Consider the following 57,671-nt stretch of genomic DNA (forward strand, 5'->3'; position numbering starts at 1 on the left):
CGTTCTATAGAAGAAATTAAAAGCGTCGGCATCAAAAATATTGAAATTTTAATTAATCAGGTTTTACCCGATAAGCTTGCTAAATTTAATACATTTGAAGAGCAGTATAAACTTAATGAAAAAATAATTGGACAGGCGAAAGAAACCGGCTATAAAATAAAAAAATATTATTTGATTCCTGAAGAGATAAAGGGTCTGGATTCTTTAAAAAAATTTATACTTATGGAAGATAAAAATTATGCAGAAAAATATTTTGCACAATTTTTTGACGGCGACGAAAATATCGGCTACGCGGTAGAACGCGATAATAGATACAGCAATAACAATGCAGGTACGGCAGACAGAGTCACTATAAATAAAGATAATAATATAAACATGAACGTAAATAAAGATGCAGATATAAGCAGCAATACAGATATCAAAATAGGCATCAAAGAAAATAATTCAAATATTATTGCAAAAATTATTGATAAAACAAAGGACAGCATTGCTAAGAATGAAAAAAACGGCGAAAACACCGAAAATAATGGAAATAATGGAAATAATGGAAACAGCGTATCGGCTAATGCAACAAAATTTATTTTTTTTATAGGAAAAGGCGGGACGGGGAAATCTACTATTTCTCTTTTAACAGGTTTATATTTATCTAAGTATAAAAACAAAAAAACATTAGTCGTTTCGGTCGACCCTGCAAGCCATATCGGCAAAATAATGGGTGTTGAATCAGTAGGTCAGAAACCTGTCCAGACTGAAAACAAAAATTTATTTCTTTCGGTAATATCGCCGGATGCGGCTTTGAGCGATTATAAAACAGATACAATGCAATTTTTCAGGAAAGTTTCAAACAACGCCGATTCCCTTAAAGTTTTGGAAGAAGAGCTTAATTCGCCATGTACCCTTGAAATAGCCTATTTTAAAAAGTTTTATAATTATTTTAAATTAGGGTACGAAAAAAATAATCTAAACGGGAATGCTAATAATTCCGGTATAAACATCAATGCCGGCGGCAATTTAAATCTAAATATAGAAATAGATAATGATATTCAAAATAATATCTATGAAAATAATACATATGATAGATTAAAAGATAAATTTGATTATATCATTTTTGACACCGCTCCCACTGGACATGCTTTGAGGCTCTTATTTTTAGCTTTTGAATATCAGAAAGAAAATAAGAATAATAACAGCGTCAGAGATGAAGAGCTTGAATTTTTAATTAATACTATAACTGACAAAGACAAAACATATTTTTCTTTAGCACTGTACCCAGAATTTACTCCGGTTGAAGAAGCGTACAGGGCTTATAAAGATTTGAAAGAAGCCGGTATAGAAGTATCATTTTTAAGTATTAATTATCTCTTGAACGCCAAACTTAAATCAATAAAATTTTTTAAGGATAAAATTAATCAGGAATCAAAATATTTAAATGTTATTAAAGAAAAGTTTAATCTGCCATCTTTATATTTTGAGCAGTATCCGTATGAAATAAATTATAGTAATATAGAAAAATTTTTAAAAAATTCATTTGAATTATAAACAAATTATAAATGTTTAAATTTTTAAAAAATAGGTGAATTTATGAATATTATTTTTATATGCACGGGAAATTCTGCAAGGTCTCAAATGGCGGAAGGATTTGCCAAATATTACGGCGAAAAATACAAAATAGCCGATTTAAATGTATCCAGCGCGGGCGTTAATCCGAAACCGGTTAATCCTTTTGCGATAGCCGTTATGCTTGAAAAAAATATTGATATAAGCAGACAAAAATCAAAATCTATGGAGGTTTTTGATTTGAATACCTTTGATTATGTAATAACTCTATGCGGCGATGCAAGGGATAATTGCCCTTTAATTACTTCAGAGAATATAAAACTGCACTGGGATTTAATTGACCCTGCAGGCATAGAAGGCGATAACGACGACAGGCTGAAAGCATTCAGAGATATAAGAGATGAAATTGAGAAAAGGGTGGAGGCTTTATTAAAAAATCAAAAAAATTAGGAGCAGATTATAAATAATATTGTGTTTAAAATTTATTAATTCTTTATAAGCTCAAGGATTTAGTATATAGTATTTGTGTCTTTTAAAACTTGTACTTTTTGAGATATAATAATTTTTGTTTTGCCGTAATTGTAGGATAAAAGCCATAAAAACGACAGATAGCTTGCGAAAATTTCCAGTATGAGTATAAAACCGCCTGTCCAGAAAAATAAAAGTCTTGCAGCAAGATTCAAAAGCAATGAACGCCAGAACATACCCCACCACAAGCGTATAGCAATATTCCATGTCAGAGGCATATTTAAAATATTGCCGCTATGTTCTATAGAAAAATTGGATTCACTGCCTTCATAATAAAAACTTTTTTTAAATATGCCTGCCTTAAAAAGCCATACGCCGAAAACAAATAAAGCGATAAAAAAAATTAAAAGAAGCGACGGTATTATCAGTGCAATTTTCATATCGTACGGTGTGAAGTGCCGCAGGTGATTTTTTAGCATTTTGGCAAATATAGCGCCTCTTTTTGTTCCAAGCATAAATTCCCCTGCAATAAGTAAAATAGTGCCGATAAATACCATAAACAGCCATAATTTCCAGGTATATCTCCACCATAAATGCAGAGCAGGATAAACATATTTTTTAGTATTTTCAACATTCATAATAAATGATAAGCTCCTCCAAGTTTTTTGTTTATTTATATTTATTGTAAATATAAAAATAAATATTGTCAAATGTACAATAAAATTATTTGATATAATAAAATATAATAAACTTATACTACTATGCTAAATTATATCGCACTCATATTTATTAATATTAATCCTTTTTTTGGCGGCAGACTGCTTGCCGTTTCCTATATAACGTTTATGGGGCTTAACCCGCTTTTATCCGTTCTTGTTATAATAGTTTCGGATATCAGCATATGTATTACAGGTTTTTATTTTGCGCAGTATTTAAGAAAACTTAAATTTTTTAATAAAAGACTAAGCAAGATTGACGATAAATGGGTAAGAAACGGCGCTTACGTCGGCTTTTTTGTCGGACAGTTTTTTATAGGAACTTTTTTTGTGTCTTTAATCTTAGGGTTAATAAAACATAAAGGCAATAATATAGTATTTTTTTACATACCGCTAATAATAAGTGTTATTCTATATACTATTGTCTATTATTATTTAAGCTCCGACGGCATAGACCTTATAAAACACTTTTTATATTATAGTTAAAATAATTCATAATTCATATAATTCATTCTGCATAGTTTTGCTCATAATTGCAATATTATCATATATATTCTATTCTATTTAATATTATTCTATCATGGCGTATTACCGGTTTATTTAGGTGCCGGCCGCTATTTACCCCTATTTGCCCCCTAGCTATCTATTCTGTTTATTTTAATTATTACAAACTGTAATAAAACCTTAACAAATATTTAACAATTCTGTAATAAAATCTTAACATTGTGTGTGTTAATATTAGAAATCAATGACTTTATATGTAATAAAAATAGCAATAGAAATAAAATAAAATAAAAATATAAAAGTATCAATAATTCTTATTATAAAGGAGAAGACATGAACAGGAGGGATTTTATAAAATTAAGCGCAGCAGGTCTTATGGGCAGCATGGTTGCAGGCAGTTTAAACGTTAAACAGGCAGATGCAGAAACTAATAGCGGCGGTGCATCCGACCCCTCCGTATTGAAATTTAAAAAACCTGAGCATGTAGTTTTAATAATGCAGGAAAACAGAAGTTTTGACCATTATTTCGGCATGATGGACGCAACGATAAACGGGCAGCCGAAAAGAATATTGGAGCTCGGCATAACAAACGGCATGGACGGAAGCATTAAGCCGTATGACCTGGGCTTCCATTACATAACGCCGGAGCATGTAGATCCTAACCATTCGTGGGAAGCTCTGCATACTATATACAACAACGGAAAAATGGACGGATATTTCCTGAACGGAATAAATCAGCCTGTAAACGATTATAAAGTAATTATGGGCTATTACGATACAAAAAAAGCTCTTACTCCTTATTATTATTACGCAAAAAATTATACGCTCTGCCAGAATTATTTTCATTCTATAATGGGACCTACCCAGCCTAACAGGCTTTATCAGATTGCAGCGCAGTCTAACGGTCATATAACAGATTTAAAACCGTCAAGGCCGTATGAATTTCCAACTATATTTAACAGACTTGAAAAGGCTAAAATTTCATGGAAAATATACGTCGAAGGATGGCCGAATCCTGCAAAATATATTCACCACTGGGTACCTGTAATATGGTTTGAAAGTTTTATAAAAGACAAAAATTTATGGAACAAGATAAGACCTGCCGCTGAATATTTTGAAGATATAAAAAAAGGAAATCTCCCTAAATTCAGCTGGCTTGTGCCGGATTTTAAACACTCGGAACATCCGCCTGCCGATGTAAAAACCGGTATGCTTTATTCAGTAAAAAGAATCGAAGCATTAAGAAAAAGTCCTCTTTTTTCAAAATCTGCAATATTTCTAAACTGGGATGAGTGCGGAGGATTTTACGACCATGTAGTGCCTCCTGTCGTTGATTATTACGGTCTTGGAATGAGAGTAGGATGTATAGTTATTTCACCGTTTGCAAAAAAAGGATATATTTCTAATGTAAGGCATGAACATGCTTCAGTGCTTAAATATGTTGAAAATCTTTGGGGTATCGACCCGCTTACAGACAGGGATAAATATGCAAACGGTTTTGAAGATGTGTTTGTTTAATGAAGTTTAATAAAAATAAAATATTTTGTTATGTTACAAAAATTTAACGTAAACGTAATAATATTGCAACAATAACTTAGTATAATAGATTTAATTTAATTTAATTTGAACAAATATAAGAACTGAATTTAAAATTGAATAGAAAATTTAAAAATATGTGATATTGCAAGTACTGATAATTAACTTTTATTTTATTTAAAATAAGGAGGAAAGTAATGAATTTATCTTATATAGTTCACATTGCTTCAGTGTCAGGCGGTGTGCTCTATCTGATCATGATAGTGCTTCTTGTGGCTCTGACCGTAATTATTGAACGCACATTGTATCTAAATAAATTAATTAACAAGGGGCGTGAGATTACTTCAAAAGTATCTGAGCTTAAAGTGGTTGACGATAAAATTCTGTCTGAAATAGTGCAATCTTCCGACAACGTGCCGCAAGCTAAGGTGTTAAATGTTGCATTAAATTTTCCGGAAGTAAGGAGCCACGATCATTTAGACAGATTGCTTGAAGAAGAAATAATGTGGCAGTCTCCGGCAATTGACAAAAGACTCTGGATTTTAGATTCTATAGTTACATTAGCTCCGCTTTTAGGTCTTTTAGGTACAATTGTAGGTATGTTTACGGCATTTTCAGTTTTGGGAGCTCCCGGCAGTGCTCCGCTTAAAGTCACTGGCGGTGTTGCAGAGGCTTTAGTTACGACCGGAGCCGGTCTATTTGTAGCCATTATCGGTCTGGTATTTTATAACGGTTTGAATAACTGGGTAAGATTAATTGTTCATCAAATGGAGACACTTAAAATAATGTTAGTAAACCGTTTAGAAAGACCATGCTCAAAAGAAGATAAAGTATCCGGCCCTGAGTTGAATCACCAGAGAATAGCCGAGAAAGGCAAAAATATAAATTCAATAGTTAAAAATCCATTTACAGCTAATGAGGAGGTTATAAATGGGTAATTACAGCTATTTGGGAAATGAAAATAAAAAAGCAAAGATTGTAATCATTCCAATGATAGATATCATGTTGTTTTTAGTAGTTTTTTTTGCGCTTATTATGTTGAGGATGATACCTTCTTCAGGTATTGCTTCGCAGATTCCTCACGCAAGTGCCGTGCAAGAAATGCCGCATCCAAAAGTGCTTATTTCTCTTTTTAAAAACGGCACTATAAAGGTTAAAGGAAAGGTTTTAACATTAAATGAACTTACGTCTTTACTTAGAAGTCATAATCCGAAAAAAACGATAGTGACTATTGCAGGTTCCAAAAAAGTATCCCTGCAGCACCTTGTTTCGGTAATGAGTGCTTGCAAGAAAGCAGGCGTAAGCAAAATAGGCATTGCTGCTGCGAGGTCTTAAATGGAAGATTATATTAATAATTCATCTTTTAATAACAGCAATAATAATAACGACTACAGGGAAATTCCCTTTGGTTATGCAATATTATTAGGCGCTGTTTTTGAGCTTGTGCTGGTTGTGGCTGCAATATTAATATTGTCTCATATGCCCAAATATGTGCCGATACCACAAAAGCCAATGATGATATCTCTTGCGGCTATTCCAACGCCGCCAAAGCCTATACCTGTAGTTAAACCTAAACCAAAGCCTACGCCGCCAAAGCCGAGACCTGTTGTTAAACCTAAACCTACGCCTATACCTCATCCTAAACCGAGGGTAGTAAGACATACAGCTCAAAAAGTATTTAAAGCCGTTCATGTGAAAAACGTTCCGCCGTCGCCTGCAGTGCATGAAATAGTACCACCGTCACCGAGGCCAATGCCGGTTGTCGAACATGGTCCTATTAATCCGTCGCTTATAGCGATGCTTACGGGAGAGATAAGACAAAAAATTAAGTCCTCTCTTGTATATCCGTCAGCAGCTAAAGCTATGCGTATGCAGGGCAGGGTTAAGGTTCTTTTTACATACTATAACGGGACAATAAGCAAGATAAAGATTATTCGCTCCTCTCAATTTTCTTTATTAAACAGCGGCGCTATTAAAACACTTGAATTAGCAAATTATCCTATGCCGCCTAAAAAGCTCAGAAACAGAATATTGCAGTTCAGTATATGGATAAGATTTAAATTACACAGGTAACATTATGAAATTAAAAAGACTTAACAAGAAAATAATTATCGTATTTTCAGCAATATTATTGTTTAGCTTTATTTTTAGCGGCTGCGCGTATTATGTTAAACCTACGCCTCCGCCTCTGGCTATATCTGAAATAATCAAGTTATGCAAGGAGCGGGTGCCGAATAGGACGATAATAAAAAAAATCAGGGAATCGCATGAAGTATTTTATCTGACGGCAAGAGAAATAATTAAACTTCATAAAGACGGGATAACAGCGATAGTACTTGACTATATGCTCAGAACAGGCATACGTAAAAAACAGCATCGGGCACTACAAAGAGGTTATCAGTTAAGACCGCATTACTGGATGTGGTATAACTGGCAATGGGCGCCTTACGCTCCATACCCTTATTTTTATACGTATTAAAATTAAGCAATCAAAGAATAAAACAATTATAAAATTAAATTAAAATAATAAAATATCGATTAGAAAAATATTAACGGTACTTACTACAAGTAGTATATCAGGAGGGCAATGTGCAAAAATCGTATTTAAATTTAGTTTCATCATTATGCTATGCCGTATTTTCTATGGTTGCGGTTTTAGGATTTTCAATAATTTTATTTCAAACCCCTGCTTATGCAATTTCAAAATGGCAGCTAAATTATAATAAAGCGGTTGTATTTTTAAAGAAAAAAAAATACAACTCAGCTCTAAAATTTGCAAAAATATCTCTTAAAGAAAATAAAAATCCTTATACGTTTCAATTGAACGGCAATATACTTCAATTTTTAAAAAAGTATCAAAAAAGCAATTATTACTTTAAAAAATCACTTGCCTTAATTATAACCAAAGTAAATAAAAAAGGCAGCAATAATAAAAAGACAGAAAATTTTATAAAAATTATAAAAAATAATATTGGAATAAATTACCTTTTGGCAGGAAACAGGCAATTAAAAAAGAAAAACATTAAAGATGCGATTAAGAATTATAAAAAAGGTTTAACATTTGCCAATAAAAGGCATCTAAAAGATGATTTAATGATTAACGCCGCTATCAGCTATGAGAATATTAATAAATTCAAGCCGGCAATTTATTATTCAAAAAAAGTCGTAGCAAATAGTCCTAAAAATGCGTTCGGCTATTTTGTCAAAGGCAGAGCGGAGTATGGACTGAATGAACTTAATCCGTCTATTGCAGACCTTAAAACCGCCGTTAAACTTTCGCCATCCGACAAATTGTTTAAAAGCGCGCTTAGATTAGTTGAAAAAAAGAAAAATGCAAAAAAATGATGAATAAGAAACTTTCCGCAAGAATTTATTTTGTTACAAAAATATTACATTATTGTAACAAAATTTAACAATTCTGTAATAAATATGCAACATAAGGTTTTAATTTTATTTCTTAAATATAATCATCATAAGTAAAAATGGAGGAAAAAGAAAAAATGGATAACAGGAAGGTTTTAATCAAAAAACCCGACATTAGAATAATTATCGGTATATTTATTCTAACTCTAATGTCCGCCAGTTTATGGACTTGCCCAAATGCTGTCGCAGGGGTAATTTCAATTAAAGCAATCACAAAAAAAGTAAAGGTTAAAAGAACGCCGTTTACAGTTTCAAAAATCAAGAAAAAAGCTATTAAAAGAATGACTAACCCTATGACCAGTTTTGAAAGCCTTTTAAATGTTGCGCCTTCGATCCATGCAAGCACGAGCGGACCTAACAATATCAGGTCAAGGGTTGAGTTAAGGGGATTTGGAACGGGAGAAGTATCTGAAACCTTTGACGGGATACCTATTAATAACATGTTTGACGGCGACTCAAGCAATTATATGGACATCAGAAACAATGTTCCTTTTACTCTTGGGGATGTTTCAGGCGTTAATATCTCCTATGGCGTAAATAATCCAAGCGTGGATACTTTTGATTCCTTAGGCGGTCAAATAGGTTATGAACCCGTTATGCCGTCAAGTAAATTTAGCGCTTCAATATTCGGCGGATATGGTTCTTTTGCAACAAGGACTTACGGTTTTTCTTTGAATACGGGTAAGCTCTGGGAAGGCATAAGAATGTATCTAAGGGTTGAACACGACGACGCAAACGACTGGTATGACGGTTCAAGCTATCCTAACAGAGACCACTCGTATTATTTTTCTTTAATAAAACCTTACAATAGAAACAGATCTGATATAAGTTTTATCTTCATGCGAAACGATGATTACGCAAACGACCCGCATCTCGTCCCCGTTCCGCTTCTTAATCAGTTTGGATACAATTGGGGATGGCCGACTTCGGTTGAAAATGCGCAGGCTTATAATCAGGAATATTATGTAATATTAGGGTGGAAGGATTATATAGATAAAAATATAACGTTTAATAATAAAGCTTTCTATTCTGAAGACGATATGTATAAAAATCTTTATATAAATCCCGCATGCCATCCAAGCGCTGCAAGCGCCGGAATCAGCACCGCATCATGCAATATACCTTCCAGTATATATGTTGACGGCGTGCAGCCTTATACATTAGGTTTTGGTCATGGAGACTGGAGTCCCGGTTTTTACCCGAATGATAGTTATTTAAACCAATTCAGCACTTCTGCGCAGTTAGCTTATGCAACCGATAATCACACAAAAGCTGTTAGCCTGACGCAATTTGGCGATTTTCCGACTGTTACCGTTAAATTACCGAGAAATACCGTTGTTTTCGGCGGACAATTCATTGACGGGAATTTTCATAAAACAGAGTGGCTTGGCGGTTCTGCATATACTCCCTTTACGCTAGGCTATAATGCTTATAACGATCTAAGAGGCAGCGAATCAATGGATGCTTTATATGCGCAGGATAGATTAAGCATTATACCTCATAAATTATTCTTAGAGCCGGGCGTTAAATATCAATATGTAAATGAAAATATTTCTACCAATCCCGTTGATAATTATACGTATGGCGGAACTATTGCAAATAATTATACGGAAATAGAACCGACTGTCGGATTAAGCTATAATTTATTGTCTAACTGGAACTTTTATGCGACTTACGGCAGAACTATGAAAGCTCCTAACTACAGTGAGTTTGAGACTTCACTCGGGAGTTTAGGTCCAAATTCTTCGGGTATTTTTGTATATTCTAAGCCTATAACTTCATTGAAACCTGAAATCGTTACCGATTATGAATTAGGCACAAGATACAGACTGCAAAATCTAACACTTTCGGCTAATATTTATAAAGAAAGTTTTACTAACACATTTGTTACATATTTAAATACAATAACTGAAACTACATATCAGGAAAATGCAGGAAATTCTGTATATACTGGGTTTCAACTTGAAGGACAATATGATATTAACCGCAATTTGAATGTTTATGCAAACTATTCATTAAACACCGGAAAATACACATCTTCTTATTTTTTTCATCATAGCAGCAGCGGCGTAAATTATTCGGTTCAATCGGGAGAAAACGTTCCGATGATACCGAGGCATTTGGCAAACGTAGGCATTGATGAAAATTATTTTCACATTAACGGAAATTTATCGGGAACATATACCGGCGAGCAGTTTGTCACAGACATAAACGGGCAGCCTACAAGCGCATATCATCTTGGCGGATACTGGCTGTTTAATTTAAATTTAAGCCATAAGTTTAATTTTAGAAATATACCGTTTTTTAAAGAAGCAGACTTAAAAAGCATGAAACTTAGTTTTACGGTAGATAATATATTGAATAGAAATTATCTTGAAGGCATAGTAGCTGGTTTTGCAGGACAATCTTATCCGACAGGAACAGCAACTTATGCTGAATTCATGCCCGGCATGCCAAGATTTTACTATGTGTCAACATCATTCAAATTCTAAAATATATAAATATATAAATAAATTATAATGATAATAAATTAATAAATTAATAAAATTATTTATTATGATTTAATTTTAGAGCTAGATTATTGTATTATGCAATAAACAGATTATGTTGAAAACAATTATATTAATTACTAATTAGCAATGAATAATCACTAATTGCGTTAATCAGGATGAAAAATTAATTAGAAAAATAATTAAAAAATATTATTTCAATTACTGAAAATTATATTATTTTAATTACAGATTGATGCAATTAGTTAATTTAATTAGCCAATTAAATAAACTAATTAAATGATTAATTAATTTTTCAAAATATCAAAAGAAGAGTCCGACGGATAATGTTTTATTATTCGTCGGGCTCTTCTTAATTTTCTTTATTTAAAGTTGAAAATAAATTTCCGTTTTCTATTTCCTTAATGATTTAAATAACTTTCTCGCCTGTTCTCATAATTTCGGCGGCAGTCGGATTGCTTTCATTGAATTCATCTCTTAAATATGGGTGAGGTTCAATATTATAATCAATGTCCCTGGCTATTTTCATTAATAAAAATTTAAAATCAAAATTATCATCTCCGACGATATTTTTAGTTATGACAGCTACATCTATATCGCTCCACTCCGTGGGTTTTCCTTTTGCGTAAGAGCCAAATAGGTAAGCTGAAACAATATCAATTTTTCTTTTTTTTAATTCATTAATATATTTGTTAATTAATTCAATTATTAGCTTTTTATCTTTTGTTTTAACCATTCTCTTAACCCCTTAATTTTTTCTATATTAATTAATGCAAAATCTTTTGTACATTTTTTATGAAAATCTTTTTTATAATCTTCATATCTTGTTTCTATATTAAATAAGGTTATATATTGCAATGAATCTTTCTGTTCCTCTGTTAAAGAAAGATTAGATTTAATAGCAAGCTTATATAAGTCATGAATTTTAGGCAATTTCAATTCAACATTTTTTACATAATAAGCTTTTAATAATTTTTCTATTGCAAGGTGACCGATAAATAACGACCAGACATATTCGCCGGCATTAAACATATTGTCATTGAATTATAATTATCTTCAGACGAATTAATCCAGAATAGAGCAACTTCTTCTTTAGTCATCTAAAATTTTCCTTATAATCACGCTTGCATAAACGTTTTATATTATAATTAATTTTATTGTTTATTATATTATAGCATATTCAAATTATATTTGAGCGGCATTTATATGATTTACATGATAAATATCGCACCAATTTTAAATTATTACAAAAATTTAATATTACTGTAATAATCCTGTAATATTCCAAATGTTATAATACTCGAAATATAAATTAAATTATCAATAAAATAACTGTTTTGTTTATTATTGCAAGTGCAATTTAAAAGTGCTCCGCTTTCGGCAGCTAAAAATGCGTCATTATTTAAATTAACTATACTGTTTAAATATGCATTCTCATATATTATTGCATTATATGTTTTTGTTTAATTAATAAACATAATAACGATTTTAACGGAGCCCTTGTATATAAATAATAATAAATAATTTTAAATCAGAGGAGGAAGGTAGTGATTTCATTGTTTTGTTTATTGTATAGTTTGTGGCAATGAAGCAATGCAATGTATTTTGCTATTTAATTGCGTATGGTTAAAAAAAATATTTTAATTTTATCGGTATTATTTCTAATATTATTATCAGGTTTTATTATTGCTATTAGAATAAGCAAAAATACCGATGCAGGAATCCTTGTAAATAAAATTAACAAAAAAATATTAAAACCGGTTGATATTTCAAAAATCAATTATAAGCATTATATTTTTAAGCTTCCTACCGGCAGATTTATATCCCCCGCAGGGTTATTAAATAAAACCCCTAATTTTTCTACAAATGTTGTAACTCATGGTAAATATATAGCTGTTGTGGCTAACGGCGCTACATTTTTTCAGACTATTACAATATATAACAGAAAAACTCTTAAAGAAGTAGCTCAGTATCGTGCGTATAAAGAAAAAAAATTTAAAAAAAGAAAATTTAAAAAATTTAAAAAAATAATTTATAATCCTAAAAAGGCGCATCATTCAAGTTTAAATAAAGCATTCAGCCAGATGGTATATGCAAAAAATAAAAATCAGGATCTTTATCAGGGGATTGACTTTGCTTCAAACGGTATTCTTTATGCGGCAGGCGGCGGAGTGAACAATGTCGTTGCTTTAAAAGTTGGGAAAAACGGTAAATTACGAGTTATAAAAAAATATTACTTAAAATGGCAGCCGTTTCCTAAAAATCAGTATCCATATCAGTATCAAGGACATCAAAATGATAAACCTTATCTGTTTTATCCTGACAGTATAGCAGTTTCAAAAAATAATAAAAATTTATATGTTACAGGACTCCTTTCAAACTCCGTTGCTAAAGTCAATTTAAAAACAGGTAAGGCGAGTTATGCAAACGCTGGTTCTTACCCTTTTGACGTAATATTGGCGGACCACGGCAAAAGATTGGTAGTTTCCGACTGGGGATCAGATAGCGTTACAGTATTAAATGCGATTAATTTAAAACCGGTCGGAAAAATTTTGGTCGGTAAAAAATTATCGCCTTTAAGCTATTCCCCCGGAGTCAATCCGACTGGATTGATACAGCTTGCCGGCACACCGTATGTATTTGTAACCGATTCAAATAATGATAAAATTTTCGAATTTAACTCGCAAAATTTAAAAGTTGTACGTATATTTAATGATGCGCCATATCCGCACGCTCCTTACGGCAGCTATCCAGACGGCGCAGCTATTTACAAGGGCTTTATGTATGTAGTGAATGCCGGCAATAATGATATAAGCGTTTTTAATATAAAAACAAGAAAGCAGGCTGGATTAATCCCTACAGCATGGTATCCGACATCTATAATTATTAGCAGAGGTGATATTTATGTTACTGATGCTAAAGGTTTAGGAAGCGGTCCTAATGTTCATTTTCAGTGGGTCGGCGATATGATGGAAGGGGCTATCGAAAAAATATCTATAAATAAAGTTATGCCTCAGCTCAAATTTTGGACAAAGGTTGTTCTGCATAACGATTTATTTAGTTTATCGCAGAGAGAAAAAAGAAAACTTGCCGATGAAAAAATTGATAAATTTTTGAGAAAACATATAAAACACGTAGTATTTATCCTTCGCGAAAATAAAACATTTGACGAAGATTTAGGAGATTACAGCCGTGCTGGAAAATGGGCAGACCCGCATCTTGACTTATATAATCAAAAAGAACTGCCTAATTTATATAAGCTGGCAAACGATTACGGGCTGTTTGTCAATTTCGATGCCGACGGCGAAGTAACGGCGCAGGGGCATCAATGGACTACCGGAGCATCAGATTCCGATTTTGTTCAAAGAACATGGCCGGAGTACTATTCAGGAAGAGGATTAGTAGGTAATCCGGGGTGGACGCAGCCGTTAAGACCGCTAAATTTAAAAGATAGTTATAAATATATGCCTATTTATGATAGCCTATTGAGCTTAAAACACTGGTCTAATCCATGGATAAGCTACCCTTACGGACTATATATATACAACGATATGTTAAAACATAATACGTCTTTTGAGGTTTTCGGCGAATTTGTTTCACGCAACAGGATAGGCGATATTTTACCTGCTATGAAAAAACATATAGATTTATCATCTTACGGATGGGATAGATTTATTCTTGATACCCAAAGGGCGAAAGTCTTTTTAAATTTCGCAAAGAAGAAAATAAAGCATCATAAATTTCCGTCTTTTGTTTATATATGGCTACCCGACGACCATACAGCAGGCAGCAGACCCTGTTATTATACGCCGGATTATTATGTTGCCAATAACGATTATGCGACAGGCGAAATAGTTGACTACTTGTCTCATTCTCCTGTATGGAAAAATACGCTTGTATTTATTACCGAAGACGATGCCCAATCGGGAGCAGACCATATAAATGCGCATAGAACATTTGCCGTTATGATCTCGCCGTGGGTAAAAAAAGGCGTTTTGATTAAGAAATTTTATTCGCAGATAAGTATTATTAAGACAATAGAAGCTATATTTAAGATTTCTCCTATGTCTCAATGGGATGCGAATACTCCGGTTATAAATACCGGCTGGACGGATAAACCCGATATGAAACCGTATAATGTAGTTAAGATGCAGGTTAAACCGGCGCTTAATCCCGGTATTTGCAAAAGCTATATAGATAAAATGCGGTTAAAATTAGGAAAAGAGGGTTTTTGGGAAGCCCCTGCAAATATTAATAATAAAAATATAGATAATAGAAATAAAAATCAACAATTAAGAAGGGCTGATAATCAACATAAAAATAAAAAGACAGTCAGTAATAAAAATAAGTTGAAATTAACAGAATTTAAAGAAGTGCATAATAATAAATATCAAAAAAATGCGCATCAAGTATATAATGCTAAAAATTTTAACAGCAGTAAAAAAATTATTAAAAAAGATATAAATAGTAACGGCTCAGAATATTATACGCCGACTTCATTATTAAAAATAAGCGGACCGGAACAATTTAAACAGGAATGGATTGCATCAAAGGGGTTAAAATCATATGAAAAAGTTATAGCTTACATAAAAAAATTAGCGAAAAAAGAAGGGGCACCCATCGGCGATATTTTAGCAGGAGCAAGCCCGGATTAAAATTATTGCTCTAAGTGAATATAAATAATTAATATAGCCAATTAATATTAGTATAAATATATATAAACATTTTAGAAATAACAAAATTAACAAAAATAATAACAATTAAATTAACAATAACTTGGAGGAGTTATGAGAGTTATGAATTGTCAACGCGTAATTGAACAAATGACTGACCGCCTCTCTATTGTCTCAGGGGGGGGGCTTTACCATTATCAAGATAACCCAAAAAAGGAAAGAAATGACAGCAGATCGTATATTTTAATAAAAAATCAGGAGGGAATAGGAATAGAAGGAGTAAAATCACTTAATAAAAAACAATATGACAGTTTAAATGTAAAAGTAAATAATGTAAATTATTATAAGATAATTTTTAAAAGTCTTTTATTATTTATTGCCGCAGGTATGATGCTTTTATTTAATACAGGGCTTGCAAATGCGGATAGTAATAGTGCAACTGCTAATGCAAACACGCTAAATAGTTCTAATAATGTACATTTAATACCGAAAGTGGCGGTAAGCGCAAAGGAAATATCAAAAACCAAACAGCTTAAGAAAAAAGTATTCAAATCATCGTTTTCCGAATCTCTTATCACAAAAAAGCAGATTAAAGCGGTAAATAATCCTATGATGGGCATCGCATCTATATTATCAACCAAACCGAGTATAAGCGCTCAATCATTCGGTCCGAATGGGATGCGCACTAATATTGAAATGAGAGCATTTAACGGCGGGCAGATAACCGAATCTTTTGACGGAATACCATTGAATGACATATTTAACGGCTCGGCCCAAAATTTTGCTTCCGTTAGAAATAATGTCCCTTTTACTTTAGGAGATGTTTCATCTATCAATATTTACAGAGGAATAAACAATCCAAGTGTTAATTCATTTAATTCTCTCGGCGGCACTATAAATTATAATGCCGTTATGCCGTCTTATAAAGCAAACGGTTCAATATTCGGCGGATACGGTTCTTATGCAACGAGAAATTACGGATTTGATGTAAATACAGGCAAGCTTCCCGGCGGCATAAGGATGTATATCAGAATTACGAGAAACGATTCAAACGGATGGATGAATAATACATCGGATAAAAACCATTCGTACTATCTTTCGTTAATTAAACCGTATAATGAAAACAGGTCAAACGTATCATTTATTTATATGAGGAATGACAATACAGGTTTTACTCCTCATTCTATCCCGTTCCTATTGGAACAAAAATACGGGTATACATTTAATTGGCCGACTTCAATAGATTATTCAACTAATACTGACGATAGCTATTACGCTATTCTTGGCTGGAACAATTATGTAAATAAATATTTTAATTTCTCAAATAAAGCTTTTTATCATAATAACCGTTACTATAGAACTTCATATGCTAATCCACAGTGTCTTTCAGATGTTTATAATAATCCGTCAAGTCCAATTTATAATGCTGCAGGACAAGGAGTATGCGATGAAATAACGATAGACGGACAACAGCCGTTTTATTTTGCCAATAGTCCTGATAAATCTGTACCTGCTTATGGAAACTATCCGCTTCCTTATGTTACGGCAGCACCTGCATTATTTGGTTCGGCTTATTACGGAACAGATTATCACTTATATAGAAATACCACAGATGAAGCAGGGGATATTCCGCAATTTAACGTAAATTTGCCGTACAATAAAATAACATTCGGTGGTCAATTTATATTCGGCACTCTTCGTTCTGCAGAATATTGGTACGGCAATTCAAATGTTCCTGAAGCAACAGGCTATAATGACGCATGGAATGAACATGATACTAGAACTAACAATACTTTGTATGTTCAGGACAAGATACAATTATTGAATAATAAACTGAATATAGAACCTGGAATTAAATACAACACTGTTAATACAAGCGATGCAGATAATGTCGGTTTTTATGATAATTCTGGAACTATTTCAAATATTTATAATTATATGGAACCGTCCGTTGGTATCAGTTATAAACTTTTAAAAAACTGGATTGTTTACGGTTCATGGGGTAAAATTCAAAAAGTTCCTGACATTTCGGCTTATTACAATATTTTAGGGGAAGGAACCATAGACGGGAATCCTTATACACCTCCATTAACTGTTAAACCTGAATATGTAACAGATTATGAACTTGGGACTAGATATAAATATCACGGTTTGCATTTATCTCTTAATGGATATAAAGAATTATTTGAGAACACATTCAGTTCTTCGTATAATCAGACATTAGGCGCTACTTATGAATATAATGCAGGCAATTCAACATATGAGGGCATTGAATTTGCTTTAAGTTACAAAATTGACAGATATGCAACTGTTTTCGGCAACTGGTCATATAACACTGCATTTTATACATCAAATTATTATACGGCTGCAAACATAGGCTATGGCAGTAGCACAAAAAACTATTTTTTTTCAGGCGAACACATTGCAAATGTTCCAAGGCATTTAGCAAATATCGGATTTAACGGTCACATGTTTAATTCTCAATTAAAATTATGGGGAACGTATACAGGTCAGGAAATAAGCAATAATTTAAACGGAGAACCTGTCGGACCAAATTACGGCGGATACTGGGTATTTAACGGATACTTAAGCCATTATTTCAATTTCAGTAAAATGGGCGGCGCATTGAAAGAAATGCATCTTAAAGGTGTTACGCTTTCTTTAAACATTGACAATATTTTAAATAAGCAATATAACGCGAATGTATATGAAGAATATGGAACATTGAATGGCTCAACATATGATTATGGGGTTGGTTTACCAGGTATGCCGAGGTTTACGATGTTGACGGCAACTGTTAAATTTTAAGTAATACACAAGTATTGCGGATTAAATTTTGCGCCGCTTAGTTTTTAAAGAGCGGCGTTTTTTATATTTATTAAATAAAATACATTAATTTTATAATTGACAGAGCTTTTAAAAATATATGAATTATTTTATCAGAGATATGGTATTATCAGATTTTGAAGATGTTGCAAAAAATTACTATTTACGTTATGAAGAATTAAAATTTAATCCAAAGCTTGGAGTTAGCGTTAAAAAGGAACCGCCTACATTTAGTGAAGAACTTGATTTTTTCGTAAACCTATATAAAAGAATAATTGATGGGGACGTTTTATGTAAAGTTGCAATAATTGATGACAATGTTGTTGGAATTGTCAGCGTTCAACGGTTAGCCAAAGGATATGAGCATGACCACATTGGAATATTGGGTGTAGATATAAATGAAAAATTTAGAAATTTCGGTATAGGTCAAGCTTTGTTAAAAACTATTATTAACGATTCAAAGGCTAAATTTGAACTATTGACTTTAGAAGTATCCGTTGTTAATGAAATTGCAATACATATTTATGAAAAAATTGGATTTTCGCAGTACGGACTAAAGCCTAAAGCGTTAAAAAGGGGAAATAGTTATTTTGACTACATTCTAATGTATATGGAAGTTTAAAATTACCAAATTACTTGTAAGGATTGATAGATTTTAGTTAGTTTGCCTCGATTTTTATTTTATAAAAAACCTTATTATTTTCCATAATAACTTAAATTTACTTAAAATATAGGCACTTCCGAACTAAAGGGCGTAAAGGTAGCTAATTTTATAATTTCTGTAAATTCATTTTATAACATTATACAATAAATAATATCCTTAAATTTTCTGTTTATTATTTCGACCTTCGCCTAATTATCACAAAATATTAATAAAAGCGTAATAATCGTAACAAAACCTTAATTAATATTTAATAGTTTTGTAATCATCCTGTAATAATATTTTGTTATAATCTTAAAAAAAATCGTAGTTTTAGTATAAATAAATAAAATAAATAAATGCAGGTTAGATTTAAAGACATGTTTTCACGCTTCCGTTTTGCTTTTAAAAGCGCAGGTTCCGTGATTAGAAAGAGTTTAAGCAGGAATGGATTGTGTCAAAGGGTTTAAAATCATATAAGAAAATTATAGCGTATATCTGAAAATTAACAAAAAACGACAATAGACCGATAACTATCATATATTTTTTTATCTTAATAAAACATTAGAATTAAGAGGTAAAGTTCTTTGAATAAGTTCAATTGATTCGGGTAATGGAGCTATAATTGGATTTCATGGTATACGAGGTTATTATGCATATTGCAATATTACTAACAAAAATTATCTCAACCAAATATACAATATTAAAAAAGGACAAACTGTTTCTGTAATAGGTATATATCAACAAAAGATTATAGAATCGGGAATTAATTTGTATCAGTGCAGAATTCAATCCTAAATTAAGATAGCGGAAAACACATCAAAAATACAATAAATATTTTGGGGTGAAAAATAGAAATTATTAAAATTAAATGATTTTTAATTAAAAAAATCAAAATAAATTAATTTAATAAGGGTGGTTAAACAATGAATAAAAAAGTTAGAATAATAGCCGGCATATTTATAGCATTCTTTATGGTTTTTTCAATTTCTTCAACTGCCGTTGCAGGAAATTCTATTAACGGGATATTAGGCAGTGCAGTTAATCAATTTCAAAATTCCATAAATTCTATAAATAATGCGCCTAATAATGTCCATAATAATGCTCCTGAAATCTTCTCCGTCAGTACTGTTTATCCAACGAATAATCAAAGGATTGTTATTAAAGGAACTGGCTTTGGATCACACTTTTCATATAACGGGGATTCAAGATTTATTAAAATTACCGATATTACAAGAAATTGGAATGCGGGAGATAGCGGAAATATGGTTCACTTGTATATATCCAGCTGGACAAACAACGAAATTGTTATTAATGGATTTACGGGTTCTTATGGTAACGGGTCATGGTCATTAATGCCAGGTGATCAAATTACTATCAAAATTTGGAACTCTCGGTCATACAATTCTCAAAACAGATACGGCTCCCCTGGAATGTATAATCTAACGGTAGAGTAGAATTGCCATGATTCTATACCATAATAAATAATAAATAACCAGAATCGGTTAATTAACTACTTTAATGTATTTTATCTGTTCGTTTACTGTTTTGTCGTTCATATTTTTACACCATATTTAATTTATTATTAGTTCTGATTATTACAAAACTTTAACAAAACTTTAACCCTATTGTAATAATAATTATGTTTTAATATAGGGAAGTAAAACTTTTATGCTTTACCTCTTCTCTCTCATTTGCATGTTGTGATTAAGTGAAGTAATCACAGCATGCAAATGTTTTATTACAATCAAGAATTACTTATTTTAATTTTAGAATCGTATTTATTCAGCTTTTCACAAAATATATGCTATAATAGCAAATTGTGAATAATGGAAATATACAATATAAAGATACCGAAAATACTTCAATTATACTTCAGAAAGCCAAAAAAATGAATTTATTGAAGCAATTTGTTTTCATTGTCAGCAAGCAGCAGAAAAATATTTAAAGGCTTATTTAGCTTATAACAATAAAGAAATTAAAAAAACTCATGAAGTAATAGATATAATTAAAATAGTAAAAGAACTGGAGGAAAACAAAATGCCTATAACTATAAACTTAGAAGACGACCCATTTTATCTTGAAGGAAAAGCCGAAGGTATGAGTGCCGCTAAAAAAACTTATGTTATAAACTCTTATAAAAATCTTAATCTTTCTCCTGAGCAGATTGCTTCTATTGTTAACGATACTGCCGAAAATGTCATTGCCATATTACAAGAAGAAGGGTTATAAATAAAAATAAGATACAAAAAAGATATTAAAAAAATAGCCGATTTATTTATTAGTATTTTTTGGATGAAATAAAAGTAAAATTTCTTAAAAATGATATCTCAAAATAAATAAAAATGGCGTTTGATAATTTATTTTATTTTGATTTAAATGATTATTTAATGTTTTTATGTCATTAAATTTTAACATATTTTTTTGCAAATAAGGAAATTTAATTTTAAAATTTCTTTATTAATTTATGGGTTCATTATAGTATTAACAAATGACGACAATATATTAGAATCGTATTTTTCAATTTTTCACAAAATATAAATATATAGTATAATAATGAATTATGAACAATATAAATATACAATATAAAGATACAGAAAATACGGTAGTTATACTTCATAAAGCCAAAAAAATAATTACTGAAGAAATAGAAAAAGCCGACTACAAAGTCGAAGCTATCTACCTTTTCGGTTCAAGGGCAAGGGGAGACTATAAAGAAGACAGTGACCGGGATTTCTTTGTGATTACGGATAAGAACATACTTAAGGAAGATATGAAATTAATGTTGCGCAGTATCCGCAGAAAAATGGCTGACGACAATATATCTAACGACGTAATCGTTAAATCTAGATATATATATGAAAATCAAAAAAGGGATACCGGATTTTTATCATATTATGTTAATAAAAAAGGGATAAGTTTATGAAGAAATCTGCCGAAATATTATTAAACAAAGCAGAAAAGGAATTTTTCAACGGCAAAGGAGCAGAAATTTTTTTATTCGGCTCCAGGGCAAAAGGAAATTTCCGTCCAACATCCGATATAGATTTGGCGGTTTTATCCGAAGGCGATATTTCTTATAAGATATCTTTGCTTAAAGAAATTTTAGAAAACAGTAATTTAGCTCAAAAAGTAGACATAATAGAATTAAAAAAAGCTCCTCAATTAAAGTCTGTAGTTGACAGTGACGGTATAAGATGGATTTAAAAAAATTTAATGATTTTGTTGCATCTCTTGGGAAATTTAAAGAAGCTTATGAAAAAACTATCGCCAATGTAGGCAATAGTGAATATTTCTTTTTTAGAGACTCTTCAATACAGAGATTTGAATTTACCGTAGAGGTTTTGGGAAACTATTAAAAAATATTTTAGAGGTGTATATATGAGAACAAATATTGATTTAAACGATTATTTAATTAATGAGGCTATCAGACTGACAAAAATAAAAACAAAAAAAGAAATTGTAAATTTAACGCTGGAAGAATTTGTAACTAATTGCAAGAAAAAGAATTTAACTGAAATAAAAGGTAAAATAAAATTCGCTGATAATTATGATTATAAAACATTAAGACAGGAAAAATAAATAATCGTTCTCGTGGATACTTCCGTATTAATAAATTATTTTAAAGGTAATTTGAATGAGAAGACAAATTTATTTGAAGAAATATTGCAAAGTAACTTACAGTTTGGCATTAACAACTTCATTTATCAAGAAATACTTCAAGGAGCGGCGACCGAAAAAGAATTTAATATTTTAAAAGAATATTTAAGCAGTCAATTGTTCTGAATTAAAATTTAATACAGAATCTTACGAAAATGCTGCAAGAATATATTTTAAAGTTAGAAAAAAAGGAATTACAATCAGGAGCGCTATTGATTTGCTTATTGCACAAACAGCTGTAGAAAATAATTTGTTTTTGCCGCACGATGATAAAGATTTCACAAATATTGCAAAAATTTTTCAAGAATTAAAAGAATATAAGTCAATTTCTTAAAATATAACCTATGAACAATTCAAACCATTTAAATTTTGGAGTTAATACAGACTTATCTACAGTTAAATTCTGCAAGCCTGCTTGAAGAATATAGGCAATTTTCTTCTAAAAGCATTATCAATGTTGTTAAAGCGTTTGACGGTTAACTATCTCCATCGATTGCTTTATCGTTTTCAAAGAAAACTTTTGCATTTATTACACCATAACTTATTAATTTTTATTAATAGGTTGAAAATGAAAACATATATATAAAGATTTAAAAATAATTTCAAAGAAAATTTTTATAACCGAAGCTATAAGGTTATAAGTAATATTAAAAATGTTTTTTTAATGCTCTTCAAATATTTTCCCCGTTTTATTAATCCTTTCTAAGCGTTATAATCATCAAATTTATCTAATAATCAGATTAATTTATTAATTATTACAATATCGTAACTTATTGTAATAAAAATTTAATAAATTTTAACTAAAACTTAACCTAAGTTTCACAATAATGTAATAATTATTTGATACGATTACAAAATAACAATTTTACAACAATCCTTTGAATATTTATATAGTTTGTGAGGGTCGTTATTTTAATTTTTACAGATTATTTTAAATTTTTAAAGATCTTAAATATTTTAATTTTTTTTAATGTTTTATATTTTGACCCTAACTAATTATTGATTGGCAAGTGCATTCAGCAAGTAATAATTTATAAAAAAACAATAGTAAAATGACTTGGAGAAAAAAATAGATATTATGAATAACATGACGACAATTTTATCTGCCAATAGGCAATATGAAAGGATGACGATGAAGAAGAAGATAAATAATGGTTTATATTTTAAAAAATTAACATATATAATAGCGATAATTTTATTATTTTATATACCTGCGAAAGCCTTTTCAATGCAAAATACCGATACTCAATCCGCTAATTTTCAATATAAAAAAGGCTTAGGCGCAATAAATGGCAAATATTATTATACGGCGGTACAACATTTTCAAAAGGCAATAATAATCAGACATGATTTTTCTAATGCATGGGCACATATGGGTGTGGCTTTATATAAGTTAGGTTATCCGTCTCTGGGCATAGTATGTTTAGAAACAGCTCTTAAATATAATCACAAAATTATATGGGCAGCTAATTTGTTAAAAAAATATAAACTTTCAAAAAAACGTTAATTTAATTTAGTTATAGGATTATGCATAGGGACAACCCTGATTTGATAAGGATAAAAAAGAGTTTTCTTGATATTGCCAGTTTCAAAAATAAATAGTTAACAAAAATAACAAAAATAATAACAATTAAACTAACAATAACTTGGAGGAGTTATGAATAACAGAATTAAACAAGTAGCCGAATATCTTTCCTTATTTGTATTAGGGGATGGCTATTATCAAGATAATACAAAAAAGTATCAACGCCGATTTAAAATTAAATTAAACACCGAAAGGAATAGCAATTTAAATGTAAATTATTATAAGATAATTTTTAAAAGTCTTTTATTATTCATTGCCGCATGTATGATGCTTTTATTTAATACAGTGCTTGCAAATGCGGATAGTTCAATTAATAGTTCAACTGCTAAGATTAAAAAAACGCATAAAATTGCAGAGGTTACATCGCAGCAAATTTTGACAAAAACCAAAAAAGCTCTCAGGGAAATGAATAAAATATTAACCGCAAAAAAAATATTTAAATCAACTCAGACTGCGGCAGTTCTAAATAGAAAAGGAATGAAGCAAGCTCAGGATACAGGAGGAGGCGCCGTCCAAGCCTTACAATTATTGCCGGGAGTGAGGGTTTCAAGCTATGGCGGCAATAGCGGGCTTGCTAGAGATGAAATTGCTATCAGGGGTATTAAAGTTGGATGGTCTTCTGTAGCAGGCGATTTAGAAAAAAATGGCATTCAAATGTTATTTGACGGAATCCCTGTTACAAATCTTTCAGGCGCTAGTGGCGGTTTTGATTCTAATGAATACCCTATAGATCAATTTTTTAGCGGAATGAATGTTATATATGGTCCAGGTAATCCTGCTAGCAGATGGTATAATAGTTTAGGTGGTACAGTAAATATGATTCCAATTCAACCGACAATACGTCCATTTAATGAAACTAATTTTTCTTTTGGATCTTTTGATACATATACATTAGATGATGAAATGAGTACAGGTATGCACGACGGCTGGGACGGTGTAGCAGCAGCCGGTTATACGCATGCAGACACTTTTAGAACAGGACCGTTTAATGCTCCAGGTTATGGGTATGCATTTTTCGGAAAGTTAATAAAAATTTTTAACGGAAACTCATTTAGTTTAGGAGCCTATGCTTCAAGAACCCATGAATATAGACCTAATTTTATTCCTGTTTCTCCGATTTCAGGTATTACGACTGAAGGGTTAGATGCCAATGCGCCGTTATATAGTGAACAAACAAGTGGATATTATTCATCACTGCCGTACAATATGTGGTATAAATTATTATTAACTCAAACAACGATGCTTTATTCAAAACTTAATATAAATTTGACTAAAAATTTAGGACTGCATACTTTAGTGTGGTATAGACATGGTTTTAGAGAACACGATAGAGTAGATAATTATTTTTTAACAGCAGGAGAAGCGTCTTATTACGAAATGTGGCAACCAAATTCTAATACATATGGAGAGAAAATATATTCTAACTATAAAATTTTAAATAATAATTTAAAATTCGGAGAATATGATATATACGGAAGATTAAATTATAATTACTCTCCTTATACAAATACGGCTCCGACAAGCTATACAACTTATTATAATAATTATTTATCAATTTTTGCTCAAGATAAAATAAAATTATTAAAAAATTTAATTATTGAGCCAGGTCTGGATTATGTTGGATTTGACACAAGTGATTTTACAAATGAAACTTATTATCAATCAGCAGCTCCACCCGTAATTGCGCATATTTACCAATTAGAGCCATCTATCGGAATTAATTACCATGTTTTACATAATTTATCCTTATATGGAACTTGGGCTATTTCTTATCAAGCTCCAACGGCATCGGCATACGGTTATTCGAGTACTGTGAATGTTGCTGATACTGCTCCTATTAGAAATACAGATACTGAAGCAGGCTTTAAAGTAATGATAAAAAAAGATAAATATTTACATCATTTTGTTTTTAACGCAAATTATTTCCAGAATATATTATCCAATGAAACTATTTATATATATCAACCGTTTCCTACACCACATACTCTAGCTTCTAATGGCAGCGCATTTTATAAAGGAGTGCAAATAAGTGCCGCAGAAGACCCTTATACAAATTTACATCTTTATGCAAATTATACATATCAGAGTGCTAATTATAAAAATTTTTATTCAACAGTAAATCTTCAACAGTATCCTAATTATCCTGTGTCAAATATACCAAATTCAATTTATAATATCGGTGCTTATTATACTATTCCAGAAAATACAACAATTTATGATATTAAACTATGGGATATGTACACAGGATCGCAATATATGTTTAGTAATGTGTATGCAGGACCAACACGGCAAAAGATGCCATCTTATAATATCGTAAATTTCTCAATTAACGTTAAAACAGTTAATTTTGACAAAATGGTGCCTGGGCTAAGAAGCGTGCAATTAAGTGCTTCAGTTTATAACTTATTAAATAAGAAATTTAATTCAAATGAATATTTCTCAAGCGGTAGTTATTTTGGAGCAGGTGCAGGTGCAGTGTTGGCTAACCCCGGTGCTCCTAGGATGTTTTTTTTAAGTGCCACTATGAAGTTTTAAGTAAAATATATAAGTAATTAATAACTAAATATATATATATATATATTAATAACTAAATTAAATTAACAAGTTATAATGTGTTAATGTTAATAAAATTTTATGCCATAGACCAAATGCTCTGATCTATGGCATAAATTTATCTATTAATTATATAGTTATATTCGCCCCTATAGCTAACTAATAGGTGCCATAATTTATAAATAAATCAGTTGAAATGGAATAAGGATGAAGGTATTTTAAATTGTATGAAACTATATATATACTATATAATTTACATATCTTAAAAAAATTTTTCAGTTAAATAATTATATATTTTTTATAATATGATATAATAATGAAATCAATTTAGAGATTTTAATAATGACGAATTTTGAATTATCAACACACGCTCAAAATATGCTGAAAAGAGCGGAATATTTCCGAATAATGGCTATAAGATACTGTTGGTAATTATAATTGCAAGAACATAGGATACGACAATAATATTCATTATTTTAAAAGTATTTCTGAAGCGTCAGTTATATATAATTAAATCATAAAAAAATACGAGTTAATTTACTTAAAAAGAAATTTAATTCTAATTTAATTTCTTTAAATAAATAATATATGAAAAATTAATAATATTAATTAATAATATTATTTAAAGGATGGTTATATTATATGGCTAATAAAACATCGGAAGGAATTAACTTAAAAAGCACGAAGCAGGAAATTTTAGAAGCATACGAAAATGTTAAAAAAGATTTGGAAGAAAAGGAAAAACAGTCATTAAACGCCAATAAAAAAATTGAAGAAAAGAAAAATACGGAAACAATTGAAAAAGTAGATAAAATAATTGAAAATAATGTAAACGATAAAATAAGTTCATTAAAATCAGATATAATAAATTCCCTTAATGAATTGTCGTCAAAACTGTCTCAGGCCGATATTGATTATAAAAACATCAAAACGGCAATTGAAATAAAAGATAACGACCTTAAGGAAATTTACGGTATAGAGCATTCCGCTTTATCTTTAGCTTCGCTTATAGAAGCCAACAACGTAAAAATAATTCAGCTTGAAAAAGATTATTCCGTTAGAAACAATACATTAGAAACAGAGCTTAGCGAATTAAAAAATAAAATTGAATTTGAAAAGAAATCTTATGAAAATCTTTCTAAAGAAAAGGAAAATGAGTTTAAGCTATACTGGGACAGAAAAAAAGAAGAATTTGAATATAATTTCAAAAGAGAAAGTGACCAGAAGTTAAATGAGCTAAACGATGAGTTAAAATCCCTAAAACGCTCAATAGAAGAAGAAAAAGATAAATTCCAAAAAGATATTGCAGAAAAAAATAAAGAATTAGAATTAAGAGAGAATAAAATATCGGAAAAAGAGCAGTTTAATACCGAACTTGCCGAGAAAGCCTCCGCCTTCCCTGCCAAACTTGAAGCTGAAGTATTAAATGCCGTTAAAACAACGACAGAAAAACTTAAATCGGAATTTGAATTACAGAAAGAATTAATTCATAAAGAATATGAAGGCAAGATTAATGTTTTAAATACAAAAGTAGAATCCTTAGAAAAGATTATAAACGAACAGGATAAACATATATCCGTATTAACTTCTCAGCATGAAAAAGCATATATGCAGGTACAGCAGATAGCTACCAGCGCAATACAAGGAAATGCAGATAAAAATTCTCAAAATAAATTTGAACAAATTCTTGATAAAATTGGAAAAATACAGGTTTCAGAAAAGTAAAGATGTATTTATTTTTTTAAAAAATACCGCTTTTTAAACTTGACTGCTATCAAAAAAGTTGTATAAATAATCTTAAGTATTTTTTGGATGAAATAAAAGTAAAATTTCTTAAAAATGATATCTCAAAATAAATAAAAATGGCGTTTGATAATTTATTTTATTTTGATTTAAATGATTATTTAATGTTTTTATGTCATTAAATTTTAACATATATTTTTGCAAATAAGGAAATTTAATTTTAAAATTTCTGTATTAATTTATGGGTTCAGTATAATGGTCCCCATTTTATTAGACAATCTTCCGAATTCTTGATTTAGCTTTCTATGCTCCTCGCGGTTTTCTTCTTTGTATTGTTTTAAATCGTAGCGCATCTCGTTCTTGAAATTTATCATTTATTCCTAAAGATGTATAAGTGCTTCTTCAAGCCTTTAACTCCGCAAGGATTTATTTTATTACAAAAATGTAACAATATTGTAACAAAAATTAACAAAACCTTCATAATACTGTAACAATTTTCTGTTAGAATCTTACTAATGTATCGAAAAATAAATTATAAATAAATTATAAGTAATGAATGTCTTTGTCTGCTCTTAACATTTAATAGTTAAAAATGTAATCAACTAATTGTTATCATTCAAGTATTGGCAGTTTGTGGTATATATATAGGTAATCGGCTCAAAACAGGATCAGTTTTGATTGAGAAATAACAATGACAATAACAATAACTTGGAGGAGTTATGAATAACCGAATTAAACAAGTAGCCGAATATCTTTCCTTATTTGTATTAGGGGATGGCTATTATCAAGATAATACAAAAAAGTATCAACGCCGATTTAAAATTAAATTAAACATCGAAAGGAATAGCAATTTAAATGTAAATTACTATAAGATAATTTTTAAAGGTCTTTTGTTATTTATTGCCGCAGGTATGATGCTTTTATTTAATACAGGGCTTGCAAATGCGGACAGCAATAGTGCAACTGTTAGTCAAACTGCAAATACCACCAATGCTAATACAAAGAAGGCAATTAAAATTGCAAAAATTACTAAAGAAGCTAAAGAACTTAAGAAAAAGGTCCCATTAAAGGCAACCTATACTGAAAACATTATTAGTGCTAAAACAGTGCGCAATGCATCTCCAATGCAAAATGCTCAAACTATTTTAGCGAGTAAGCCTTCCATAGATGCTTTTAGCACAGGTCCAAACGGGATGAATTCTACGGTTACTTTTAGAGCATTCCAAGGAGACCAGTTTTCTGAAACATTTGACGGAATTCCCATGAACAACCCATTTAATGGGTATGCTACTAACGGCGCTGATATGTACAATAGCATTCCTTTCACATTAAACGACATATCAAACATTAATATTTATAACGGTATCAACAATCCATCCGTTAACTCTTATAATTCTCTGGGAGGCACTATTAATTTTCAGCCTCGTCAGCCGTCAAAACATTTTGATGCTTCGGCAGGCATCGGCTACGGCAGTTTTGATACTATCAATTGGAATGCTCTTATAAATACAGGTTCCGTAGATGGTTTCAGGCAGTTATTTGCAATTAACAGGCAGACAAGCGGCGGATGGGAACAAAATGTTAACGATCAAAATACCAATTTTTATTACGCGGGAATTTTACCTTACAATAGTGGATTATCCGAGGTTTCAGCATATTTAATAGTTAATCAGAATGCAGGATATCAATCAAATGAGATACCGTTACCGTTACTCAACCAATATGGATATGATTATTACTTTCCGCTCAACGATCTTTATTATTACAATACTGATATGAGGCTTAATGCCATAATAGGAGATAAAAGCTACATAAGCCGCTATATGACTATGAGCGCGAAGGCTTATTTTACGAATGATAATTATAGAGATCGTGAATTTAATAACCCCAATTTGACTCAATATCAAAGAAATCTTTTTGGTCTATATGACGCTTATGCTTCCAAATATAATAGCCCTCAACAGACCTATCAATTATATGGTCAAATCACATCTACCTTTGGGTTTACTCCAAAAATAGAATTAAAGTTGCCTTATGATAATTTTGTAACAGCCGGCGGAAATGTTCAATATAGTTTAGGACATTCAACAAGCTTTGAGGCGGCTTCTTATAATGTACCTGAAATTTTATCCGGACCGCTCCAAAATGACAACTGGGACGAGCATTATAATTCAGTTATGGCAAATGGTTATGTTCAAGATAATATCAGCCTACTTGGCGGGCATATACATATAACGCCGGGATTAAAATATCTTTATCAATATGATAGTTCTAACGATGATTCAACACTTGGCTATAGCGGGTACTACGTACCGGCAGGTTCAATATCTAACGCAGGTACTTTTCTTTCCCCGACTGTAGGCATAAATTATTTACCTGTTAAACATCTCAGCTTTTATGCAGCATGGGGTCGTAATATTAAGTTTGCCAATATTGGAGATTATTACGACAGTGTATCACAATATAACAGAAGTACAGGAAATTATATTAATCTTCCTTTGGTATTAAAACCGGAATATGTTAACGACTATGAGATTGGAACTAGGTATAAAAGAAATGGATTTTACGGTATGCTCGATTTCTACAGGGAGAATTTTACAAATACTTTTATTTCTGTTCCTGTCCCCGGGATTCCTTTGTCGGCGGGTCTTGATGAAACAATAAACGGCGGTAATTCCCAGTATGAGGGTATGGAGGTTTCATTATCTCAGCATTTGGGACATTTACTTTTGGGACACTGGACAATTTACGGTAACTACTCTTATAATCAGGCGGTATTTACATCAACATTTACTACAGATAACAGCGATGGAAAAGTCACAGCCGGAGAATCGCTTGGAGATACTCCAAAAGATATGGCAAACATTGGTTTACGATGGGGTTATAAATATATGCATCAGCATATTAAAGCACATTTGTCGAGTAAGTTTGTAGGTTCTTATTTTACCAATGAGTCTCAGACGGGTCTGCCGAATGGAATGTCCGTACCGCCTTATTTTATTATGAATTTAGGCGTATCTGATTATATTCCTGTCAAAGCTTCCGGACTAAAGGGCGTAAAGGTAGCATTATATGTAGATAACATTTTTAATAGAGAATACTATCCAGAGGCTTATGCTAATAATTATGGTAATTCAGTTTATCCCGAAGGATACTTATCTGTTATGCCCGGCATGCCGCGTTTTGTATTTGCAAGCGCAACCGTTAAATTTTAAACTTATAAATATATAATTTGAAAGATTTAATCATCATCAATACATATAAATTTAAATAAAATAAAAAAATTAAACAAAGTTTAAAAATTTAAGTTAATATAAAATATTATTTAAAAGATCTTCTATCAAATTGAACGTTGAAAAATAAAGAGTTTTTTAACGTTCAATTTGATAAATAATTTTATAATTTCTGTAAATTCATTTTATAACATTATACTTATACCAATAAGATATCCGATTTATTTATTCATTATTATAATTTCAGTAAAATGGGAGGCACTATAAAAGAAATGCATCTTAAAGGTGTTACGCTTTCTTTAAGCATAGATGATATGTTAAATAAACAATATTACGCTGCTGATATGTTTATAAATAGTATAATGTTAAACAACGGATTAGCATATAATTTTGAACAAGGTTTGCAGGGTCTTCCAAGATTTACGATGTTGACGGCAAAGGTCAAGTTTTAATTTTAATATATAAGATTTTTATAATTACTCTGGCGTATTCTGATTCTCTATATATTTTTTAATAATACTCAACGAAGCTCCGCCACAGGACACCGCAAAATACGACGGGCTCCATAGAGTGTTCTTCCATTAATGCTTTTTAATTTCAGGAAATTCGTTTTTTAATTTTCTTGACGATACTCTCTTTAAAGAATTTAAAAGTTTAGATATAGAGATTTTAGGCAGATAATTGATTAATAAATGAACGCAGTGTCTTCCAGTTCTAATTTCTATTGACTTATCTATAGACTAATAGTATATAATATACTTATTAAAATAAATCAAGCATATAAATTCAAACTTAAGACCAATTCAGATGAAGTAGCTAGTTAGCGGTTTGCTAAAGAATCCTCAAGCTTATAGCGGGAGGAGAAGGTCAAGAAAATGAAAACTGAAAAATACTATAAGATTAAAGAGTTACCGTTTAATAAGGTTCTTTTTTGGTCTTATGATTTTGATAAATCTGAATTATCTTTGTTTTTAATAATGATTTCCGTAATAGAAAAAGGTGATTTAGACGATTTATTTATGCTTTTTAAGATTTTTTCCTTTCAGGAACTACATGAAACTTATTTCAATGAAATAAGGCCTATGTTGTCAGGCGAAGATAAGAAATACTATAAGTTTAGGCCGGATATGAAACCGGATATTAAAAGCGTTAGATTAATGGATATGATATTTAAAGCAATTAAAGAAATAAAAGGGCGTCAAATAAATATTATTAATAAATCGAATTTAAATGTGGCTTAAAGAAACTGAAAAGGTTTTGAATCTTCTATCTACGGAAGAAAAATTAAGCGATTTTGTTTTTGTAGGCGGTTCTGCCATTTCATACTACATTCACCATCGTTTATCCGAGGACATTGATCTTTTTTGCACTTATAATCAGTTAAAACAAAGGATTCTTAATAATATAATTGAAAAATTACGAAACAATGAACATAATATTGTAGTATTGCCAGTTGAAGATAGAACTATTCAAATGGATTTGGATATAGATGGAGTAAAAACTACTTTTTTTTCGTGGAGTTTGGATTTATTAAAAACAAACAGTAAAGCGTTTAAAGGCTATATTAAAATTGCGGATTTAGAACTTTTGGCAGGAATGAAAGCATACACTTTCGGCCGCAGATTAAAAATAAGGGATGCCTATGATTTATATGCTTTATCGCAAGAGATAGGTTTTGAGAATATAATTGAGCTCGCCAAAGATTTTTTTGGGAGCCTTTTTAGTGAAAGACTTTTTATAAATCAGGTGCAGGATTTAAGTTTATTGCAAGGTGATAAAATAGAAGATTACTTAAATCCTAAGTATAAAGTCTCTAAGAATGATATGGAAAACTACTTTACGGCAGAAGTCGAAAAGTATATTTTAAAAAGTCTAGAGCGGGAAATAGAAAACAAATAATAACTAATGTGAAATCATTGCGATTTCCCTTTAGTTTGTTTAAATCCTCGATAAAAAAATGTGTTTTAACCCAACTTCACCACTTTTATTGTTCTAAAATTATAACATATTGATATTATTACATTCTATTACTTCTTCTAATGCTTAATCTAAAAAAAACCATTAAAATTGCGAAAATTACAACATCCAGCGCTTATTCTCAAACGCAGAAACAGCTTATGAAGATAAGCAAAAAATTTACTAAAAAACACATTTTTAAATCTACGCAGGATGAACATCTGGTGACAAAAAAACAGATAATTTGCTGTTAGAGAATATAAATATTAATTAAGAGCTTTGGAGAGATTATAAATGAAAAAAAATTATAAATTCAAAATATCTATTGTTATATATACGTTATTCACCGGCTTTTTATTTTATTTGATGCCAATATCTGCTGCTTACGCTTATAATTATATACCGCTGCCCCATTATCTTCCAAATAATTTTCTTAAGCAAATACTTGTTAAAATCACTAAACAAAATATTAAGGAATATACGCATGAACTCCCTACAGGTAGATTTATCAGCCCTGTCGGTAAAATTACGGCAACGCAAAATTTTCCGACTAATGTAAAAGTTTATAAAAACTATATTATTATTGTTAGCAATCCATCAAAAAAAATCCAAAAATTAACATTATATAACAGAAAAAATTTAAAACCTATTGCGATTCTGGAAGCTTTTGAAGGAAGAAATAATGTTGAATATAACGGTCCTATAATAGAATTTGCGCAGCCGTCTGATTTAAAAAAATATCCCGAATACAATACATCTTCTGAACTATTTTCAAGTAATATTACTATTCCTTATTCTAAAATTCCGACCACCGTTATAACTCACCAGAGCTTTTTTCAGGGTCTTACGGTAAGCAAAAACGGAACAATGTACGCTGCTGGCGGAGTAACAGGCAATGTTTTGGCGGTTAAATACATAAAAGGCAGGCTTAAAGCTTTAAAAAGCTATCATCTTAAATGGCAGAGTTTTCCTAAAAATCAATATCCTTATCAGTATCAGGGTCATCAGAATATACGCCCTTATCTTTTTTATCCCGACTATGTTACGCTGTCAAAAAATCAGAAGTCTATTTATGCAACAGGTCTGCTTTCAAATTCAATAGCTAAAATAAACTTAAAGACGGGCGTTGTAAAATATGCGAACGCTGGACCGTATCCTTTTGCGGTAAGTCTTGCGGATAACGGAAAAAGAATTATAGTAAGCGACTGGGGAGGCGATGACGTAAGGGTATTTACTTCTTCGCTTAAATATTTAGGTAAAATATCATTCGATAAATGTTTAACGATAATACCGGCATACCGTCACATCAAACCATGCCCGGATACAATTTGTTAAATGCGTCATTAAGCTTCAAGATTCCTTTTCCTCATTATGTTGCAGGCAGTCCTAAAGTGGCAGATATAAAATTAACAGTTTTAAATTTATTAAACAAGCAATATGATGGTTATGAAGATTTTTCTTCAGGAGGATATTACGGTCCTAATACCAATAGCGTAGGTGCAATATTAGCTTATCCAGGAATGCCGATATCCGCTTACGCAACATTAACTTTAAAATTTTAAAAAAATTTCTTAATAAGGCAAAAAAATAGATTATGGAATGTTACAAAACTTTAACAAAATTTTAACCCTATTGTAATAATAAGTATGGTTAAATATAAATAAGTAAGCATATTGCGCTTGCATCTTCTCCTCCCCCTGCTGAATATTGTACTTAAGTTATTTTAATTGCAATATTCAGCTTTTTATTTTTTTATTATTGTATGCAATATATCTTTTTCGCATCCTTTCTCTTTTTATAATTTTAAAGCCTCCTTGCCTAACTTCACCAATTTTATTATTTTTAATTATAGGTATATTATTATATTATTTTGTTTTATATTTTTATCTTCCATAAGGTATATATACTCCGATAAACACCGTTGTATCATATGTTCGCGGTGAATGGGATAAAGTTGAACCTATGTGAGTATTAAACTTACTTGAGTTGCTCGCGGGAATTTCATACCCCAGTTTTATTCGAACTGCGAAAACAAAAAATATATTATAGAAAATTAAAATCTTCGCAAACTAGCTATAGTCCGCTTAAATAGTCCGCTAAATCTACCTATATTAATGAAGTTGTTTTATTTATAATAATTTTTTGTTAAAATAATCGTTCGCTTTTCGACTATTTTTAATAAAGCGTGTAAGAATCAAAGTAATTTTTTTTATTTTTAATTTACATTAATCAGCTGAGAAAACAGCAAAGAGGAGAGAGGGTATGAACACATTTAACGGGACAGAAAAGCGAAGGTTGAATCAGCCGGGTCTAAACCAAAAATACGTATTTTTTATTTTGGTTTTTGGATTTATTGCAGTTCTAAGTTTTGCGGTATTGCAGATAAAAACGTCTTATGCGTCGGGACAATCCGCATTAACGGGAGGAGGCATTAATCTTTACGAAAACCCGGCAACCGGCGAAGTATTTTTAAAATCGGGCGCGGGAAGAGTAAAGATAGGAAAAAAAATGACGGATAAACTCTTTAAAACCAAAAGCGCCGAGTCTTCAGACATACCGTCCATGCCGTCATGGCTGAAAAATATTCAGCTTCACGCCCTTATCTACATGGGATACGGGTATTTTACCAATACGGGCTTCAGCGGTCAGATGCAGCTTGAAGAAGAACCGCCTGCAACCGGTAATAACGGATATAACGCTTTTAACGTCAACAGGGGATATTTAATATTTATCTACCAGCCGAATAAAAACTGGTTTTTAAAGATTACGCCTAATATAGTTAAAACGTCAAATTCCGGAATAACGGGAGGAAGCGAGTTTTACCGTCTTAAATACGCATTTGTGCAGTTTAACCGTGTTTATAACGCTGACGGGCTTACGGCAAATATAAAAGTAGGTCAGTTTCCGACTCCTATGATAGCATGGGAAGACGGACTTTTAGGCTACCACTTTGTTGAAAGAACCCCATGGGGATTTTTAGGCGTAACATCTACTCAGGCAGGTTTAGGCGTATCCGGCAAATTCAGAAATGACGGTAAGATATATTTGGCGTATAACGCCGGTATTTTTAACAATGCGGCTTTTCATAATTCCGAAGAAGCAGACCAGAAGAGTCCTCAGGTAAGGTTAAGCTACTATCCGTTCGGCGCATCTTCAAATTTAAACGGTTTAGGCGTAAGCGGGTACTATTCATGGGGAATGAACGACAGCAGTTTTGAGCCGTCCGTGTCTGATGCAAGTTCTTCAAATCTTTCGGTTACAAGAGCGTCTTTGATTCTTAATTATAAAACGGACAGATACAATATTGTTCTTCAATATGATTATGCAAGAAATTTAACATATCCGTTAGGCGGAGTACCCACCAGTTTCGGAAACAGCGAAGATGCCGGAAGCGCATGCTCTCCCATAGGCGAATATTCCACTTCAGAACCAAATACAACTTGTAATCCTAACGGCTCTTTGCCGTTCAATGTCGGTTTGCCGTCAAGCGTGACAGGCGCGATTTCAAATAATAGCGAGCACGGAGTAGACGCTTTCGGATATTATAATATAACAAATAAAATAGGCGTATTCGGACTTATTCAGGACTGGTTTATGCAGCCTAATGCCGGAACTCCCGTTGCAAGCAGCGGTACAAGTAATTTATACGAAAGTCCTTATAATTTTCAGAGACTCGTAATAGGCGTCGGGTATAAACTAAACAATAATATTCAGCTTGCATTAGACGACCAGAATTTCAGATTCTTAAACGACAGCGCCTATAGAAACGCTCCTGAAACATCGCCTGCGTATATTAACTATGGACAGTGGATGGGAGATACTAACGCAATATTCTTAAATGCGAGGATAGCGTTTTAGAAATTATAAATACGAAAGTAAGTTAAAAATTGAATTAATATAAATTAAAATCAATTAAAGACTGCATTAGTACAGTAAAATAAAGTAGTAAATAAAAAATTTTCAATTACATTAATTATTTATTATTATAATATGGTATAATCATTGCATTAATTGCATTAATAATCATTATTATAATAATTGTCACTAAGGGGCGGGCGATTACTTATCTTTATAAAAATTGTCTTTCCGCAATTATATAACGTAATTAAATAACGCAATCAAATAAATAGTTACATAAAAACATTTTATTATAATTTTTGTTATTGACATAACCAGTTAAATTAAATAGAATAAATAGTTTATCACGTATAAATATTAGCGCGTAATTTATAATGCGTAATTATAACACGCGATATTTACTGCTGAATTTTGAAACTGCTTATTACTGCAGACAAACAAATAAAACAGTATAACTATAACTATATCTGTAACTTATAACTATAACTAATACAATATATTACAATAATGTTTGATAATTTAAGTTCAAAATTAGAAAAAGTATTTAAACATCTGAGGGGCTTCGGAAAATTATCCGAAAAAAATATTGAAGACGCCCTTAAAGATGTGAGGTTAAGCCTTTTAGAAGCCGACGTTAATTACATTATAGTAAAAGAATTTATTGAAAATGTAAAAAATAAGGCTATAGGCGAAAAGGTTATGGACAGCCTTACGCCATCTCAGCAGATGATTAAAATCATCAGGGATGAGATGGTTGCGCTGCTTGGAGAATCTGAACCTTTAAATATAAAAGCTAAGCCGCCCGTCATTATTATGCTCGCAGGCTTGCAGGGTTCCGGCAAGACTACTACGGCAGGAAAACTTGCGCTTTATCTTTCCCGAATAAAAAGAAGCGTTTATCTCGTGCCTGCCGATGTTTACCGTCCGGCGGCTATACTGCAGCTGAAAAAAATAGGGGCGAGTATAAGCATACCGGTGTACGACACAAGAAATGAAATTAATCCGGACGAAAAACCGTCTGAAATAGTTAAAAACGCAATTAATATTGCCGAAAAAAATGCGTATGATACCATAATAATAGATACGGCGGGACGTCTTGAAATTGACGAACCGCTCATGGATGAACTGAAAGAATTAAAAAATAAATTTGCTCCCAATGAAATTTTATTTGTTGCCGATTCCATGCTTGGACAGAGCGCTGTTAATGTCGCTAAAAAATTCAACGATTTGCTCGGCATAACAGGCGTAATCCTGACGAAAGTTGACGGCGATTCTAGAGGTGGAGCGGCGCTGTCTATTAAAAAAACTATTAATAAACCGATTAAATTTATAGGTACAGGCGAAAAATTAAGCGACTTTGAAGTTTTTCACGGAGACCGCGTTGCCGAAAGAATTTTAGGTATGGGCGACGTCCTGTCTCTTATTGAAAAGGCGCAGGAATCAATAGATGAAAAAACAGCAAAATCATTAGAAGCAAGTATTACGAAAAAGGATTTTACAATTAAAGATTTTGCAGACCAGCTTGGAATGGTTTCTAAAATCGGCGGGGTTGCGCAAATTGCTTCCATGATACCGGGTTTTTCAAAAATAAAAGATAAATTTAATCCTGAAGCTGCCGAAAAAGAACTTGTTAAAATTAAGGCAATAATTAATTCAATGACGGAGAAAGAAAGAAAAAATCCTGACATATTAAACGGCGGACGAAGAAAGAGAATAGCTCTCGGAAGCGGTGTTACGGTTAATGATGTGAATATTTTTATAAACAAATTTGAAGAAGTAAAAAAAATGATGAAATCATTTAAAAAAAATAAGTTTGGCGGTCCGCTGAAAAATATAAAAAATATGTTTAACAATATCAATCAATAAAGGAGATTTAAAGTGTCGGTAAAAATCAGATTAGCTAGAGTAGGTTCTCACAAAAAACCATATTATCGTATTGTTGCGGCATCATGCGAAAAATCGGCTACCAAGAAATTCATTGAGATTTTAGGGACTTATAATCCACATCTTGATCCGGCTGATTTTAAAATAAACAAAGACAAGTTTGACAAATGGATGAGTCTTGGCGCTCAGCCTTCCGATACGGTCAAATCTTTAATTAAAAAAAATAGTAAGTTAGCTGCCATAAATTAATTATAAATAAATAAATAAATTAATTAATGCTATTTATTAATGCTATTTAATTTATAGTTGTATAAATTATATAATTATAATAGTTACTTATAATATTAATGTCTGAGTATATTGCTGTAGGCAGCATCATTAAACCCCACGGTATTAAAGGGGAGATTGTCGTGAGATTTTTTAATCCCGACTTTATTTTTAATGAACAGTTGATTAAAACCAAAGAATTAATGCTGTATGTGTCGGATTCTGGCAATTATACTGAAAAAGCAGCGGGCGTCGGTTTTAATAGAATCAATATCGGAAATCATCAAGAAAATTGTAAAGATTGTAAAGACGATAGCGCGAATATTTTTTCAAATGTTTTAAAATCAAAAACAGGCTATATGCCGTTATTTATCGAAGGAATAAAAAAAGGGAATAAACAATATTTTATTAAAATAGAAAATATTAATAGCATTGAAGACGCCGAAAAATTTAGAAATGCTAAAGTTTTTACAAAAAAAGAGCAGCTGCGTCTTGAAGAAAACGAATATCTGGTTTCCGATTTAATAGGCTTAAAATGTTTGAACATTTTAAATCAAGACTTAGGCAGCGTTACGGAAATATATCAGGGCGATACCGACATTGCGGAGATACAATCGAAAGATGCCTTGTATTTTTTGCCTATGACGGACGATAATATTCAGGAAATAGATATTAAAAACAAAGTCATAATAGTAAAAAACGAAAACTTATATAAAATATAAATATAAATATAAAATATAATTTAAGAATGTTATGAAAAAAGTAATTGACATTATTTCTATAATGCCTGATTATTTTAGTTCTTTTATATCAACAGGATTAATCAGCAGGGCTATTAAAGAAAATATCATTGAAATTAATATAATCAACCCGAGAGATTTCACGCAGGACAAGCACCGCAGAGTTGACGATAAAGTGTACGGCGGCGGAGCCGGTCAGCTCTTAATGCCTGAGCCTATTGTTAAAGCATGGGAACATGCAAACAATGTTTATCAAAAGAAGGTCGTTGTCAACGGCTATAACGCTGATTTAGAAGAGGCTGCCGACGCAGAAAAGCCGTTGCTGCCGTCTTCATCTGTAATAATGTCTGCATCAGGAAGGTTATTAAATTCAACGCTTGCAAAACAGCTTGCATCAAATGACCATTTAGTGATTATTTGCGGACGATATGAAGGTATAGACGCACGCGTTGCAGAGTTTACAGAAAGCATGGAGGTTTCAATCGGAGATTATATTCTTTCCGGAGGAGAAATTGCTTCCATTGTGCTAATTGAAACAGTTTGCAGATATTATTCAGGTTTTATGGGAAATACAGAATCATTGACAGAGGAAAGCTATTCAGCCGATTTGTGCGACAAAAAAGGAAAGCAGCTGCTTGAATATCCGCAATTTACTAAACCTAGAAATTTTAGGAATTTAGAAGTTCCGGAAGTGCTGCTAAGCGGCAATCATAAGCATATAAACGAATGGAGATTAAAAAACGCTATAGCAAAAACAGTGAAAAATAGACCCGAATTTTTATCAAATTAATTTTTTAAAACTGAGTAATAATGCTTCAACCTCTTAAGGCCGGAGTTGTTAGCCAAGCCAAAGATAAATAGTTAGACAATGTTAGATAACGAGAATAAAAAAAATAAGATAATAATATAGATAATAATATTAAATGTATTAGACAACGTGATGTTAATAAGAATAATAAAAAAATAATAATATTAAACATATAATAAGAATAAGGAGCGTAAATTATTATGAATATCGTGGACAAAATTGAGCAGGAATCTTTAAAATCTGATATTCCTGAATTTAAAGCAGGCGATACACTTAGAATACATCAGAAAATTAAAGAAGGCGACAAACAGAGGATACAGATTTTTGAAGGAGTAGTTATTGCAAAGAGAGGCTCCAATATAAGATTTTCATTTACCGTCAGAAAAAATTCATACGGTGTGGGCGTTGAAAAGACATTTCTTGCCCATTCCCCGCTGATTGAAAAAATAGAGTTTGTTTATAGCGGCAAAGTCAGAAGAGCAAAACTTTATTATTTAAGAGATAAAACAGGCAAAGATGCTAAGATAGAGCGCAGGGATTTGTTTAACACTAAAGGCAAAGCTGACAAGGCTAAAAAAGCAGATGCGGCAGCGCAGATTTAAATATATTTTGAATTATCGTATTAAATTTATTTATACATATTTAGCAGTAAAACTTTTAGTTTGTGTTTTAGACGCATTAATCTGTTTTCAATATTAACTTATTATAGTATATCTATTTATAATATTTGTTTATTTGTTATACCTTAATCTTGCAATAGAAAATATTTATGCATTTCTTTGCTCGGTTAAGCAAAATATAAGGAAAAAGTGTCGGATTTTATTTTTTTTGCATATGGAGTAGTTCAATTAACAAAGAAAATATTTGCAAAAAAATTAATCTGACACCTTTTCCAATTGGATAACTTTCTATTGCAGGATTAAGGTTATATTCAGGTATTGACTTATGAGTGAAAAATCTTACAGGGTTATTATTAAAGGCATAGTTCAGGGTGTTAATTTCAGAAACTTCACTAAAATAGAAGCCGACAGAATAGGCGTGAGAGGTTATGTTCAAAATACCCATGACGGACATGTAGAGGCTTTTTTTGAGGGAGAAGAAGAAAGAATTAAAGAACTTATATCAATGGTTCATGTCGGACCTGCCCATGCCAAAGTAAAAGAAGTAAAACTGTATGAGCAGGATTCTCTTTCAAATTTTAAGGACTTTAGAGTAATAAGATAAAATATAAATAATACCGGTTAGGTAACCTATTTATATGTGATATGTATAATAATATATATCATTACATAATATATTATAATTAGTTAAACGGTTAACACGCCCCGCTCTATTATTTATTGATTAGAGGCGGGTTTATTTTTAAGATGCGGATAGAAAAGACAGAACTGCCGCAACGTGGCCTTTAGCTTTTACGTTATGCCATATTTTTTTAACCGTGCCGTCTTTTGATATTAAATATGTAGACCTTATAATGCCTTTGGTGATTTTTCCGTATAATTTTTTTTCGCCGTATGCGTCATATACTTCGGCTATTTTTTTATCAGGGTCGCTTAATAGCGAAAAAATCAAATTTTGTTTTTCTTTAAATTTTATATGAGAAGCGACGCTATCCGGACTTACCCCCACAACATTGTAGCCTTTTGACAGCAGAGCATTAAAATTATCCCTGAAATCGCATGCCTCCGTAGTACACCCGGGCGTATTGTCCTTTGGATAAAAATATAATATTAAATCTTTATCCAACAAATCTTTTAATGAAAATATTTTTTCATTCCCGCTATTATCAATGCCGGACAATTTAAAATCGAATGCTTTATCCCCTTCTTTTAACATAACCTACACCCGCGCTTTAAGTTTTATTTAGCATTATTAATATTATATTATATTTTACATAATATAATATTAATATGTTATGTCCATTTTGTATATGTACATATACAAGAATTATATTAACATTACATTTAAGAATTTTCAATTATTTTAAACTCAAATTTTTTTCTTGCAATTTAAAATATATAAATGTATGATTAAAAATAATTAAAATTATATATGATATAATATGAGGTCAATTTGCTGCTAAAATGACAAAAACAACAACTATTTTATTTATTTTTACAGGGTGCAAGGCAATACTTTGAACGGCATATCTATTTTATTCTTGTTCCTTCTGCTAATACCTATTATTATTTCATTTAATCCAAGACTATCTTTAATATTCAGTTCCGCAATATACCTGCTTCTTTCAGTTTTTTTGCTGTTTTCGCTATTATTCGGTTTTACAAAATTATCGCTGATGTTTCCGTTTTCGGTTCAACTGAATGATTTGTTCGGATTGAGTAATGCGTCTAATTCCGACCATATCACTTATCTAACCTCTATACCTTATCTTAATTTTTCATATCTATTTGACAGCCTGTCGCTGCTTTTCGGTTTTTTAATAGCATTTTTAGGTTTCATCGCTTCGCTGTATTCAGTTAATTATTTATATGAAGAACATTATAAAAATAAATCATTGTTTGTAATATTATTTAACGGGTTTATTATTTCAATGCTTTTTGTGGTGTTCAGCGCTAACGGTCTTTCATTTCTTATATTCTGGGAAATTATGTCAATCCTTTCATTTTTTCTTGTCCTGTTTGAATATGAGAAAGAAGAAAGCAAAAAAGCGGCAAATCTTTACATAATAATGACCCATATCGGCACATTTTTCATTTTTCTGCTATTTCTTTATATGTTCACGAAAACCGGCAGTTTCTCTTTTGAAGCTTGGAAGCGTTTAGGTATAAGCGGCAGTCTGAGCGCCGCAGGCATGCTGACGATATTTATTCTTACTATGCTTGGTTTTGGTATGAAAGCGGGTATCTTTCCCCTTCATGTATGGCTTCCGAAAGCTCATCCAGAAGCGCCGTCCGGCGTATCGGCGCTGATGTCCGGTATTATGATAAAAACTGCAATTTATATGATGATAAGATTTTATTTTGAATTTATGCAGTCGTACGGGTGGGGATTTGGCTTTACCGTTCTTTTAATAGGAGCACTGACACTGATTTACGGGGTTCTGAACGCCGGAATTCAGGATAATATAAAACGGCTTCTTGCATATTCTTCAATGGAAAATATTGGAATAATGCTTATGGCATTGGGTTTAGCCATGATATTTTATTCTCAGAATATGTTTCTTCTGTGCGCGTTTGCGCTCATGGCTCTTTTATTTCATATTATGAATCACGCCTTGTTTAAAGGACTTTTATTTCTGGGTTCCGGCGCTATTGCTTCGCAGGCTCATACAAAAGACATGAATAAATTAGGCGGGCTGATTAAAAAAATGCCCAAAACATCATTTATTTTTCTTATAGGTGTTTTATCGGCGGCAACGCTTCCTCCGTTTAACGGTTTTGTCAGCGAATGGATGATTTATCAGTCTTTACTCATGGCAAGCAGCGTCAACGTTGAAATTATCAGGATATTTACCCCTATATTTGCTTCGGTTATGGCATTAGCCGGCGGGCTTGCGGCACTTGCGTTTGTCAAGGCATACGGTATATCTTTTCTTGGAAGAGCAAGGTCGCAGAGAGCAAATAACGCAAAAGAGCCCCCATTTTTAATGCTTGTGTCAATGAGCATTCTTGCATTCTTATGTTTTCTGCTGGGCATATTTTCATTTATAGGACTTTTGCCTATAAACAAAGCAGTTGAGGAAATTACCAATGTATCTATTTATAAAAATATTGCAATATCTTACGGTTCAATAGTTACCCTTCCAAAGTACAGTCTGGGGGTTATTTCTCCAGTCGGGCTTCTGCTCGCAGGAATAGTTTTTATAAGCGCAATTTATCTGTTTATAAAAATATTCGGGAATATGAAGACTAAAGTTTTTGAAACATTTGCATGCGGTCTTGAGAATAAAGACGCTTATAATATTTCCGATGCTCAAATCAGTCAAAATATTTGTAATGCCGGCGATAATAATAACAATAATGATGATATAAATGTATATGCTAAAAGAAATAATTCTCAATATAGTTCAACCGGTTTTTCTCAACCTCTTAGAAGAATTTTTTCAGGACTTTATAATATTAAAGAACATTTAATAAATGAAGAATATAAAAGAAAATATTTTTTTCCGATTAAAAATTACGTATTTAAAGCGGGCGATCTGTTTGAATATTTTTATAATTCGTTTGCCGAAAAATTTTTGGATAAGATTTCAAAATTGAGAGCACGCATTCAGGGCGGTGTAGTTCAAACTTATATAGCCTATATAGTAGGCACACTGATAATTTTATTAATATGGTTCAGCTGGTTTCATCACGCATTGTGAAAATGCATATTGGGTGAGACAATCAACTATTAAATTAATTTAGCCGGTTAAATCTGCATATAATTCAGCATAAATAGGCGCAGATGCAGTGAAACTGCAAATTAATTAAAATAAATATTAAATTAATTTGAAATAGGTTAATTCAAAAGATTCAATGTTAATGTTAAATAATGATTTATTAAATTTTAATGCTGTTTTAATAGGAATTGCACAAATTCTGATTCTTATTTTAATAGCGCCGTTTGTAAACTCTTATATAAATAAAATAAAAAGTATTTTAAGAGGGCAGCAGGGAAGACCTTTATTTCAAGGGTATAAAGATATCTTTAAACTTATACGCAAAGAAGTCGTCCTTTCGGAAGATGCGTCATACATTTCAAGATTCGCGCCGTATATAGTTTTTGTTTCTATTTTGGTTTCCGCCTGTTTTTTGCCGGTATTCAGTTCTGATGCGCTTCTGTCGTTTACCGGAGATATTATAGCGTTGGTTTATACCATAGGACTCGGCACTTTTTTTATGGCATTATACGGTATGGACCAGGCTTCAAGTTTTGGAGGTCTTGGTTCCAGCAGGGACATTCTGATAGCTTCTCTGGCTGAGCCGACTTTGATGCTGGTTATCTTTACTTTTGCGCTGCAGACAAGAACTACCAATATAAGCCAGATTTTTATAGATATACATAAAAACGGTTTTTTAAATTATCCTGTTTCATATGTTTTAGCATTGATGGCATTTTTAATAATTTCTATTGCCGAAAACGGAAGAATACCCGTTGACAATCCAGATACCCATCTGGAACTTACCATGGTTCACGAAGCTATGATACTTGAAGGTTCAGGAAGGCATCTTGCTTTGTTTGAATATTCGTCTTATTTAAAATTAATAATATTCATAACGCTCGCTTCTAATATATTTCTTCCTATAGGGGTGTACGGCGGCATCCCGCATTCGCTATCGTCATTTTCGTTTTTGACAATATTATATGCAATTTTATTTTATATTCTAAAAGTGTTAATTTTTGCAACGCCAATAGCTTTTATTGAGATATCGATGGCGAAATTGAGGTTTTTCAGGGTGCCTGATTTTTTGATGCTGGGATTTGTTCTGTCTATAATTTCATTAGTTTTGTATTCTATTTAAACGGGTGATTATGCTGAATATAACAAGTTTTATTGAACTTATGGGCGCATTTGTTTTATTTTTTGCCATACTGCAAACAGCAAGCCACAGAGTTGATTTTTCAATTAAAGTTTACAGTATTCAATCGTTGTTTTTAAGCATAACTATTTTTGTTATGGGCATATATTCCAATAATGCCGAACTGTATCTGTCAAGTTTTCTTACTTTTGCCATAAAGGTTATAGCGATACCGTATTTTTTAAATAAAGTAACCAAGAGAATCTCTATAAGAGAAAAGATTGTCCCATATATTAATATGACTAATTCCGTATTGATTACCGGCGCTATAACAATATTTGCTTTTTTTATAACTAAGGGGGATTTTGCAAGTCATGAATTTATTGCGCGCAGGGTTTTTCCTACAGCTTTGGCGGTTATTTTAATAGGCGTTTTTATAATGATTGCGCGTAAAAAAGCAATTATACAGATTATCGGTTTTTTAACTTTAGATAACGGAATTATTCTTGCGGCGACCTCTATCACTAAAGGTTTACCGCTTGTTGTAGATATAGGGGTGTTTTTTGACGTGTTTATAGGGGCTATTATGGCGGGCGTGCTGATATACCGCATAAGAACATCGTTTGACAGTCTTGATACATCAAAGATGTCTAATTTAAAAGAATAATCAGAAGAATAATCAGAATAAAACAATATAATAACATTAATTGTCAATTTAAATATTTAAACGGGAAAAATAAGTCAAGTGGCTATTTTAGTTTTAACATTTTTGATTTTTGCAATTTTATACAGATTTATCAATATAAAACTGACATTTTTTATTCAGCCGGTTATTACACTTTTAATTTTGCTGTACGCTCTATTTCTTACCGGCATTGTTCTTAAGCACCGGATAATATTCGGCTTTTATCACCTGTTATTTCTGGATTCTTTAAATGCCGTTCTTATTATTATAATCGCTTCGCTGTCTTTTTTAGTTGCTGTTTACTCTATAGGATATTTTAAAAATGAATTAAGATCAGGGCTTCTTGAAAATAAAGTAAAAGAATATTATTTCTGGATGAATTTTTTTATTTTTGCTATGCTTTTGCTTTCAATTTCAAACAATCTCGGTATCTTGTGGGTAGCGATTGAAGGCACTACGCTTGCAACCACTTTTCTTATCAGTTTTTACAGAAATAAAGAAGCGGTTGAAGCCGGCTGGAAATATATTATAATATGCTCTGTCGGAATTGCTTTTGCTTTTTTCGGAATTGTGCTTTTATATTTTGTATCTTCAAGTTTTCTTGGCGAAGGTTTGAACGCTCTTAACTGGACTGATATAATGAAAGTTGCGCCGCATCTTAATAAACATATTTTAGATATTGCTTTTATTTTTGTTTTAGTCGGTTTCGGCACAAAAGTCGGTTTTGCTCCATTCCATTTCTGGCTGCCGGATGCGCATTCGGAAGCGCCCACGCCGGTCAGCGCTTTAATGTCCGGAGTGCTGCTTAATTGCGCATTGTATGCTATCATAAGAATTTATGCTATTTTAAATATGGACGGGCAGGCGTATTTTGCCAATGAACTTCTGATGTTTTTTGGATTGTTTACGGTATTTATCGCATCTATTTTTATAATCAAACAAAATGACTATAAAAGGCTTCTGGCTTATTCTTCAATGGAGCACATGGGCATAATTGCTTTTGCGTTCAGCATAAGTACTCCGCTTGCTATATTTGCGGCGATTCTTGGAATGATAAACCACGCCTTTACTAAAAGTCTCATGTTCTTTTCAACCGGTTCAGTGCTGTCAAATTATCATACGAAGAAAATCTCGGATATCAGGGGCTTGTTCAAAATTTTGCCTTTTACGGCAGTATTTATGATAATAGGCGTTCTGGCTATTACCGGAAATCCTCCGTTCAGTATTTTTATAAGCGAATTTTTAACGCTGATAGCTTCGTTTAAAGCAAATTACGCTCCAGAAGGCATATTGATGCTGAGTTTTTTAGTTGTCATATTTATAGGGTTTATCAGGCATTTTGTGGGAATGGCTGCAGGAGAGCCTGTTCTTGAGAAAAAAAAGGAAAGTATTTATATGATTTTACCGATGTTCTTAATTTTAATAGTTATATTGACTTTCGGAATTTATATTCCAGAAGATTTTAAAATTCTGATAAATAATATTGTAGTGATAGTTAAAGGTGTTCATGGCAGCAAGCTGCAGTGAATATTGCCGGATTAATAAAATAATAAGCATTAAATTATTAAAAAGTGGAAAAAATGGAAAATAAATCAGTAAATAAATCGATCATTAAATCACTTAATAAAGCTGATTTTATTAAAAATTTAAGCAATGATATTGTAAATATTATTAACGAATATTTTTTTAATCGTGATAACGAGCTTGTTATAAAAATTAATCTGAAAGATTTAAAAAAAATATGTCTTTATTTTTCTAAAGATTTAAAATTTTATTTATTGTCGGCTTTTGCAGCCTATGAGAGCGGATATGCGTCTTCAGGAAAGACATACAGTAAAAATAGGAGCGATAATTATAAGAATAATAATAAGACTAACGATAATAATTCCGGTGACGATATAGATGATAATAATAAGAGCAATAATTTCAAATTAAGATACATTTTCTCTCATTCGTCTATGGATTTATTTATAATTATAGAAACATATGCCGATGCAGACGGAATATTCCCGTCTTTATCGGCGGATATGCCGGTTTTAAATTGGTATGAAAGAGAGATTAAAGACTTGTTCGGATTAATCCCTGAAGGACATCCCGACCCGAGACCGCTTATGCTGTTTCCCGAAAATTATCCTCAGGATATCAAGAATAAGGATGATTTTGCAAACGATGCACATGATGATAATACTTATGTGCCGCCGCTGAATAAGGATAACGTTGCAGACAATACGGAAACTGATGCCGATAAGCTTAATATCGGCAACTCCGCAAACGATATGCAGAACAGAAATAGTTTTAATTTTAATTCTGCAAAATGTCATCCTCTCAGAAAAGATTATCCGTCAGATTTGAGACCAGAATTTAAAAAATACGGAGAATATAATTATAATAAAGATGTTAAAGGAGACGGGGTTTTTAATATATTGGTCGGACCGGTTCACGCAGGCATAATCGAACCTGGCCATTTCAGATTCTGTATGTCGGGAGAACCAATACTGCAGTTAGAAATAAGGCATTTCTGGAAACATAGGGGAATAGAAAAAATTGCTGAAGGAAAAACAATAGATGAAGCACTGTCTTTAGCCGAAAAAATATCTGGCGACCATTGCGTAGCGCATTCTTTGGCCTTTTTATCTGCGGCAGAAAAGATTTTAGATATAAAAATATCTGATAGAGGACTATACCTGAGGACTATTTATGCCGAATTGGAAAGGCTGCTGTGTAATATTAATGATTTTGCGTGGCTGTTCCAGGACGCGGGATACAGCTTTGGTGCACAGGAGACCTTTGTGCTTAAAGAAGATATTATGGAATTGAACAAATATCTGTCAGGGAGCAGGTTCAACAAAGGCGTTTTATCTCTCGGCGGTATAAATGCATGCGGAGATATAGATGAATTGAAAAAAAAGATTTTGCTGGAAAAATTACCAGATTTTAAAAAACGTTATTTGAATTTGAAAAAAATGCTTTTAAATTCTTCTACTATTCAGGAAAGATTTGAAGAAACAGGATATATAAACAAAGAAACCGTGTTGGATTTATGATAAATAATTCTTAATTAAAATTTTAAATTAATAATTATAAGTATTATATAAGAACTAAACCTCTTATAATTTGCGCTAAATTTGATGAGCAACGCAATAACCGTTGTTTTTTTTACACATTGTTAGTTCAGGCTGTATTACGGTATGATTTATTTTAAACTTCTTTGACAGCATATATTGAATATTATTTATTATACAACATAAGTCGGCGGAATCTTTAATTTTATCATCTATCAACACATGCGAGCTAAGAAGTATAAAAGACTTTGAAAGACTCCATATATGAAGATCGTGAACATTTTTTACACATTCTACTTTAAGGATTTCTTCCTGAACTTTTATGTAGTCTATTTCTTTAGGGACGGCTTCCAGCAATATATTTATAGTCTCATTTATTACTGAAAAAGCCCCAATGGCAATGATAGGCGCTACAAATAAACCTATAGTTGTGTCAAAATAATATAGCCTCGTTAAATATGTTAAAATACCTGCTATTATTATTGAAAAAGAAATAATGCTATCTCCTATTATATGAAAAAAGGAGCTTTTTATGTTTAAATTTTGATGAGTATCTTTATAAATTTTAAACCCTATTATTATATTAATAATAAAACTTATTGACGCAAACAAAATCATAAGTTTAGAATTTACTATTTCAGGATGAATTAACCTTAAGTAGCTTTCGTACATTAAAACAATAGAAATGATTAATAATAAAGCCGCATTCAACAAGGCGGTAAGTATGCCAAGCCTATGAAAACCGTAAGTATTTTTAGCGGTAGGTTCTTTTTTTATCTGAGATTGAGCAATCCATGCAAGCAATAAAGAAGACGCGTCCACAAAAATATGACCGGAATCGGCATAAAGCGCCATGCTTTTTGATATTATGGCGCCGAAAAATTCCGTTGCAAGCACGCATAATGTTAAAATAAAGGCTAATTTTAAATTTTTTTCATGCCGAATATGATTATGTTCATCCATAAATAATATATCATAAACAATATATAAAAAAGGCTTCATATTTTATATATTGTTTAATTTTAATAAAATAACTAATTTTGCTTTAATTTATTTAATTACTCGGAAATCTTTAAAATTTGAAAGACTATCTTGTCCATAAAGTTTTACTTCTTTCACTTTAACGTGAGCAGGTCCGATATGAACTATAGGTATAAGTTCTTTAATTTTTTCCTCTTCTCTTCTGACTTTACCGCTATAAACAAATTCAATTTTTTCAATTAATGGCGAATGGGCGAGAAAAGTTTTTTCAACGCCTACGCCGTATGAATTTTTTCTAACCGTAAATGAAAATCTTATTCCCGAACCTCTTTTAGCAATAACTACGCCTTCAAATATCTGTATTCTCTGTTTATCGCCTTCTTTAATTTTCTGATGAACTCTAAGAGTATCCCCTGCTTTAAATTCCGGAATATCTGTTTTTAAGGCTTCATGTTCAATTTTTTCTACTGATATTCATTGAATAAATCTGTTTCACTCTTTATTATAATATTAAACTGTTCCCTTTGTCAATACTTTTTTTTAATACCAAATAGGTGGATTAGTTAAACGTATATTTTAGTATTTTATATTAAATTATAATTATTAGCCTTTGGAAAGTCTGAAAAATAAAATTTATTTCGGAAAAAATATCAGATTAATTTTTTTGCAAATATTTTCTTTGTAAATTGGATGTTTCGTATACAAAGAAATAAATCGGATACCTTTTTCCATTTATAAATTTAAAAAATAATAGAAAATATTACAAGGTTCAATGAAATAAAATAAAAAAATGACTGCAGAAAAGTCAAACTTGGGGATTATTTTTTTCTAATGCAGGATTAAAGATTAGTTTGTTTGATGATTGATTTTTTAAAGGTTGGACTGTATAATACTAATTATGAATGCAATTAATAATACTGAAGATGCTTGCGATAACCATAACAGCCATGTTTCAAATTGCCTGATATGCGGAAGCAAATTACAATATCTGCAATCTTCTAAGGAATTGACCTGTTTTTACTGCGGAAAAAAAGAAAAATCAAATATTGTCTGCGCAAATGACGAATCGCATTACGTCTGCGATGATTGTCATAGTATCTCTTCAATTAATTATATTAAAGAATTTGTTATAAATACTGTCATCGAAAATCCTTTTGAAATTGCATTGTCTATATTAGAAAATAAAGACATTCCAATGCTTGGATGTCATCATTGCTATATTTTAACCGGTTCAGTTCTTGCAAGTTTGAAAAATAAAAAGCTTTTTAATATAGGCAATGAGGATATAGAAGAGGCTTTTTTCAGATTATCGAAACAGGCTGTAGGAGGCTATTGCGGACTAAGCGGCGTGTGCGGAATTGTCCCTGCCTGCGGTGTTATTTATTCCATTTTAACGGGGGCGGTTTGCGGCAAAGATATTGAGCAAAAAATTACTATGGGTTTAACATCGGCTGTTTCAAATGCCATTTATGAACTCACAGGACCTTCATGCTGCAAAGCATATATGTTTAAAGCTCTTGAAATTATCATTACCGATATTTACAGGGATTTCGGAGAAGTCATTTCCGGTAAAGATTTTGAAATAAAATGCGGTTTTGTCGAATTACATCCTCACGGGTGCAGAAAAGAGAAATGTCCTTATTATTCAGGCGTAATATTTAACTATAATAATAATGAATTTTCTTGCATATCGGCAGCCGCTGCGGAAAACAAAAATTCATTAATCTCAACTTCTTCAAATTTATTATCTGCTTCGTCTTTATCCGCTTTATCCGCGGCTGATTTAAATGCCGGTTCGCCGGTTGTCCCAGAACAGTTTGAAAAACAGCTTGAAAACAATAAACTCAATGCCGTAAAATATACGTTTGGCGAAAATAAGGTAAAAGCTGACAGCGCTCCATGCTGAGGCGCTAAATAAAGCCTGAGTTCAGGTTCTTCTATAATAATGGGAATGAATAAAATAATAGAAGTAGAGGTAAAGACTGGTTCAAAATTTAAAAAATTTGAAATCATAGAAAACGGCGGCAAAATTTGCAGCAGCAATAATAATAATAATAATTATGATAACAATAATAACAATAATGATATAACTGAAAATGTAGATAAAATTAAACTTTATATTACTGAGCGTCCTATAAACAATAAGGCTAATGAAGCTATAATTAAATATCTTTCAGAAATATTTAATACGCCGAAAAAGAATATTGAAATAATTAAAGGGCTAAAGATTAAGAATAAGCTCGTTAAAATTACCTTTTGATAATAAATTGAGAATATGTTTATGGTGTGTAAAGTATATAATCTGTGTTTTCTTTGATATTTCAGAAAAAATTTTCAAACATTCAAAAGCCCTTTCATCGTCAAAATTCACTAAAGCATCGTCTATTATCATCGGCATCGGTTCATTTGATTCGATATATTTTTCAAAACTGGCAAGGCGAAGCGAGAGGTAAAGCTGGTCGCAAGTGCCCTCGCTCATACCGCCGACATCTATTTCCTGTATTTCTTCACCGGCACCTTTCCTTAAACCGACGAGTATAGCCTCGTCCTTTTCTGTATAAGATGTTCTGAGACCTGAAAATGATTTCAATGTCAGAGCCGAAAATATGCGGCTTGCTTTTTCTAAAACAGGTCCTTGATTTTGCAATCTGTATCGTTCTATTTCATTTTTAAGAATGATAGACGCTAATCTTATTTTGATATATCTGTCAGCGTGATGTTCAATTTGAGCCGCCGCTTCAGCTTTATTTTCCGCCGCTTCCGCCGCCGCATCCGAGTTGCCGTTGTACTGTTTAAGATATTGTTTTTCTGCGCCTATCGACTGTTCCAATTCAGAATTTTCTTTTTTTAGTTTTTCAAGTTCCGATTTTATATTGGCAATTTCGCCTGGAATAGAATCAGGATTAATTTCTTCAGATGCGGCAATAAATTTTTCTATTTCAGTGCCGCCTGAATGTCCGCTTAATTCTTTATTCAGCTGTTCCAATTTGTTTTTCAGCGATTCGGCTTCTTCAGATTTTCTCTCAATATCTTTTAGCTGCTCAATGTTTTCACAATCAGCCTCTTTCATCATAGATTTAAGCTTTGCATTAAATTTTTCTATTTTATTTTTTATTTCATTGTTTTCTTCTTCATATTTATAAAGGTCGTCGTTGTGTTTTTGCAGAATAGCTTCATCCTTCATAGCTTTGCTCAAAGCGCTCTGCATTGCATAAATTTTATCTCTGGCTTTTAAATCCGATACTTCAGGCATTGCCGCCGCGTACAGACTGTCCGCTTCGTGTTCAAAATTTAGAATATTTTTTTTAATAGCAGTTATTCTGCCCATCAATGTTTTTGATTCGCTTATTTTAACCGTCAATTCCTGTTCTATATCCACAAATTGTTTAGCTGCCGAGTATTCTTCGTCAGATTTTAATCCGAGCGCCGACATTCCTTTTTTCCATTTTTCTTTAAGGTCGTTAATTCCGGAAATTGCTTTTTCTTTTTTTATGTTTATGCTGTGCAATTCTTCGCCAAATCGTTTTATATCTTTGTCTAATTCGAATTTTTCCGCTTTAATTTCATCTTGCCGTTTAATAAGATACAGACCTTCATTTATCAGTTCGGATAACGTCATAGATTGCGCCTGTTTTTCTTCAGATTTATTTTCTGCTTCCGCTATATAGCCGGCAGATTTTAGATGTTCAGAGAGTAAAGAACGATTTTTATCTATCTGTTTTTTTATATTATCAATATCTTCTTTTAAGTATCTTAAATTTTCGGCGTCTTTTGCAAGTTTCTGCTGATTTTGCAGCCATGAACGCATCTCTCTCGGTGTAAGCGGCGTAAATTTTAAAGGACTCCATAAGCCGTTCCACTCCTCCGTGAGTTTTTCTTTCACGGCAGTATGTTCTTTTTTTTGTATTTCAAGGGATTTCAGTTCATCTGCAATGTTATCCGATCTGGAAAGCCAGATTGTCTTTTTTGAAACGGCTTCTGATTCATGCCTCAGACTGTCGGATATTTTATCGGTATTCTCTATATTGTTTTCATATATATCGACTATAGACAAGCCGTTGTTATTCTTGTCATTGTCATTACAGTCAAGCGCGTATGTACTAATTTCCGTTTCTTTTATTTTTTTTTCGATGTAAATATCTTTTATTAATCTCCAGCTGCAATTTCTTTTTGATCTTTCGTTTTCAAGGTCTGTTTCTGTATATATTACGCCTTTAATCTCAAGAGCCGCAATATCTCTTTTTATATTTTCGGCTTCTTTTGAAAGTCCGTTAATTTTAGACTCAATTTTATCAATCTCGGAATTGATTTTTTCAAAGTTTCTGTCAAATTTGTCTATTGTTTCAACAAACGGAACAGGCAGCGTTTCAATTTCTTCGATAGTTCCGTTCCATAATACAAGTTTAGAAAGTTCATTCTTGCAGGAAGTTTCTTTTTTTATAAAGTTAGCTGTTTTTTCGTCTAAAAATTTTTCAATATCCCCGTCTTTCCTGATGCTTCCTATCAATTTTTCTAATCTTGTCAAATCGAAATATTCGCCTGTTCCGTTAAGTTTTGCTTCCGCCGCTGATTTCTTGCGTTCACGAGAATCAATAAGTTCGTCAAACTCTGATATTTTATTTTTTAGCGTGTTAATATCATTTGATAATTGCGAAATATTATCGCGTTGTCCCATAGCTGCGGATAATTCGGGCACTTCCTCAATAGAAATATCCGGCCTGAATTTCTTAAGTTCATTAAACAGTCTTTCGGATTCATATTGCAGATTGCCATACTGACTTTCAAGACCGGGCAGGTCTTGTAATTCTTTTATATAACTGCCTAATCTCACATTAATATCTTCAATTTCTTTTTTGCGCGCAAGTAAGTTTTTAGGGATTTTAATATTTGATATTTTATCTTTAACCGATTGTAATTTTAAGTTATTTGCTGCTTCTTCACGTGCTGCTATTTCTAAAGATTGAGAGGTATCTTTCCTTTCGTCTGCAAATTGTTTTCCAAGAATCGGGACATTACCGAGACGCTCCATGTTTAAAAGAGTTTCTTTTCTTTCGGCAATAGTCGGCAGAGCTCTATATATACGCTCAAATCTGCTGAGTTTTAAACTGAACTCGGTTATTTTTTGATTTATATCCAACTTTTTAGCTTCGGCATCTTTAAGATTTTCATTATGCTCAGTCCATTCTTTCGGCACAAGCGAATGCTGTTTAATTTTATCATTGGCATCTTTATATTTGGCAATATAACCCATTATCGAAGATTTAGTGCTTCTTGGCTTGAAAATACTTTGAGATTCATCGTCTAATTCATCAAAAATTTTTCTGAGCCCGCTTATTCCGGTGCCTGCCGCAAAGAGACTCTGTCCTATATCCCCTTTGCCGGAGACTATATCTTTGCCTCCGTGTACAAGGTCTTCATGGCTGAAACCGAACATCATATTAAAGGAAGATTCATCGATTCCGGAAAGAAATTTTTCAAGTTCTGTATGGCTGATTTCAATGCCATTTTCAGATAAAAGAGTTTTTGTGCGCCCCTTTCTTCTCTGAAACGATAACGTTTCCCCTGCCGTATTTTCTATAGCGGCAGAAATGCGAAGGCGGGTGCCGTCAAATTTAAAACTATCGGGAGTGCGTTCCGGAATTCCAAAAAACAATGACCTTAAAGCCCTAAGACTTGATGTTTTTCCGGATTCATTCCGTCCGTACACTATGCAGAAAGAAGACTGAGCGGAAGATTTACCGTTGTTTTCAAAATTAAGGAGCATATCCTCGAACGGACCGTACGGATTTAGCCTCAGCGATATTATTTTCATTTTTATTAATTTTTTAATTTATCTGATTAACATTAATATTAAATATTTTATTAATTGTTCATTTATTTTGTTTCATTTTTTAAATTATTTAATTATGTTTATAATATTTTATTTTATACATTTTGTTTAATCTTACATTCATTCGCATTTTTATCGAAAAATTGTCATAAAGCCCCTTGTTTTAGCTGCAGAGGTATAAGACAAACGGTTTCTAATTTGTCATTTATAGCAAGCTGCTATATATCATGCGTAAGCAGACGCGATATCAAGAGCTCTTTTGTTTCTGCTATGATTTCTTTAAATTTATCGCTTTCAGAGTTTGTCGGCGCGTCTGCATTTTCTTTAAAATATAATTTTAATGCAAGCTCCGGCGGCAGTTTTGAGTTTAAATCAGAAACATCCTTAGATATAATATCGTATATTATTTCTTTGTTTTCTCCGATGTCTAAAGATTCTATATACCTGAGCATATTTCCTATAGGATCATTTCTTTTTTTTATCTGTTCAATATCTGATTCAAACGTAGTTT

The 57,671-nt window shown here is 31.8% G+C and carries 48 protein-coding genes and 4 pseudogenes (2 of these 52 cut by a window edge); 42 read left to right on the forward strand and 10 right to left on the reverse strand.

Annotated elements, in window-relative coordinates; translation table 11 throughout:
- Together EVJ46_03185 and EVJ46_03190 are read left to right on the forward strand one after the other, a co-directional pair.
- Nucleotides 1-1,539, forward strand: the 3' portion of a protein-coding gene (locus EVJ46_03185; GenBank protein ID RZD17250.1) for a hypothetical protein. 621 nt of this gene lie to the left of the window's left edge; only the last 1,539 of its 2,160 coding nucleotides appear in the window; the start codon falls outside the window, past its left edge; it ends in the stop codon at nt 1,537-1,539.
- 42 nt (nt 1,540-1,581) lie between these two features.
- Nucleotides 1,582-2,007 carry an arsenate reductase ArsC gene (locus tag EVJ46_03190; GenBank protein RZD17251.1) on the forward strand — a complete coding sequence of 142 codons (426 nt, stop codon included), beginning with the start codon at nt 1,582-1,584 and terminating at the stop codon, nt 2,005-2,007.
- Nucleotides 2,008-2,066: 59 nt separating this feature from the next.
- Here EVJ46_03190 and EVJ46_03195 read toward each other — a convergent pair whose 3' ends face one another.
- Nucleotides 2,067-2,663 (reverse strand): hypothetical protein, encoded by a 597-nt coding sequence (locus tag EVJ46_03195; protein ID RZD17252.1) that lies wholly within the window; start codon nt 2,661-2,663, stop codon nt 2,067-2,069.
- Between the two features lie 123 nt (nt 2,664-2,786).
- On the opposite strand from EVJ46_03195, the gene EVJ46_03200 reads away from it, so the two are divergent.
- From EVJ46_03200 to EVJ46_03235, 8 genes are all read left to right on the forward strand, one after another.
- Entirely contained in the window at nt 2,787-3,227 is a 441-nt protein-coding gene (locus tag EVJ46_03200) for a hypothetical protein (GenBank protein ID RZD17253.1), read from the forward strand.
- Between the two features lie 351 nt (nt 3,228-3,578).
- Nucleotides 3,579-4,763: a hypothetical protein gene (locus tag EVJ46_03205; protein ID RZD17254.1), complete on the forward strand. Its 1,185-nt coding sequence runs from the start codon at nt 3,579-3,581 to the stop codon at nt 4,761-4,763.
- Between the two features lie 215 nt (nt 4,764-4,978).
- On the forward strand, nt 4,979-5,719 hold the full coding sequence (locus EVJ46_03210) for a MotA/TolQ/ExbB proton channel family protein (GenBank protein RZD17255.1): 741 nt from the start codon (nt 4,979-4,981) through the stop codon (nt 5,717-5,719).
- Nucleotides 5,712-6,116 carry a biopolymer transporter ExbD gene (locus tag EVJ46_03215; protein RZD17256.1) on the forward strand — a complete coding sequence of 135 codons (405 nt, stop codon included), beginning with the start codon at nt 5,712-5,714 and terminating at the stop codon, nt 6,114-6,116. The genes EVJ46_03210 and EVJ46_03215 overlap by 8 nt, the downstream gene beginning before the upstream one ends.
- A complete protein-coding gene (locus EVJ46_03220; protein ID RZD17257.1) occupies nt 6,117-6,854 on the forward strand; it encodes a TonB family protein in 738 nt (245 codons plus the stop codon). It begins immediately after the preceding gene.
- 4 nt (nt 6,855-6,858) lie between these two features.
- Complete coding sequence (locus EVJ46_03225; protein RZD17258.1) at nt 6,859-7,260, forward strand: hypothetical protein; 402 nt, start codon at nt 6,859-6,861, stop codon at nt 7,258-7,260.
- Nucleotides 7,261-7,370: 110 nt separating this feature from the next.
- On the forward strand, nt 7,371-8,126 hold the full coding sequence (locus EVJ46_03230) for a hypothetical protein (GenBank protein ID RZD17259.1): 756 nt from the start codon (nt 7,371-7,373) through the stop codon (nt 8,124-8,126).
- A 137-nt stretch (nt 8,127-8,263) separates the two neighbouring features.
- A complete protein-coding gene (locus tag EVJ46_03235; GenBank protein RZD17260.1) occupies nt 8,264-10,696 on the forward strand; it encodes a TonB-dependent receptor in 2,433 nt (810 codons plus the stop codon).
- 427 nt (nt 10,697-11,123) lie between these two features.
- On the opposite strand, the gene EVJ46_03240 is transcribed toward EVJ46_03235, so the two are convergent.
- Together EVJ46_03240 and EVJ46_03245 are read right to left on the reverse strand one after the other, a co-directional pair.
- Complete coding sequence (locus EVJ46_03240; protein RZD17261.1) at nt 11,124-11,450, reverse strand: nucleotidyltransferase domain-containing protein; 327 nt, start codon at nt 11,448-11,450, stop codon at nt 11,124-11,126.
- Nucleotides 11,423-11,814, reverse strand: a pseudogene (locus EVJ46_03245) (HEPN domain-containing protein). The gene EVJ46_03240 and the pseudogene EVJ46_03245 overlap by 28 nt, the downstream one beginning before the upstream one ends.
- Nucleotides 11,815-12,336: 522 nt before the next feature.
- Between EVJ46_03245 and EVJ46_03250 the strand changes: the two are divergent.
- The 14 genes and pseudogenes from EVJ46_03250 (at nt 12,337) to EVJ46_03315 (ending at nt 32,079) form a co-directional block, all read left to right on the forward strand.
- Complete coding sequence (locus EVJ46_03250) at nt 12,337-15,369, forward strand: quinoprotein amine dehydrogenase, beta chain-like protein (protein ID RZD17262.1); 3,033 nt, start codon at nt 12,337-12,339, stop codon at nt 15,367-15,369.
- Nucleotides 15,370-15,501: 132 nt separating this feature from the next.
- Nucleotides 15,502-18,195, forward strand: coding sequence for a TonB-dependent receptor (locus EVJ46_03255; GenBank protein RZD17263.1), 2,694 nt, complete (start codon nt 15,502-15,504; stop codon nt 18,193-18,195).
- A 118-nt stretch (nt 18,196-18,313) separates the two neighbouring features.
- Complete coding sequence (locus EVJ46_03260) at nt 18,314-18,835, forward strand: GNAT family N-acetyltransferase (protein ID RZD17264.1); 522 nt, start codon at nt 18,314-18,316, stop codon at nt 18,833-18,835.
- A gap of 944 nt (nt 18,836-19,779) precedes the next feature.
- Nucleotides 19,780-20,310: a hypothetical protein gene (locus tag EVJ46_03265; protein ID RZD17265.1), complete on the forward strand. Its 531-nt coding sequence runs from the start codon at nt 19,780-19,782 to the stop codon at nt 20,308-20,310.
- A 442-nt stretch (nt 20,311-20,752) separates the two neighbouring features.
- Nucleotides 20,753-21,085, forward strand: a complete 333-nt coding sequence (locus tag EVJ46_03270; GenBank protein RZD17266.1) for a HEPN domain-containing protein — start codon at nt 20,753-20,755, stop codon at nt 21,083-21,085.
- Nucleotides 21,086-21,416: 331 nt separating this feature from the next.
- Nucleotides 21,417-21,779, forward strand: coding sequence for a nucleotidyltransferase domain-containing protein (locus EVJ46_03275; protein ID RZD17267.1), 363 nt, complete (start codon nt 21,417-21,419; stop codon nt 21,777-21,779).
- Nucleotides 21,776-22,060 (forward strand): nucleotidyltransferase domain-containing protein, encoded by a 285-nt coding sequence (locus tag EVJ46_03280; GenBank protein RZD17268.1) that lies wholly within the window; start codon nt 21,776-21,778, stop codon nt 22,058-22,060. The genes EVJ46_03275 and EVJ46_03280 overlap by 4 nt, the downstream gene beginning before the upstream one ends.
- A 174-nt stretch (nt 22,061-22,234) precedes the next feature.
- Nucleotides 22,235-22,435 carry a type II toxin-antitoxin system VapB family antitoxin gene (locus EVJ46_03285; protein RZD17269.1) on the forward strand — a complete coding sequence of 67 codons (201 nt, stop codon included), beginning with the start codon at nt 22,235-22,237 and terminating at the stop codon, nt 22,433-22,435.
- A 3-nt stretch (nt 22,436-22,438) separates the two neighbouring features.
- A pseudogene (locus EVJ46_03290) lies at nt 22,439-22,847 on the forward strand (PIN domain nuclease).
- Nucleotides 22,848-23,591: 744 nt separating this feature from the next.
- Nucleotides 23,592-24,020 (forward strand): hypothetical protein, encoded by a 429-nt coding sequence (locus EVJ46_03295; protein ID RZD17270.1) that lies wholly within the window; start codon nt 23,592-23,594, stop codon nt 24,018-24,020.
- A 150-nt stretch (nt 24,021-24,170) separates the two neighbouring features.
- Nucleotides 24,171-26,633 (forward strand): TonB-dependent receptor, encoded by a 2,463-nt coding sequence (locus EVJ46_03300; protein RZD17271.1) that lies wholly within the window; start codon nt 24,171-24,173, stop codon nt 26,631-26,633.
- Nucleotides 26,634-27,293: 660 nt separating this feature from the next.
- On the forward strand, nt 27,294-28,376 hold the full coding sequence (locus tag EVJ46_03305; GenBank protein ID RZD17272.1) for a hypothetical protein: 1,083 nt from the start codon (nt 27,294-27,296) through the stop codon (nt 28,374-28,376).
- Nucleotides 28,377-29,305: 929 nt separating this feature from the next.
- A complete protein-coding gene (locus tag EVJ46_03310; protein RZD17454.1) occupies nt 29,306-31,609 on the forward strand; it encodes a TonB-dependent receptor in 2,304 nt (767 codons plus the stop codon).
- A gap of 290 nt (nt 31,610-31,899) precedes the next feature.
- The gene (locus tag EVJ46_03315) at nt 31,900-32,079 is read left to right on the forward strand and encodes a hypothetical protein (GenBank protein ID RZD17273.1); all 180 of its coding nucleotides are present in this window, start codon (nt 31,900-31,902) and stop codon (nt 32,077-32,079) included.
- Nucleotides 32,080-32,103: 24 nt separating this feature from the next.
- Here the strand turns inward: EVJ46_03315 and EVJ46_03320 are convergent.
- Together EVJ46_03320 and EVJ46_03325 are read right to left on the reverse strand one after the other, a co-directional pair.
- Nucleotides 32,104-32,202, reverse strand: a pseudogene (locus EVJ46_03320) (IS200/IS605 family transposase).
- A 6-nt stretch (nt 32,203-32,208) separates the two neighbouring features.
- A complete protein-coding gene (locus tag EVJ46_03325) occupies nt 32,209-32,364 on the reverse strand; it encodes a hypothetical protein (GenBank protein RZD17455.1) in 156 nt (51 codons plus the stop codon).
- 138 nt (nt 32,365-32,502) lie between these two features.
- On the opposite strand from EVJ46_03325, the gene EVJ46_03330 reads away from it, so the two are divergent.
- From EVJ46_03330 to EVJ46_03380, 11 genes are all read left to right on the forward strand, one after another.
- Nucleotides 32,503-32,868: a hypothetical protein gene (locus EVJ46_03330; protein ID RZD17274.1), complete on the forward strand. Its 366-nt coding sequence runs from the start codon at nt 32,503-32,505 to the stop codon at nt 32,866-32,868.
- Nucleotides 32,858-33,526: a hypothetical protein gene (locus tag EVJ46_03335; GenBank protein RZD17275.1), complete on the forward strand. Its 669-nt coding sequence runs from the start codon at nt 32,858-32,860 to the stop codon at nt 33,524-33,526. Before EVJ46_03330 ends, EVJ46_03335 begins: the two co-directional genes overlap by 11 nt.
- 351 nt (nt 33,527-33,877) lie before the next feature.
- Nucleotides 33,878-34,918 (forward strand): hypothetical protein, encoded by a 1,041-nt coding sequence (locus EVJ46_03340; protein ID RZD17276.1) that lies wholly within the window; start codon nt 33,878-33,880, stop codon nt 34,916-34,918.
- A complete protein-coding gene (locus tag EVJ46_03345) occupies nt 34,858-35,145 on the forward strand; it encodes a TonB-dependent receptor (protein RZD17277.1) in 288 nt (95 codons plus the stop codon). Before EVJ46_03340 ends, EVJ46_03345 begins: the two co-directional genes overlap by 61 nt.
- 700 nt (nt 35,146-35,845) lie before the next feature.
- Nucleotides 35,846-37,441, forward strand: a complete 1,596-nt coding sequence (locus EVJ46_03350) for a hypothetical protein (protein ID RZD17278.1) — start codon at nt 35,846-35,848, stop codon at nt 37,439-37,441.
- 504 nt (nt 37,442-37,945) lie between these two features.
- The gene (locus EVJ46_03355) at nt 37,946-39,307 is read left to right on the forward strand and encodes a signal recognition particle protein (protein ID RZD17279.1); all 1,362 of its coding nucleotides are present in this window, start codon (nt 37,946-37,948) and stop codon (nt 39,305-39,307) included.
- A 12-nt stretch (nt 39,308-39,319) separates the two neighbouring features.
- Nucleotides 39,320-39,574: a 30S ribosomal protein S16 gene (locus EVJ46_03360; GenBank protein RZD17280.1), complete on the forward strand. Its 255-nt coding sequence runs from the start codon at nt 39,320-39,322 to the stop codon at nt 39,572-39,574.
- A 98-nt stretch (nt 39,575-39,672) separates the two neighbouring features.
- Nucleotides 39,673-40,314 carry a 16S rRNA processing protein RimM gene (rimM, locus tag EVJ46_03365; protein ID RZD17281.1) on the forward strand — a complete coding sequence of 214 codons (642 nt, stop codon included), beginning with the start codon at nt 39,673-39,675 and terminating at the stop codon, nt 40,312-40,314.
- A 31-nt stretch (nt 40,315-40,345) separates the two neighbouring features.
- Nucleotides 40,346-41,122 (forward strand): tRNA (guanosine(37)-N1)-methyltransferase TrmD, encoded by a 777-nt coding sequence (trmD, locus tag EVJ46_03370; GenBank protein ID RZD17282.1) that lies wholly within the window; start codon nt 40,346-40,348, stop codon nt 41,120-41,122.
- A 218-nt stretch (nt 41,123-41,340) separates the two neighbouring features.
- Entirely contained in the window at nt 41,341-41,742 is a 402-nt protein-coding gene (gene rplS, locus EVJ46_03375; protein ID RZD17283.1) for a 50S ribosomal protein L19, read from the forward strand.
- Between the two features lie 343 nt (nt 41,743-42,085).
- Nucleotides 42,086-42,364 carry an acylphosphatase gene (locus EVJ46_03380; GenBank protein RZD17284.1) on the forward strand — a complete coding sequence of 93 codons (279 nt, stop codon included), beginning with the start codon at nt 42,086-42,088 and terminating at the stop codon, nt 42,362-42,364.
- 138 nt (nt 42,365-42,502) lie between these two features.
- On the opposite strand, the gene EVJ46_03385 is transcribed toward EVJ46_03380, so the two are convergent.
- Nucleotides 42,503-42,976: a thioredoxin-dependent thiol peroxidase gene (locus EVJ46_03385; protein ID RZD17285.1), complete on the reverse strand. Its 474-nt coding sequence runs from the start codon at nt 42,974-42,976 to the stop codon at nt 42,503-42,505.
- 301 nt (nt 42,977-43,277) lie between these two features.
- On the opposite strand from EVJ46_03385, the gene EVJ46_03390 reads away from it, so the two are divergent.
- From EVJ46_03390 to EVJ46_03410, 5 genes and pseudogenes are all read left to right on the forward strand, one after another.
- The gene (locus EVJ46_03390; GenBank protein ID RZD17286.1) at nt 43,278-45,464 is read left to right on the forward strand and encodes a hydrogenase 4 subunit B; all 2,187 of its coding nucleotides are present in this window, start codon (nt 43,278-43,280) and stop codon (nt 45,462-45,464) included.
- 160 nt (nt 45,465-45,624) lie between these two features.
- Complete coding sequence (locus tag EVJ46_03395) at nt 45,625-46,605, forward strand: formate hydrogenlyase subunit 4 (protein ID RZD17287.1); 981 nt, start codon at nt 45,625-45,627, stop codon at nt 46,603-46,605.
- A 10-nt stretch (nt 46,606-46,615) separates the two neighbouring features.
- Nucleotides 46,616-47,269: a hydrogenase gene (locus EVJ46_03400; protein ID RZD17288.1), complete on the forward strand. Its 654-nt coding sequence runs from the start codon at nt 46,616-46,618 to the stop codon at nt 47,267-47,269.
- A gap of 78 nt (nt 47,270-47,347) precedes the next feature.
- Nucleotides 47,348-48,814, forward strand: a complete 1,467-nt coding sequence (locus tag EVJ46_03405; GenBank protein ID RZD17289.1) for a hydrogenase 4 subunit F — start codon at nt 47,348-47,350, stop codon at nt 48,812-48,814.
- Between the two features lie 371 nt (nt 48,815-49,185).
- Nucleotides 49,186-49,428, forward strand: a pseudogene (locus EVJ46_03410) (NADH-quinone oxidoreductase subunit C).
- Between the two features lie 978 nt (nt 49,429-50,406).
- On the opposite strand, the gene EVJ46_03415 reads toward EVJ46_03410, so the two are convergent.
- A complete protein-coding gene (locus EVJ46_03415) occupies nt 50,407-51,351 on the reverse strand; it encodes a cation transporter (GenBank protein ID RZD17290.1) in 945 nt (314 codons plus the stop codon).
- Between the two features lie 48 nt (nt 51,352-51,399).
- A complete protein-coding gene (rplS, locus tag EVJ46_03420; GenBank protein RZD17456.1) occupies nt 51,400-51,789 on the reverse strand; it encodes a 50S ribosomal protein L19 in 390 nt (129 codons plus the stop codon).
- A gap of 439 nt (nt 51,790-52,228) precedes the next feature.
- Here rplS (EVJ46_03420) and EVJ46_03425 point away from each other — a divergent pair, with 439 nt between their 5' ends.
- Nucleotides 52,229-53,236, forward strand: a complete 1,008-nt coding sequence (locus tag EVJ46_03425) for a hypothetical protein (protein ID RZD17291.1) — start codon at nt 52,229-52,231, stop codon at nt 53,234-53,236.
- A gap of 39 nt (nt 53,237-53,275) precedes the next feature.
- Complete coding sequence (locus EVJ46_03430; protein ID RZD17292.1) at nt 53,276-53,590, forward strand: DUF167 domain-containing protein; 315 nt, start codon at nt 53,276-53,278, stop codon at nt 53,588-53,590.
- On the opposite strand, the gene EVJ46_03435 is transcribed toward EVJ46_03430, so the two are convergent.
- Both EVJ46_03435 and EVJ46_03440 read right to left on the reverse strand, forming a co-directional pair.
- The gene (locus EVJ46_03435; GenBank protein ID RZD17293.1) at nt 53,552-57,142 is read right to left on the reverse strand and encodes a hypothetical protein; all 3,591 of its coding nucleotides are present in this window, start codon (nt 57,140-57,142) and stop codon (nt 53,552-53,554) included. The genes EVJ46_03430 and EVJ46_03435 overlap by 39 nt on opposite strands.
- A 236-nt stretch (nt 57,143-57,378) precedes the next feature.
- Nucleotides 57,379-57,671, reverse strand: partial view of a DNA repair exonuclease gene (locus EVJ46_03440; protein ID RZD17294.1) — the end only. The gene runs 1,003 nt beyond the window's last position; the window shows 293 of its 1,296 coding nt (coding positions 1,004-1,296); its start codon lies off the right edge, out of view — the gene reads right to left on this strand; the stop codon is at nt 57,379-57,381.

The sequence above is a fragment of the Candidatus Acididesulfobacter guangdongensis genome, assembly GCA_004195045.1.
GTDB classification, from domain to species: Bacteria; SZUA-79; SZUA-79; order Acidulodesulfobacterales; family Acidulodesulfobacteraceae; genus Acididesulfobacter; species Acididesulfobacter guangdongensis.

Bases quoted from the DNA above. Each gene is read 5' to 3' on its own strand.
- EVJ46_03190 (RZD17251.1), top strand. From the start codon at position 1,582: ATGAATATTATTTTTATATGCACGGGAAATTCTGCAAGGTCTCAAATG.
- EVJ46_03195 (RZD17252.1), bottom strand. From the start codon at position 2,663: ATGAATGTTGAAAATACTAAAAAATATGTTTATCCTGCTCTGCATTTA.
- EVJ46_03200 (RZD17253.1), top strand. From the start codon at position 2,787: ATGCTAAATTATATCGCACTCATATTTATTAATATTAATCCTTTTTTT.
- EVJ46_03205 (RZD17254.1), top strand. From the start codon at position 3,579: ATGAACAGGAGGGATTTTATAAAATTAAGCGCAGCAGGTCTTATGGGC.
- EVJ46_03210 (RZD17255.1), top strand. From the start codon at position 4,979: ATGAATTTATCTTATATAGTTCACATTGCTTCAGTGTCAGGCGGTGTG.
- EVJ46_03215 (RZD17256.1), top strand. From the start codon at position 5,712: ATGGGTAATTACAGCTATTTGGGAAATGAAAATAAAAAAGCAAAGATT.
- EVJ46_03220 (RZD17257.1), top strand. From the start codon at position 6,117: ATGGAAGATTATATTAATAATTCATCTTTTAATAACAGCAATAATAAT.
- EVJ46_03225 (RZD17258.1), top strand. From the start codon at position 6,859: ATGAAATTAAAAAGACTTAACAAGAAAATAATTATCGTATTTTCAGCA.
- EVJ46_03235 (RZD17260.1), top strand. From the start codon at position 8,264: ATGGAGGAAAAAGAAAAAATGGATAACAGGAAGGTTTTAATCAAAAAA.
- EVJ46_03240 (RZD17261.1), bottom strand. From the start codon at position 11,450: ATGGTTAAAACAAAAGATAAAAAGCTAATAATTGAATTAATTAACAAA.
- EVJ46_03250 (RZD17262.1), top strand. From the start codon at position 12,337: ATGGTTAAAAAAAATATTTTAATTTTATCGGTATTATTTCTAATATTA.
- EVJ46_03255 (RZD17263.1), top strand. From the start codon at position 15,502: ATGAGAGTTATGAATTGTCAACGCGTAATTGAACAAATGACTGACCGC.
- EVJ46_03260 (RZD17264.1), top strand. From the start codon at position 18,314: ATGAATTATTTTATCAGAGATATGGTATTATCAGATTTTGAAGATGTT.
- EVJ46_03265 (RZD17265.1), top strand. From the start codon at position 19,780: ATGAATAAAAAAGTTAGAATAATAGCCGGCATATTTATAGCATTCTTT.
- EVJ46_03275 (RZD17267.1), top strand. From the start codon at position 21,417: ATGAACAATATAAATATACAATATAAAGATACAGAAAATACGGTAGTT.
- EVJ46_03280 (RZD17268.1), top strand. From the start codon at position 21,776: ATGAAGAAATCTGCCGAAATATTATTAAACAAAGCAGAAAAGGAATTT.
- EVJ46_03285 (RZD17269.1), top strand. From the start codon at position 22,235: ATGAGAACAAATATTGATTTAAACGATTATTTAATTAATGAGGCTATC.
- EVJ46_03295 (RZD17270.1), top strand. From the start codon at position 23,592: ATGAATAACATGACGACAATTTTATCTGCCAATAGGCAATATGAAAGG.
- EVJ46_03300 (RZD17271.1), top strand. From the start codon at position 24,171: ATGAATAACAGAATTAAACAAGTAGCCGAATATCTTTCCTTATTTGTA.
- EVJ46_03305 (RZD17272.1), top strand. From the start codon at position 27,294: ATGGCTAATAAAACATCGGAAGGAATTAACTTAAAAAGCACGAAGCAG.
- EVJ46_03310 (RZD17454.1), top strand. From the start codon at position 29,306: ATGATGCTTTTATTTAATACAGGGCTTGCAAATGCGGACAGCAATAGT.
- EVJ46_03315 (RZD17273.1), top strand. From the start codon at position 31,900: ATGCATCTTAAAGGTGTTACGCTTTCTTTAAGCATAGATGATATGTTA.
- EVJ46_03330 (RZD17274.1), top strand. From the start codon at position 32,503: ATGAAAACTGAAAAATACTATAAGATTAAAGAGTTACCGTTTAATAAG.
- EVJ46_03335 (RZD17275.1), top strand. From the start codon at position 32,858: ATGTGGCTTAAAGAAACTGAAAAGGTTTTGAATCTTCTATCTACGGAA.
- EVJ46_03340 (RZD17276.1), top strand. From the start codon at position 33,878: ATGAAAAAAAATTATAAATTCAAAATATCTATTGTTATATATACGTTA.
- EVJ46_03345 (RZD17277.1), top strand. From the start codon at position 34,858: ATGTTTAACGATAATACCGGCATACCGTCACATCAAACCATGCCCGGA.
- EVJ46_03350 (RZD17278.1), top strand. From the start codon at position 35,846: ATGAACACATTTAACGGGACAGAAAAGCGAAGGTTGAATCAGCCGGGT.
- rimM (RZD17281.1), top strand. From the start codon at position 39,673: ATGTCTGAGTATATTGCTGTAGGCAGCATCATTAAACCCCACGGTATT.
- trmD (RZD17282.1), top strand. From the start codon at position 40,346: ATGAAAAAAGTAATTGACATTATTTCTATAATGCCTGATTATTTTAGT.
- rplS (RZD17283.1), top strand. From the start codon at position 41,341: ATGAATATCGTGGACAAAATTGAGCAGGAATCTTTAAAATCTGATATT.
- EVJ46_03380 (RZD17284.1), top strand. From the start codon at position 42,086: ATGAGTGAAAAATCTTACAGGGTTATTATTAAAGGCATAGTTCAGGGT.
- EVJ46_03385 (RZD17285.1), bottom strand. From the start codon at position 42,976: ATGTTAAAAGAAGGGGATAAAGCATTCGATTTTAAATTGTCCGGCATT.
- EVJ46_03395 (RZD17287.1), top strand. From the start codon at position 45,625: ATGTTAAATAATGATTTATTAAATTTTAATGCTGTTTTAATAGGAATT.
- EVJ46_03400 (RZD17288.1), top strand. From the start codon at position 46,616: ATGCTGAATATAACAAGTTTTATTGAACTTATGGGCGCATTTGTTTTA.
- EVJ46_03415 (RZD17290.1), bottom strand. From the start codon at position 51,351: ATGAAGCCTTTTTTATATATTGTTTATGATATATTATTTATGGATGAA.
- EVJ46_03425 (RZD17291.1), top strand. From the start codon at position 52,229: ATGAATGCAATTAATAATACTGAAGATGCTTGCGATAACCATAACAGC.
- EVJ46_03430 (RZD17292.1), top strand. From the start codon at position 53,276: ATGGGAATGAATAAAATAATAGAAGTAGAGGTAAAGACTGGTTCAAAA.
- EVJ46_03435 (RZD17293.1), bottom strand. From the start codon at position 57,142: ATGAAAATAATATCGCTGAGGCTAAATCCGTACGGTCCGTTCGAGGAT.